Source organism: Hydrogenophaga sp. (assembly GCF_026125825.1).
Taxonomy (GTDB): Bacteria; Pseudomonadota; Gammaproteobacteria; order Burkholderiales; family Burkholderiaceae_C; genus Hydrogenophaga.
The window spans coordinates 1-55,473 of record NZ_JAHCKK010000012.1 but is presented as its reverse complement, the minus strand read 5'-3'; the positions used below and the strand labels follow the sequence as shown (position 1 = coordinate 55,473).

Sequence of the window (55,473 nt, the reverse complement as noted above, 5' to 3'; positions counted from 1 at the left end):
CTGAGGGGCGTGGAGGCAATGGGGGCAGTGCTCCAAGTGTTATCGCGCCCGCAGTTTCCGCACAGATGCTTTTTATGTGCTATGCGCGCGAACTCTCCAAGGTCCAAATGCGGATAGCCGCAATCTTTACAATTGATGCAACCTGTCGCCTTCCTCAGTTCCAGCGCAAGCACGAACTCAAGCGCAGCTGGCGGTGTAAGGTGCACCTTTGTGATCTCCGTTGAGCCAAAGAGGTTGTCGCTGGCGTTGTAGTGCAGCGAGAGTGCTTTGTAGTCGCGGTCGATCACCTTTACAGCACCTGGTTGCTCACGTACATGCACATGTATTTTGGGTCGCCTCGGCTCGAGTTTTCCAATGTTGGTAAGCGCGGGGGGCATCGAACACCAGATTCCGACTTCTGCGTGTTCTTCAATATTGATATGCGCGGGATCGACCACATACGACATCGGCTGGTGGTGATTGGAGCATCGCATCAAGCCGTTCTGAGCCGCGTCTTGGATGTCCGCTTTTGTCCCCCAATGCTTTTGATGGGTACGGCACCACCATCGATCTTGTCCGTTGCGCATCTTTCCAGCGGCGACGATGTCGCAGTCCAAGATTGCGTCATCGCCTTCCTGACTCTGAAAACGGCCCAACATTTCCTCGTTGCAGACTGCAATGTTGCCCAGCGTGCGCCCATACGACCAACAAATCGCCTCGCGCACTACCGCGACTTGCTGTTGCGCCGTTTGAACGGGCTGCTCATAGCCCACAAACTTCCGATTGATCTTGCGCGCTGGACTTGCGGATAAATCCCATTCATACGTCCACATCTCCAGTCGGCCCTGAGCGTCCACTATGCGCTCGATGTCCATCGCTCTCCTCCTTTTTCCTACCTCGTGGCACCTCAAACGCTGATCTTCCGGGAGGCGTATGCCTCGAAGTCGACCTGCGCATAGAACGTGTTGCTTGAATAGGGAACAATAGCATCAGAAGGGGCGCCGCCACATTGGTTGCCGCACGCTTTGCTGAGCATTCAGATGATTTCTGACACGACTGACCCAGAGTTTTCTACTTTCGCAGACATCCGGCGACCTACACGCTGGCGGTCCATAGGGAGCCTCATAGGCATCTACGTCAGGCTCGCCCATGAACCTGCTCCCAGACCGGTTTCTTGCATCCAAGCAATTGCTGGCTACGGTCTGGCGGGGGACCGGCACGCCTCTCCGCAGTCGCCTCGTCAGCTACTTATTGCAGGAGAGGTCGCCTACCAGCGTTGGGCGCTGCCCGACGCTGCGCTTAGAGAAAACTTGTTAGTGGACTTTTCTACTGAGTGTTTGCAGTCTGGAGACCTTGTGCATATCGGAAACGAGGTGATCATTTGGATGACATTCAACTGCGAGCCATGTAGCTTGCTAGAACGTCGATGTCCTGGAACACTCAAAACTATCGGAGGGCTGCGTGGCATGCTGGCTAGGGTGGTACGTGGAGGGCAAATCCAACGTGGTGACACGATCCAGGTATATCGTTCATCCATACCCCCAATCAGCGACGATTGGCAGAGCCGCGTGCTGCAAGTCGCACGCACAGTGCCTGAAGGTCATCGAATCAGCTTCAGGCAACTAGCAGACTTGGCCGGCGTGCCCAGTGCGTACTGCAGGGCCTTTCCGCGTGTGCTGTCGCGACTGCCCGCAACACTAGCAAACCGAGTGGCGTCCAACGCGAGCGCTTCCACAGCCAAACTATGGACTGGCAACGAACTCTTTGACGTCAGAGCTCACCTTCCGCCATCTGGAGCATTGCAAGATGCCGTCGAACATAGAGCTTGCACCACACTGCCCTCTGCGCCACTTCAGGGCAATACGAGCGGCGGCACCTTCTTGACACTAACCGAAAGTTGATACTCGAACAGCTCAACGTCTGGGACGCTCGCGCAAGCCAAGATCAGGTCTTCAGTCATGGATCGGCAGATGATGACACCCCGCACGCGCTGACCAGGTTCGGCGAGCTCCTTGCGCACCCAGTTGACGTAACGCAGCAACTGGCCGACGACACGGTCGTAGCCTTTCTCAACTTTCAACTCCAGCACAACGAACCCGCCAGCCTTGTCCTTAGCCAAGATGTCAATCCTTCGACCACCGCCTGCCGGGTACTCGAAGCCGGAAATGTCTTCGTCCTGGAATAGCGCAAGGCCTGGCTCGATGAGATGCAAGTTGTCTGCAAGGTAGCGCTGTAGATCCTTCTCAAGGGCGAACTGGGACGAGCCCGCAAGTGCTGCGTCCACCGCAGCACCAGCATCCTCTTCCTCCTCTTGAGTCACCGACATTGATCTGCCATCTGCCATGGACACCTGGACCTTTGCCGGCTGATGGATGGGAGCGGGATCGGCCCCCGGGACGTACAGCCGGTATTCCCGCGAGCCGACCCTGAACAGCAGGTCATCCGAGGTGTTCGTGGCCGGGTGGTGAAGCCGGCTTCGGTCGTTGGTCGATGCTTGGACCAAGTGGGCAATGATGCTACCGGCCTTGAGCTTGGGATAATTCTGCGCGAACCACTCCACGGCGCGCTGCGCGTGGAAGGTTTCACCCGGTTGCAGGTTCCAGGCCATGAGCATGTCCTTCAACAGCGCCCTGGTCGGCTTTTCATAAATCGTTCGTGCCACCTCGTTCTCCGCCATTTAGTCATCGATGACGGCATTTTGACCTGCTCGCACGGAGCGATGCTGTAGGCCCGTTTTACTGACAGCATGACCCGACGTTGTCGACAGCGGAAACGGAAAAGCCGCCCAGATGAGTTCTGGGCGGCGCTGAAGGCGAGGCAACTCTGGAACGTCGTCCCAACCTACATTCTTGGCATCAACCGCCCACAGCCTGGATCACGTAGCGGTTGTCGTTTGCAGCGTGCTGACAGTAGTAGTAGGCGCGCTGCTGCTCCACCTTCACCAATTTTGCGCGCTCGACGGGGTCAGCCAAGTCCGCCTCAGTAGCGATTCCGAGGGCCCGCAACACGGGCTCGATACCTTGGCCCGGTTGCCCAGTATCACGGCGCACCACGATCAGCGGCAGCAGCGGCAGTTTGCGTTTGATGCCGATCACGATCAACAGGTCCAACAGGCGTTGCAACTCGCTGCGCTGTCCGCAGTTCAGCCCGGTAATGGGGAGCCCCAGCAAGAGCGCCAGATCCTTGTAGGTGATGGTTGCGCCCTGAGCTGCGATCGCCATCAGGATCAGGACAGCTCGGTTCAGCACTTCTTCGTACGATTTTTTCATATTTAAGTTTCATTTGGTTTAAGGAGAAGGATTTGGAGCGCCTCGTTTTTTGGCGAAGCTCTCGTAACCTCACGTTGTCAGCCGCCGCGCCGATTCAACAGCGCCAGCACAGCTGCCCACGTGAGGCCGTCGGCAGTGGGTGGATCGCGCGCTTGAGGTTGAGGACCACGGAGGGCATCGACGACACCTTCTGGGGTGGCACCAGCGAGGCCCATCGTCTCGGCCAGGGTGGCACCGTAGGAGGCGCGGAGGTGATGCAGACGACGCGAAAGGTCGGCCGTGCGTTCGGTCGCCCGCGTTGGCAGATTGATCGGCGCAGCCTGCAGAATTTTCTGCAGCGGCGGGTACGCACCAGCGAAAAAGGAGGCGGGATCGATCAGGATGCCCAGCGGCAGATCGCGCTCCTTGTTGCCGAGCTGAAGTTCCCAACGCACCCAGAGTGATTTCAGGTCACCGAGTTGGCGCCCCTTTTCGTAAATGCGCAGCAGCTTGCCATTGGGACGACGCCCGACATAAAAGGTGCGGCCATCCCGACCGTGAAGCCAGTCGCCCGCCAGGGAGCACTTGGGTTGGCGGCCGCGCACAGCGAAGGCGCCGGCTTTGTACAGCTCCACGCCTTCATCGACGTCATGCTCGCCTTGATGAAAATCTACGGCGAGATCGATGCGCGTGATGCGCACGCGGACGGTCATGAGCCAACCGAGCATCCCCGCCCACTTGGTCCCTAGCAATCCGCAGCCATGCGCGTTGAGTTGGAGCAGATTCCAGGCGCGCTGGGCCTCACCCTCACAAAAGGCGCCGATGGTGATCAGCTTTGGCCCTTCGCGCACCATCAGTGCGTAGCGGGTGGCATACCCCATGAGGCCGGGGCCGAGCCTCGTGATCACGGGCTCCCCTAGGATCGACTCCAGGGTGCGGCACACAACAGCCACGGAAAGCTGCCCGGTGATGTGCAGCCAGTCGATTTGCACCCGCGGTGGAGGCGAGCCCGGTGCCGGGGGCATGACCCCCGCGGCCACCAGCACCTCATGCGAGACGGTCGTCTCCTCTTGGATCGCGTCCATCCCGATGCCCGGCATCGCCCGCTCGCCCGGCGCATCTCCCCCCCGTGTTACAGCGAAGGATGAGTTGATCTCGCGATCAGGCACTGGTATCACCCTTCGAGCCATGCGGCTTCGCTCCACGCTGCTCGGCCTGCTCGACGAAGGCCTGCACAGCCGACGCGCGCCAGCGGGTCGAATTGCGGCCCAGGCGAATGGGCGTCAGAAGCTCAGGGTTTGCGTTGACCCAACGCCACCAGGTGGCGCGGGAAATTGCCAGCATCTGTACGATGTGCGCCTCGCGTAGGAGCGAAGTATCCTTGCCCGACCATTTCGAGGCAGCAGTGCCAGAATCGATGCTCAACATGTGACTTTTGGAAAAGCGAGGCCACGGCGACCACCCTCCCCTAGTCACGTTACAAATTGCTGTACCCCCCTCCCACGCGCGTTTTCCTCGTCAGACATGGGCCCACAGGGGCGCTACAAATTTTCCCTACTAGCTTGAATCGCCAGAGGCAATGCCCCTGAGCCTTCTGCACGCTCACTTCAGGCACGAAAGGTGCTTTCCGAGGGAATAAGGCAGTACCACCATCACCTGCTAGCCACGAAGAGACCGCACATGCCCCTTTGACGCTCTTGCGCCAGCACCGCTCACGAAATCCGCCCAGTCCTGCATGAGCGCCCTGCGCTTCTCGAACAGGTCCGAGCGCATGTAGGCCCGCTCAACCTCGGAGCCCACGGTGTGCGCCAGCGCAAGTTCGGCGATCTCGCGCGGGTAGTTGGTCGTCTCAGCCGTCCAGTTTCGGAAGGTCGATCGGAACCCGTGTGGGACCGCATCCACCTTCATGCGCCGCAGCACGGCCGTGAGCGTCATATCGCTGAGCATGCCGTCCTCCTTCGGCGAGGGGAACACGAAATCACTGACGCGCAGTTCTTGTTGCGCCTTGAGCAGCGCCACCGCCTGTGCCGAAAGAGCCACACGGTGCTCCTTCTTCGCTTTCATCCGACCGGCCGGGATCACCCACTTGCCCGCCGTAAGGTCGAATTCTTCCCAGGTGGCTCCCCTGGCCTCACCCGAGCGAGCCGCGGTGAGAATCGCGAACTCCAGCGCTCGCGCACCAGACCCATCCTGCTGACGCAGCGCCGCGAAGAAGGCCGGCATGTCCTCGTGGGGCAGCGAGCGGTGGTGGTCCGTCTTGGCAATACGCCCCGGCGCCGGCAGCAGCTTGTCCAGATGGCCCTTCCAGCGCGCCGGGTTCGGGCCTGAGCGGTAGCCCCGCGCCGAGGCCCAATCCAGCACCGACTCCATGCGACCACGCAGGCGAGAGGCCGTCTCGGTCTTTTCGCGCCAGATCGGCTCCAGCACCGACAGCACGTGCGGCAGCTCAATGTCACGCACCAGCATCTGCCCGATCTTCGGACCAGCATAGGTGGTGAGCGTGTTCTCCCACTGCTGGCGGTGCTTCGGGTTGCTCCAGCCAGCCTCGTGGGCCTCAAGATACTGCTCGGTCGCCTTGCTGAAGCTCACCGCCGACATGCGAGCAGCGATCAGTGCACTGCGGGCCGCGCGGGCTTCTTCGATCGGATCGACCCCGGCTCGGATCTTCGCCCGTGCAACGCGCGCAAGCTCACGCGCCTGGGCGAGCGTCACGTCCGGATAGCCACCCAGCCCCATGTCGCGCCGCACGCCGGCCACACGGGCACGGAATACCCAGCTCCGGGAACCTCCGGTATTCACGTTCAGCCCCAGGCCGGCGACGCCACCCACGAAGTTCATGCCTCGACGCGCGATTCGGGAAACCTCCAGCGCGCCCATCTCTTTTGCCTTACCCATCTATTTACCCATTCATGAAAATCCAATTCGATGCACCTCTGTACCGAGGGTTTCCTGGGCAATTTCGAGCGCAGTCACGCAGGTGACTTGAGGCAACCGAGTTGATGGAAAGCGCCGAATCAGACCATCATCTGGGACATCGATCGAGCGACCATGGGATGCATGATCGAGGTGAGAAATTGGAGCATTTTCATAGCGAGAATGCAATGTGTCAGGGCGTCATAGCTGACCGTGACGTGGCGTCATAGCAGGTGATTCACCCCATCCTCTCACCCATCGTTCCAAATGCGATTGGGCGAGATGCAGCGAGACAGAATGAGCACTAGATCGAAGTCAGACTTTGCTGATCAACACGCAATCTGGGACGGGTTGATACGAGGTGAAGTCTCCGCCAAGCAGTCACCCTCTCCGCCAGCGAGTCTGAGGCCCCTGCAGTGCAGGGGCTTTTTTGTTGCTCAAACGACCCGCGCGGGCGCAAGACGCCAATGCCCAAGCGTGGTGGGGAGCAACCCGACTTGTCGCCTGCCGGCTTTCCAGCCGATCAGGCGGATGAAGGCAGGACGCTGCCACTGCCGACCGTGGCGAAAGAATCGGCGTAGAACTGCCCGGGCGGCAGGTCGCGTTGCGCAGTGAACGCCTGCCTGGCGGCACTGACCAGCACAGGGGCACCGCACACATAAACCTGGTGGTGCGCCAGCTCGGCGTGGTCGACCAGCACCGCCTCGTGCACCAGGCCTCGGCGCATGCCATGGTCGCTGTCGTCATCGGACAGCACGCCGACAAAGCGGAAGTGGGCGAACTTTTGCTGCCACTTCTTCACCTGCTCCAGCGCATAGAGGCCGTCGGCCTTTCGCGCCCCCCAGTACAAGGTGAACGAGCGGTCTTTCTGCCTGGCCAGAGCGTCCTCCAAGATCGACTGCATGGGCGCAAAGCCCGTGCCGCCGGCCACCATGATGACGGGCGCAGGGCCTTCCCTGAGGTAGAAATCCCCCAACGGCAACTCCACGGTCACGGGGTCTCCAGGCTTGAGCGAGGGCAGCACCCGCTCGCCAAACAGGCTGCCAGGCATCACCCGCACCTGCAGTTGAACGCTGTCGGACGACTTGGGCGCGTTCGACATGGAGAAGCTCCGCGGCTCGGCTCCGTCCAGGAGCACCTGCAGGTACTGACCGGCCTTGAACGGCACCTTGACACCCGCGGGAAAACGCAGGTCCACCACGGCCACATCGGGCGCGGCCATGCGCAGGCGATAGAGCCTGGCCTGCACGGTCTTGCGGGTGGTGGTGCTGACCGGCTCAGCGCGGTCGACGGCGAGCCGAATGTCACCACGGGCGCGGCTGGTGCACAACAGCGCCGTGCCGTTCTGTGCGGGTGGGCTCATCTCACCGTCGAGCACCTGCACGCGGCAGCTCTCGCAGTTGCCACGGCGGCAGGAATGGGGCAGCTCCCAGCCAGCCTTGGCGGCCGAATCGAGCACGGTAAGGGCGGGGTCCAATTCGAAACGAATTGGCGCACGGCCGGGCAGTTCCAGGGTACAGGTGCTCATGGTGTGGTCAGTGCGCGGTGCAGCAGCACCAGGGTGTCGGACAGGGCCGTCGCATCGGCGCGCCCCTGGCCGGCAATGTCAAAAGCAGCACCGTGGCCGACGCTGGCAAAAATCAGCGGGATGCCAGCCACCCAGGCCGTCGCGCCCTTGGGGCTGAGCATCTTCACGGCGATATGCCCCTGGTCGTGCAGCATGGCGACGTAGGCATCGTGCTGTCGCTCGGACAGGGCCACGTCCGCAGCCATCGGACCGTCTACCGACCAGCCGAGCGCGCGCATGGCGCGCACGGCGGGCTTGGTCACGTGTTCGTCCTCTTCGCCGAACAGCCCGTCTTCACCGGCATGGGGGTTGATGCCCACCACGCACAGGCGGGGCTCGGCCACGCCCCAGAGTTGCAGCGTCTCGCGCGCCGCCAGGGCGGCGCGATACACCATGGCTGGGTTCAATCGCTGCACGGCCGATTGCACGCTCTCGTGCAAGGTGCAGTGGACGACGCGCAGCCCCTGCGCCTCCAGAAACAAATGCGCCTGGCCTCTCGGTACGCCCAGCAATTCGGCCACCAGGCCGCTGTAGCCCGAGAAGGCGGTGCCCGACGCATTGACGGCAGCTTCGCAATGAGGCGCGGCGCCCACGGCGCCGATCGCTCCCGCACGGCGCAGCGCAACGGCCTCCCTCACGTAGGCCACCGTGGCCGCACCGGCGGCGGCGCTGATGCGCCCCGGCTGCCAGTCTTCACGGGCGAGCGCGCCACAGTGATGCACGTCAAAGGCGTGCGCGGCGGCGTCCTGCCGCAACTGCAGCGTCTCGCAGACACGGGCGATCAACCAGTCCTCGGCCAACAGCACCGCACGCTCACCCGTGGCGGCATGCAAGGCCAGCGCCGCGCGCACGGCGATTTCCGGGCCGATGCCATTGGGATCGCCCACGGCCACGCCAATGCGGGTGCTCTCGGTGCCGGGCAAAGCGGGTTGCACAGTGCTCACCCGGGCCGTCAAAGCGGCAAGGCCAGCAGGGTATCGATGCGCTGGCTGTCGCAGATCACGTCGCGGCGCTGCAGCAGCAGCTTGCCGTCCACCCGCACCACCTCGTCGAGGAAATTGCCGCTGGCAAAAATCTCGGTCTCGCCGGTGCGCATGATGCGCAGCACCACAAAGGACGTGCGCACCCGGGTGACGCCCTGGATGTCTTCGCTGTCGATGCGCGGCAGTCCCACGATGTGGCGGTAGGCCTGGCGCTCATAGATGTTGGCCTTGCGCAGCGAAAGCACGCGGTCGGCGAGCATCTGTCGCGAGTCGGCATACACCAGCCCAGCCTGCATGCCACGGGCATGGTTTTGCGCCGTGGTGATGCGATAGAGGCAGGCGTCGGTGAAGAAGGCCGGCCAATCCTCCAGGCGGTCGTCGTCGATGGCGCTGGCGTAGTCGGCGTTGAGGGAAATCAGATCGGTCAACAGAGTCATCACAGCCCCATGTGTGTACGGTAAGCACGCCAGAGGCCACGGATGGCGCTTTCGGTGGCACGGAAGTCCTGCGTTTCGGTGCCGTGCCCACCGAGTTCGATCACGGCCTCGAGATCGCCGGCACTTTGAATGCCTCGCTGCACGAAGCCCCCCACCGCGCCGTCCTCCAGCGAGACGAAACCAGCGGGGCCCACGAGGTTGGATTGCTTCAGGCGCAAGTGGCGCATCTCGGCGGTGTCATCGACGTAGCCGAGGTACGTCCAGTTCAGGTCGGTGGTATCGGTGCCGGTGGGCAACACCTGGCGCACGGCGATGCAGTTGTGGATCTGCTGCAGCACAAAACCCGGGAAGACGCTCAGGATCTGCAGCACGATGCCGTCGCCGATCTCATCCACGCTCTTGAGCATGGAAAGGTCCCCCAGGGCCAGCTCGTTGTTCTCCGAGCGGATGGCCTGCTGGGCGTAAGCGCCTTCGGCCCCTTCGACCATCCGGCTGTACGACGCGCTGGCGTGATGGCCACCGTCTTCGCTGATGACCACGCCGCCTTCCTGCGTGAGGCGTGTGATGCCGAACGTGGTGAAGAAGGTGTGCAGCAGACTGGCGTGGTAGGTGTCGCGCACGTTTTCGGTGTAGAGCTTCCAGTTGTTGGGCAGGGCCTGTGTGAAGCGGCCGATGACCTCCACCGGGCGGCCCATCACCCGCTCCAGGCGCTCGCAAACGGCCTCCCCCAGGTACTCCTCGATCGGGGGAACATCGTCGTGCAGGCTGCCGAAGACCAGGCCGCAGTAGCTCGCCGTGCGCAGCTTGCGAGGCCCATGCTGCTCCTTGCAGAACGACTCGGGCATTCCACCCTTGCCATTGACGCCTTTCTCGAATGCGACGCCGCGCAGGTTGCCCTGCAGGTCGTAGCGCCAGGCGTGGTACACGCAGGTGTGTTCCTTGACGTTGCCAAAGTCTTCCAGCGTGAGCAGCGCGCCCCGGTGCGCGCATCGGTTTTCAAACGCATAGACCTCGCCGTCGGTGTCGCGGGTCAGCACCACGGGCATGCGACCGACGAAGGTGGTCTTGAAGTCGCCCGCGTTGGGCACTTCGGCTTCCAGGCCCAGGTAGTTCCACACCGCGCCCTCGAACACCTTGAGCTGCTCGACAGCCAGCACGTCCTCGCGCTGAAAAACGGCATAGGGAACGCGACTGAACGTGTCGGGTACCCAGTGGATCGGGATCTCGGTGGTGATGGGTGTGCTCATGGCGATAGGGTCTGTGGATAAGGCACGAAGGTCTCGCCCGCCGGTGGCCGGCGTGCACCGACGGGTTGGGTTGGAGGGGAATCAGGCAGCGGTGGGCGCCACCGCCATCAGGTCACACTGAATCAGCGTGCCAGGCGGCAGCCTGTCTTTGACCATCACATGGCGTGCGGGCCTCGAACCGGCATCCGGGAACAGGCGCAGCCAGTGGGCGTTGACCGCCTCGCGTGGCTGCTCGGGGGCGATGTAGAAGGTCATCTTGACCACGTCGTCCCAGCCGCAGCCGCCGGCGAGCAGGATGCGCGCGGCGTGGTCGAGCATCAGCTCGCACTGCGCCTCCAGGCCCGCGGCCACCTTTCGCGTGGCCGGGTCCATGCCAAAGATGGCACCGCTGACCAGCAGGCCGCGCAGCACGCTCGCCGCAGGCACCGGGTTCGTGCCATGCCCGAAACCCTCGATCTGGATACTCTGGCGCATGGCAATCAGCCTTTCAGCGGCTTGATCGCCTCGATGGCGGCATTGCCGAACATGGCCGCATCGTTGCTGATCATCACAAACGAGAAGCCCTGTTCGCGGCTGCGCGCGGCAGCCGCTGCATCGGCCACGGCCGTGCCGCAAGGGATGCCGCGCGCCTGGCAGGCGGCCAGCCACTTCTGCACGCGCGCGGCATTGTCGGGATGGCCAGCGGGTTTGCCGCTGGACAGTGAGAGATCGCCGTAGCCCACGAAGGCGGCGTTCACGCCAGGCACGTCGAGAATGCTGTCCACCGCGTCCAGTGCCTGCTGGTCCTCGAACTGGAGCACGCGGGCCACCTGTTCGTTGCCCTGTGCGATGTACTCGGGGATCGGCCTGGCGCCCCAGCGTCCAGCGCGCGAGGTGATGCCCATGCCGCGTGAGCCCTGGGGACTGAACGTCAGCATGTCCATCGCGTGGCGAGCATCGGCCACGCCCTGCACCCGCGGCACCAGCACGCCGTCGGCGCCAGCATCCAGCACGCGCTGCGCATCGTGGCTGTGCAGATCGGGCAGGCGCACCAGGGCCGACATGCCCATGCCTTGCGCCGCCACGACGGTGCGGTAGGTGGTCTCGAACGTGTGCGGGGAATGCTCGGCGTCGATCACGACAAAGTCATAACCGGCCCAACCGAGCATCTCCAGCGTTTCCAGCGAGTTGAGCTTCACCCAGGTGCCCCACAGGCAGGCTCCAGGTGCGCGGATGCGACTGAGGAAGGGGTCCATCGCCTCAGGCCCTCAAGCGGCGTTGACCGACGCAGGCATCGGGTACTCGTCTGCGTTGTTGACCAGCCCTGGCTTGAGCGAGAAGTCTTCCCGCGGCGGGCAGAAGATGTCCACCAGCCGGGTGCGCTCGGTGCCGATCGCCTGCGAGGTGTGAATCACCTTGGCCGGCATGATGCACAGCGAAGGGCTGAACACCAGGGCGTGATCGTCTTCGCGCCAGCTCGTCAGGTCGCTCGTCCACGGGTAGCGCAGGTGGTGCACGTAGCTGCCCGACAGCGACAGCGAGCCTTGCTCGAAGTCGGCGTGCGAGTGAGGCGTCATCTTCCTGGGGTCGCGCGGCTTGGTCTGCGGCAGGAAGATGTTGATCATCAGGTTGGAGCTTCGGAACAGGCGCATGCTGTTTTCCGGGCGCACGTAGTTGGCCAGCGGATAGTGGCGCAACTTGAAGCCGCCAACGGGCTCGGGCCAGTGCACCAGTGGCGCCACATCGTCACGCACGTCGTAATCGCGCGGGTTGCTGACGAGTTCGAGCAGGTCGGTGGCCAGGTGGCTGAAGATGCGGTAGACGTAGCCCGCCGTTTTGACGGTGATGCGGCTGGCCCCGGGCGGGAAGATGCTCAGCGAATCCCCGGGCGTTTCGATGGTGGCGCCACCGGCCTGCAGGCTGGCGCCCACGTTCTCCGGCAGCAGCAGCATGTACTCGTCGGGGTTGCTGGTGCGATCGAGCACGCAACCGGGTGCAGCGTGGGTGACGACGACGATGAAGTTGGCACCGCGCGTGGCCCAATGGCGGCTTCCATCCGCGTCCACGCGGGAAGGGGCTTGGTCGAAGTACCTGTCGATGACAGCTTGGCGAGCGGCAGTGGCAGCAGTGTTCATGGGGAAATCAGGTTTCAGAAGAATGACGGCGGCAGCAACATCAAGCTGCCATGGCAATGGGCGCGGGCGCCAGGAGACGACCACCGCTGAAGATCAGGGCATCGCCCTGGCCTTTGCAGAAGTCTTCCACCCGGCCGAGAAACATCACGTGATCGCCCGCGTCGACCTCGTGGTACGTCGAGCACTCAAAGCGGGCCAGGCTGTCGGACAGCAGCGGTAGACCGAAGCGGCTGGGCTCCAGCGGCACGCCATCGAAGCGGTCGCCATCGATCTTGCTGGCGAAGCGAAAGCACAGGTCTTTCTGCCCGGCCGTGAGCACGTTCACGGCGAAATGCGTGGCCCGGCGAAACGCGTCGAGGTTGGCGGAGTTCTTTTTCAGGCTCCAGAGCACCAGTGGCGGCTCCAGCGAGACAGAGGTGAACGAGTTGGCGGTCAGACCAATGCGCTGCCCCTCTGGCGTCACCGTGGTGACCACCGTGACGCCGGTGGCGAAGCTGCCAAGCGCATCCCGCAGCCGCTGTTGCTCGGCTTGGGGCTGGACGGGCGAGGACTGGGTCATGGCCGGGCTCCCGGATGTCATGCGGACAGCGATCAGGCGGCCAGCGCCATCACCGGCGTGCGGGGGGCATTGACGCCGTCCCAGTTCGCCTCGCGCTCGCTGATCTCGGTGAGGATCTCATCCATGCGGTCATGGAATGGCTGCTTGTTGTAGGTGTTGAACAGCGTGGCCGCCAGGCGCACCGGGTCGCCGGTGTAGTAGCGCTCGTACAGCTGCTGGCGGCCGGCAAAGCCCGACATCGAGACGTCGAAGGCCAGGCGAAACAGCTTGACCCGCTCCTCGGCCGAGCTGTTGACCGACTGGTAGAAGCGCTCCACCAGCTCGGCCGAGTCCGACTGCAGCTCGGCATACGAAGGCACCGCCACCAACCCGCTGGCGCCCAGCAACTGGATGATTTCCTGCATGCGGATGAACATCTTGGGGAAGCTCATGCGGATGACCCACAGCGCGTTCGAGTCGGGCGCCACCGTGCCGAAAGGCGTTTCGGTGGCACCGGCCTCGCTGGCTGCGATGACCGCCTTGATGTTCTCGCGGAACACGATGATCTCCGACAGCATGCCCTGCACATGAAGGTGCGCATCGATCTTGGTCGAGTGCGCGATGCGCAGCGCCAGACCCAGCATGAATTCGGTCTTGGCGAGCGCGCGCACCGCCGACTGCGTGGCCGTGTGGGCCCCGGAGAAGGTGCGCGGGTACACCGCGTTGCAGGCGGCCACATCGCGGTAGAGGAACACGCGCTCCCAGGGCACGAAGGCCTCCTTGAACACGACCACGGCGTCGGTCTCGTCCATGCGGTTGGACAGGGGCAGGTCCGCGTAAGACTTGCTCTGAGGCACCAGGCTGGGCCGCGAGATCCAGGTCACGCCAGGGTTGTTCACCGGCACACCGCAGCCGAAGGCGTAATCCGCCGCCTCCGGAGAAGGTGACAGGTAGGTCGATGGGAAGACAAGCACCTCGTTGGAGAACGAGGCCAGCGTCGACACCGTGCGCGCACCCGAGATGTAGATGCCTTTGTCGTCCTCGCGCACGACCTTGGCGGCCAGGTCGCTCTCCTGCTTCTCCACCGGCCGCGAACGGTCCACCTGCGGGTTCACGAGCACGTGGGTCATCACGATGTCGTTCTCGCGGCAGTGGTCCACGTAGTTGCGGATGTTCTGGCCGCAACCGGCACGAGACGACTCAAAGTAGCTGTGGGCCGAGCCGTATGCCGAGACCATGACGTTCATGAAGTCAGGGCTGCGACCCATCATGCCGTAGGTGGTGTCGGACCACAGCTTCAGGGCCTGGCGGCGCTTGACCAGTTCTTCCTTGGTGCGCGGCTCCATGAAGCTGGCGCCCACGCGTTCGCCGCTCGTGGGCGACGCGTAGGTCAGGGTGTCGGCGTGCTCGCCGTGCTGCATGTCCAGCAGCTCCGCAATCGTGTGGGCCGCCGCCGAAAAACGGCGGTCGCGCGTGACGTCCTTGACGATCTCCCCGTCGATCACGATGCGACGCCCGTCGCGCAGCGACTCCAGATATTGCTTGCCGGTCTTGATACCCATGTGGTGCTCCAGTGCGTTCTAAAAATGGCCAGGTTCTGACCGATCTTTCATCTCGGTATGCGTGACAGTGTATTTCTTAGCGATACAAACAACAAGCCGAAAAAGATCAGTGAAAACCCTCAGTCGCTATACTGAAGAGCTCCAAAACTTGCACCCCACTTCCCATGGATCGACCGGATGCCGCAGAAGACGAACTGGCCAGCGCCACATCGAATCAGTCGGTGATGATGTCGGCGCGCATCCTTGGCGAGCTGGCCAACAGCCTGCAGCCCCTGGGGGTGACCGAACTGGCGCGCCGGCTCGACGAGTCCAAGGCGCGCATCTTTCGCCACCTGGCCACCATGAAGCAGGTCGGCTTCGTCAGCCAGGAACACGCGGGTGACGACTACTGCCTTGGCTGGAACATCTACCGCCTGGGCGTGGCGGCCGCCGAGCAGTTCGGCCTGATGCGCGTGGCGCAACGCCACCTCACGAACCTGCGCGACCTGACACAGGAGACCACGGCGCTGGCCATCCCCGCCAGTGGCGACGCACTGGTGGCCGGATCGGTGCAAAGCGAGCGCCAGATCGCCCTTTCCGTGAAGCAAGGGGTGGTGATTGGTGCCAATTCGTCGGCGCTGGGACGGGTGATACTGGCCTTCTCGCCTCCGGCCATTCAGAAACGCGTGCTCGCGCGGCCGCGCAAGGCGTTCAGCCCGTTTTCCCTCGTCAAGCCCGGTGAGCTGGAGGCCCGGCTCGAACGCACGCGCGCCAACTGGTGGGAAGTGGCGGTGAACGAAAACGCCTACGGGATCGCCACCCTGGCCGCGCCCGTGTTCGACGAGAAGAACAACATCCTGGCGGCCGTGTCCATCGTGTCATCGGCCATGAAAGTGCAGGAAGAACCCGACGAGGCCCTGATCCAGGCCGTGCAGGCCTGCGCGGCGGCCATCTCGGCCGATTTCAACTCCGCCGCCTGGGTCCAGCGCGAAAAGGAAAAGGCCGCACGCAAGTGACGGCCCACCGCGGGGCAGGAGGTGGCCCCGCCACTGCCGCCCGCGGCCCCTGGCTCAGGCCTGGGGGGCGCGCACGATGCGGTTGCGCACCACGCCGATGCGCTCGATCTCCAGCTCCATCACATCACCCGCCTGGGGATAGCGGCCGAGTTCAAAACCACACCCATTGCCCACGGTGCCCGAGCCGATGAACTCGCCTGCGTAGAGCGTCTCGCTTTTCGAGATATGGGCGATGATGTCCTCGAACTTGTGGTACATCGTCGCGCTGTTGCCGCGGGACCATTCCTCGCCGTTGATGCGCGCCGTCATCGTCAACGCGTACGGGTCGGGAATTTCGTCGGCCGTGACGATGCACGGACCGATCACATTGCCCGTGTCGAAGTCCTTGCCCTTTGCGGGGCCCAGCATGCCGGGCATCTCATCGGCCTGGGCATCGCGCGCCGAGACGTCGTTGTAGACGGTGTAGCCGAAGATGTGGCTGCGGGCATTCGCCACCGAAATGTCCTTGCCCGTGCGTCCCAGAAAAAGGCCCAGTTCCAGCTCGTAGTCCAGCACCTGCGAATAGGCCGGCCACTGGATGTCCGTGCCGGTGCCGACCACGTTGAAGCGGTTGCACTTGTAGTAGACCGGCTGCTTGAACCAGATGGCTGCCGGCTCCAGGCCGCCAGACTTCTCGAGCGCGTCCAGCTGCGCGTCACGGTCGGGTGCGTTGCGCAGGCGCATGGCCGCGTTGGCCCGCTTCGACTGGCGCAGGTGCAACTCAAAAGCCAGCGAGTCGCGCATCTGGATCGGCCGGGGCACGGGCGCGAGCAGGCGCACATCGGCCGTGGCGATGACCGCTTCATCGGGCGCCTTGCCTGCGGCGGCGCGCGCGGCGGCAAGGCCGGCCTCGCCCGACTCCATCAGCGCCTGCATGGACACCAGGGCCGTGCTCGATGCCCACAGGTTGCCCAGCAGGCCCGCGGCCCGCTGCAGATCGACAATCAGCCGGTCTTGTTCAATCCAGGCGCCAAGACGCTGTTGTCCGGCGGATTCGTAGGTGACGAGTCTCATGAAAGTGAAGAGGGTGTGCCCGGGGGCGGTTTCAGTTGGCCGGCTCGAGTGCAAGCAGGCCGTAGCCGGTGAGCTTGGGCGCGTCGTAGTAGCGCTGCACGCGGCGCAGGGGCTGGTCCGTGCCCAGGCTGGCGCGCATGGTCAGCCAGACCATCATCTCGACGGACTCGGCACCACCGCGTTCGATCAGCTCGTCGTGCGTGATATCGGCCAAGGCTTGCGGGTCCTGCTCCAGCAAATCCAGAAACCGCTGATCCCAGGCGGGGTTTGTCTGACCAAAGCTGCTGCCATGCAATTGGTGCGAAAGGCCACCCGTGGCCACCACGGCCACGCGCGCGTCGTCGGCAGCGCTCGCCACCGCTTTCGCGATCGAGCAGCCCAGCTTCCAGCAACGCCTGGGCGTTGGCATCGGCTCCAGGACCACGTTCACGGCAATGGGAACCACGCGGATGCCCCAGGGCGGTGGCGCGAGCAACGGCAGCACGGACATCACCCCATGGTCCAGTGACATCTCCAGGCAGAGCGAGGGATCGAACTCGTCGGCCACCAGACCACGCGCCAGTTGCCAGGCCAGGGCGCTGTGGCCGGGCACCGCCGGCAGCGGGCGTGGCACTTTTCCTTCGCCAAAGACCGGGTGCACCTCACCCGTGCCAATCGCGAAGCTGGGGTAATTGTCGAAACGGAAGTTGTTCAGGTGGTCGTTGTAGACAAACACCAGGGTGTCTGCCTGCACGCGAGCGAGCCAGTCGCGCACCGGCGCGTAGGCATCGAACAGCCCCCGCCACTCGGGGCGCTCGCCATGCCCGGCGTCGTAGGCGAATGCGATCGAGGGCGCGTGAGACGAGCCGATGGCTCCAACAATGCGTGCCATCACGTCACTCCTGAGTCGCACCGGCCTGGCGCATGCCCCTGCCAATGTCCAGCAAGGTATGTCCAAACACATAGCCAGCCTTGGCCAGGGCGTAGATGTTCACGCCATAGGCCAGCATGCCGCTGTAGTCGCGCCGGCGAATGAGCCCGCGCTCGCAGGGGCTGAGCCCGCTCGACGCCATCGCACCTTCTTCATCAGCGAGGTAGGCGTCCCGATTCTGATGCTGGGAGATGTTGACCAGGAAGCTGTTGAGGCGGTGGCCTTGCTGCGCCAGTTCGCCACGGTACCGCACCACACCGGCCAGGGCGGCAGGAGGCCCCCACAGGGCCTCCCGCCCTGCCAGGCTCAATCGCGAATCGCTCATGGCTTCTGGTCGGTCGTCAGATTGAAGCGCTTGACGATGTCTTTCTCGATGGGCAATTGCTTCTGCGCCCAGGCCGTGAACGCCTGGCTGTCCATGTAGTCCACGCGCTGGTAGTTCTGCTCCATGAAAGACTGGACCTCGGCATCGGCCAGCAGCTTCTTGAACGTCTGCTCGAAGAACTTCACGTGCTCCGGCTTCATGCCTTTGGGGCCACCGATGCCCACCGGGGCTGACACGTCCACGGGAAAGCCCAGGTCGCGCATCGTCGGGACATCGGGCAGGCGCGGGTTGCGCTGCGGAGACAGCCAGGCCAGCAAGCGAAGGCGACCCGCATTCACAAAGGACATCGCGCCGCCGCCGGCCACGATCAGGTCGATTTCGTTTTGAGTCAACAGCATGATCGAGTCGCTGTCGCCCTTGACGGGCACATGCAGCATCTCGATGCCCGCCTTCTGAGCAAACTCTTCCATCGGCACGTGCGAAAGACCGCCGTGACCGAAGGCCGTGCCATAGCGGATGCTCCCGGGCTTGGCCTTGGCCGCCTTGATCAGGTCCTGCACCGACTTGTGGGGCGACTGCGCCGACACGTAAAGGCCGAAGTACGAACTCGTGACGTTGGCCATCCAGGTGAAGTCGTTCACCGGGTGGTAGGGCAGGCGGCCATTGAGCTGCTCGTAGAGCGACATCTGCGTGCGCCCCAGGACGCCAATGGTGTAGCCGTCGGGGCGCGAATTGTTCAGCGAGGCCGTCGCCACGCCTCGGCCCGGCTTGTTGTCAATGATGAGCGACTGCCCGGTCATCGTCTTGAACCGGTCGCTCATGCGGCGAAAGGTGCCGTCGGTGACGCCACCCGGCGGGAAATTGACGATCAAGGTCACAGGCCTCGCAGGGAAGGCCTCCTGGGCGCCGACGGGAAGTGCGGCGACAGCCGCCAGCGTCATCGCGGCCTTGTACAGCCACTTCTTCAGAATGATGGACATGGGAACCTCTTTTTGTATCGCTAAACGAGATTATGTATCTCTAGACGATACAACGGCACCGGGTTAACCCTAGCGCCGGTCGGGACGCACCCGTCCATGCCACCCACCGACGCAGGCAACACGTTGATCGAGGATGCCCTCGAGAAAGAAAAGAGAAAAAGGAGGGGACGGGGCAAGGCCCGCGGTGCCCGGACCTGCCAAAGGCCGTGCAGGCCGAGAGCGCGACGACGCCTCGGCAGGGGCCCCGGTTGCCGGCGCAATGGCCCGCGGGCTCAGGCCGTCACTTCGCTTGACGCCTTGGCGCAGGCCCCACGCAGACCGGCCGATCGGTTCAGACGGAGGCTGGCGCCCGCACCGACGCCGCGGCCGCATCGGCCTGGCGGCGCGCATACCGCTGCGCCATCACCCCGCACACCATCAGCTGCATCTGGTGAAACACCATCAACGGCAGCACGATCGCGCCCGCCACCGGGGCGGCGAACAGCACATTGGCCATGGGCACGCCGCTGATCAGGCTCTTGGTCGATCCGCAGAACACGATGGCGATCTCGTCTTCCTTGGAGAACCCCAGCCGCCGGCTGGCCCAGACCGTGAGCGCGAGCACCAGCGCGAGGATCACCCCGCACACGACCAGCAAGCCTGCCATGGCCGTCAACGGCAGTTGCGACCACAGACCGGCGATGACGGCGTGGCTGAACGCGGCATACACCACCAACAGGATGGAGCCCTGGTCCACCACCTTCATCACCACCGAACGGCGCTGCAGGAAGCCCGCCAGCCAGGGCCGCATCAGGTGGCCGGCGATGAAGGGCAGCAGGAGTTGCAGGCTGATGCGGCCCACGGCCTGCAAGGGATCGCCCATGGCGGCGTTGTGCGTCAGCAGCAGGCCCAGCACCAGGGGCGTGAGAACCACGCCCAGCAAGGTCGAGGCCGAGGCGCTGCAGACGGCCGCCGGTATGTTGCCGCGCGCCATGGACGCGAACGCAATGGCCGACTGGACCGTGGCAGGCAGCGCGCACAAGTACAGGACACCCATGTAGAGGCTGGGCGTGACCAGCGGCCGCAGCACCGGTGCGAGCGCCCACCCCAGCAGGGGAAACAGCACGAAGGTGGTGGACACCACCATCAGCTGCAGGCGCCAGTGCCCGATGCCTGCCCAGATGGCGGCCCGCGACAACTTGGCACCGTGCAGGAAGAAGAGCAGGCTCACCGCCGCGGTGGTGGCCCAGCTCAGCGCTTGAGCAAACCCACCGCGGGCCGGCAACAGGCTGGCCAGGACGACGGTCGCCACGAGGTACAGCGTGAAAGGGTCGGGCAGCAGCCGGGATCGGGCCATGGCGGGGGCGCGCGTCATTGCGCGTGTCAATCGGTGGACGGCCATTGGACCTCAGGCAAGCACAACAGTAAAATGAATTTATCGGATGCATTAATACCAATATCAAATGAATATCAGCTTGCGGCAGTTGCGGGTTTTCAAGGCCGTCGCCTCGCTGGGCAGCTTCACGCGGGCGGGCGCCCTCATCGGCCTGTCTCAACCGGCGGTGAGCCGCTGCGTGACCGAACTCGAACAGCACCTCGGGCTCAAGCTGCTCGACCGCACCACCCGCGAGGTGGTGCTCACCGATGCCGGCCGCAGCCTGGCCGTGCAGCTCGAACGCGTGCTGGAAGACCTCGATGCCGTGCTGCTGGAGTCGCGCGGTCAGGCCACGCAGCGCCATGGCCGGGTTCGCGTGGCCAGCAGCCCGACCTTGTCCGCCAACCTGCTGCCCGAGTGCATCGCCCGCTGCCGAAGCGAGCACCCCGGCCTGGACATGCTGCTGCTCGATCGCATCCAGCACGATGCCCTGGCCAGCGTCCTCGCCGGTGAAGTGGACTTCGGTGTGGTGATCGACACCGGAGCGCGCGACGACCTGCATGCGCAGACCATCCTGTCCGAGCCGTTCTGCCTCGTCTGCCCGCCTTCGCATCGCCTGGCCCGGCGGCGCGGCGTGAAATGGTCGGACCTGGCCGGTGAATCGCTGGTGCTGCTGGACCACGCCTCCGGCAGCCGAGGTCTGATCGACGAGGCCCTGCACCGCCACGGGGTGGAGGCCTCGGTGGCGCAGGAGGTGGGCCATGTCACCACCATCTTCCGCATGCTCGACACCGGCCTGGGCATCTCGGTCGTTCCGATGCTGGCGCTGCCGCCCGCGGGGCTGCAGGGCCTGGTGATGCGCCCCCTGCTGCCCCGCATCGACAGGCACATTGCGCTGGTGCGCCGCGCCCACCGGACCCTGACCCCCACGGCCGAGCTGGCCTGGCAACTGGTGCGCCGGGTGGCCGCCGAGCGCGCCACGCAGCGCAGGAGCAAGATGACACCGGCACGATCCGCACACGCACCGGACGTGCGCAGGGACTTTGGACGCAATGGAACACAGCATGGTTGAAGAACAGATGGAGGCAGCACCGAACCCGGCCCGCGCCGGTGAACGGGCATCGCGCGGCTTTCGCCTGCGTTGGCGGGTCGTTCTGCTGGTCCTGCTGATCCTGGGCGCGGTCGCCGCGCTGCTGCTGCAGCGGGAGATGCAGACCTCGCATTGGCAGGCGCGGGAGCTGCACACGTATGCGGCCACCCTGGACTACCACGTCGCCCCGGGCCCGGCGCAGGCCATCCGCTTCCCCGCCCACGGCCCGTTCGACGAGCGCATGGGCTACACCGCCATTCCCGCCTTCGCCAGCCGCCTGCAGGAGCGCGGCTTCGAAATCGCGGAGCAGGCGCGCCAGGGCGACGCCCTGCGCGCCCACCTGGAGCGCGGCTGGTTCGCCCCCTACGCGGAGAAGACGCACACGGGCCTGACCGTGTTCGACTGCAGCCGGGCACCGCTGCACGCCTTTCGATACCCCTACCGGCGCTTCGATCGCTTTGAAAGCGTGCCGGCGGTGGTGGTGCAGGCCTTGCTGTTCATCGAAAACCGCGACCTGCTCGACGCCGAGCGCCCGCAGATGAACCCGGCGGTGGACTGGGTGCGGTTCACGCGCGCGGTGCTCGCGCAACTGGGCAGCCACATCGACCCCGACATCGACGCACACGGCGGCAGCACCCTGGCCACGCAGATCGAGAAGTACCGCCACTCCCCCGGCGGCATCACCCACGATGCGCGCGAAAAACTGCGGCAGATGGCCTCGGCCTCGGTGCGGGCCTACCTGCAGGGCACCGACACGCTGCCGGTGCGCCGCCAGCTTGTGCTGGACTACCTGAACACGGTGCCGCTGTCGGCCGCGCCGCGCCATGGGGAGGTGCATGGCCTGGGCGACGGCCTGTGGGTGTGGTTCGGCACCGACTTCGATCGCGCCATGGCCTCGCTCTCGGCAGAAGGCGGCGCCACCGGGCCGGATGCCACGGCCCGCGGGCGTGTGCTGCGCCAGGCGGTGGCGCTGATGATCGCCCACCGCCGGCCCTCGTGGTACCTCGCGCAGGGCCGCCAGGAACTCGACCGGGCCACCGACGCCCACCTGCGCCTGCTGACCGAGGCCGGCATCATCGACGCCGCCTGGCGCGACGCCGCCCTGGGGCACAAGCTGGTGTTCCGCGACATGGCCAGAAACCCGCCGCTGCTGCCCGCCACGGCGAGCAAAGGCACGACCGCCGTGCGCACCCGGCTGGCCGGCATGCTGGGCACCTCGCTCTACAGCCTGGACCGGCTCGACGCCGAGGCCAGCACCACGCTCAACGGCCCGCTGCAGGACGCGGTCAGCGCTTACCTGGGGCGACTGACCGACCCGGCCTTTGCCCGCTCACAGGAGTTGATGGGCGAGCGCCTGCTGCAGCCCGACACCCTGGGCGAGGTGCGCTACAGCTTCACCCTGCTGGAAAGCACGCCGCAGGGCAACCTGGTGCGCGTGCAGACCGACACGACGCAGCAGCCGCTGGACATCAACGAAGGCAGCAAGCTCGAGCTGGGCTCCACCGCCAAGCTGCGCGTGCTGGCGACCTACCTGGAGCTGGTGGCCGAGCTGCACGCCCGGCTCGCGCCGCTGGAGCCTGCCGCGCTCAAAGCCACCGAGGTCAGCCCGCAGGACAGCCTGAGCCGCTGGGCCGTGCAATACCTCTCGGGCCCGAACGACCACAGCCTGAGCGCGATGCTCGAAGCGGCGATGGAGCGCCGCTTCTCCGCCAGCCCGAACGAGCCGTTCTTCACCGGCGGCGGCCTGCACACCTTCAACAACTTCAACAAGAAGGACGATGCGCGGCAGCCCAGCCTGCGCGAGGCCATGCAGGCCTCCATCAACCTGCCGTTCGTGCGCCTGCTGCGCGAGATCGTGCGCCACACCATGTACCAGGGCCCGGGCGACACCGCGCGGCTGCTCGAAGACCACCTCGATCCGCGGCGCGACACCTACCTGGCGCTGTTCGCCGACCGCGAAGGCCAGGCTTTCCTGCGCCGCTTCTGGCGCAAGACCGACAACCGCACGCCGACCGAGTTGCGCGACATGCTGCTCGACGGGCTGCGCCCCGGTGCCGACCGGTTGACCGCGGTGTTCCGCTACCTGGAACCCACGGCTTCGCCCGAGGCCCTGGCGGCGTTCCTGTCGGACCGCCTGGGCGACAAGGCGCCCGGGGAGACCCGCGTGGCGCAGTTGTACGAACGCTTTGCACTCGACGCCCTCGACCTGCCCGACCGGGGCTATGTGGCCCGGGTGCACCCGCTCGAACTCTGGCTGGTGGCGTACCGCCGGCAACACCCGATGGCCACGCTGGACGACGCGGTCGCCGCCAGCGCGAGCGAGCGGCAGGCGGTCTACCGGTGGTTGTTTCGCACGCGCGCAAAGGACGCGCAGGACGCCCGCATCCACACCATGCTGGAGGTCGAGGCCTTCCTGGAAATCCACCGCCGCTGGACCCGCCTGGGCTATCCCTTCGGCCATCTGGTGCCGTCGCTGGCCACGGCCCTGGGCAGCTCCGGGGACCGGCCCGCCGCGCTGGCCGAACTGATGGGCATCATCGTCAACGGCGGCGTGCGCCAGCCCACATGGCGCATCACCGACCTGCGATTCGCGCAGGACACGCCATGGGAAACCGCGCTGCGGCCCACACCCGTGCAAGGCGAGCGCGTCATGGCGCCCGAAGTGGCCCAGGCCCTGAAGAAGGCCTTGTCGGAAGTGGTGGAAGCCGGCACCGCGCGCCGGCTCTCGGGCAGCTTCCAGTCGAGCTCGGGAGCGGACCTGTCGCCCGGGGGAAAGACCGGCACCGGCGACAACCGCGTGGTGGTCAACCGCCGCGGCGGCCTGGCGCTGAACCGCACGGCCACCTTCGTCTTCTACCTGGGGCCGCGGCACTTCGGCAGCGTCACCGCCTACGTGATCGGGCCGGACGCGGCCGGCTACCGCTTCACCTCCGGCCTGCCGGTGCAGATCCTGCGCTCCATGGCGCCGGTGCTGATGACCCACCTGGACGGCAGGCCCGGCAGCGGTTGCCCGCGCGAGCCTTGATGAAGTCGGACCGGCGGGGCCGGGGGCGTCAGATCGCGCCCTCGCGGCGCATCGCCTCCATCGCCTCGGCGCTCCACCCCAGCGCCTGAAGGATCGCATCGGTGTGCTCGCCCAGCCCCGGCACACCGTCCATGCGCACACCGTCGGCCTGCGCGCGCCCGGGCGGCAGCAGAGCGGGGATGGGCCCCTGGGGCGTGGACACCTCGGTCCAGCGTCCGCGCGCCTTGAGCTGCGGGTGCGCCCAGACACCGTGCATGTTGTTGACGCGGGCGTTGGCGATCTGCGCCTGCTCCAGCCGTTGCACCACGTCGTCGGCGGTGAGCTCGGCAAAGGTCGCCAGGATGATCGCGCGCAGCGCCTCGCGGTGAGCCACACGGCGGGCGTTGGATGCAAAGCGCTCGTCGCTGGCCAGGTCGGGCTGCAGGAGCACGAGCTTGCAGAAAGCCGCCCACTCGCGTTCGTTCTGCAGGCCCAGCATCACCGCGGTGCCGCCGCGCGCCTCGAAAGGGCCATAGGGTTCAATGGTGGCGTGCGAAGCGCCCGCCCGCGGTGGCGGGGCCGCCCCATCGAAGGCGTAGTACAGCGGGAAGCCCATCCACTCGACCATGCTCTCCAGCATGGACACATCGATCCGGCTGCCCAGGCCCGTCCGGCCCCGCTGCAGCAGGGCCGCGAGGATGTTGCTGTAGGCGTACATGGCGGCGGCGATGTCGGCGATGGAGCACCCGGCCTTGGCCGGCTCATCGGGCGAGCCCGTGACCGAGAGAAAGCCGGACTCGCTCTGGATCAAGAGGTCGTAGGCCTTCTTGTCGCGGTACGGGCCGCCGTCGCCGTAGCCCGAGATGTCGCAGACGATGAGCTTCGGATGCGTCGGGTGCAAGGCGTCGAACGACAGGCCGAGCCGAGCCGCGGCCCCCGGCGCGAGGTTCTGCACCAGCACGTCGGCCTCCTCGAGCAGGCGGGCCAGCACCTTCTGCGCCTCGGGGTGCTTCACATCCAGCGTGAGGCTTTCCTTGGAACGGTTGGCCCACACGAAATGCGAGGCCATGCCGCGCACGCGTGCGTCGTAGGCCCGCGCGAAGTCGCCACTGCCAGGGCGCTCCACCTTGATCACCCGCGCGCCCAGGTCGGCCAGCTGGCGCGTGCAGAAAGGCGCCGCGATCGCGTGCTCCAGCGTCACGACGGTGATGCCCTCCAGCGGTCGGTTCATGCGGGCCTCGCGCTCAGAAGGAACGGGGCAAACCGAGGATGTGCTCGGCCACGTAGGCGTAGATCAGGTTGGTGGAGATCGGCGCCACCTGGTAGAGCCGCGTCTCGCGGAACTTGCGCTCGACGTCGTATTCGTTGGCGAAGCCAAAACCCCCATGCGTCTGCAGGCACACGTTGGCCGCCTCCCAGGAGGCCTTGGCCGCCAGGTACTTGGCCATGTTGGCCTGGGCGCCGCAGTCCTGGCGCGCGTCAAAGCGGCGCGCGGCCTCGAAGCGCATGAGGTTGGCGGCCTCCACCTCGATGAAGGCGTCGGCGATGGGAAACTGAACGCCCTGGTTCTGGCCGATCGGGCGGTCGAACACGATGCGCTCGTTGGCGTACTTGCGCGCGCGCTCGATGAACCAGTAGCCGTCGCCAATGCATTCGGCCGCGATCAGCGTGCGCTCGGCGTTCAGGCCATCGAGGATGTACTTGAAGCCGCGACCCTCCTCGCCGATCAGGTTCTCTTCGGGAATCTCGAGGTTCTCGAAAAACAGTTCGTTGGTCTCGTGGTTGACCAGGTTCGGGATGGGCCGGACCGTGAGGCCTTGGCCGATCGCGTCGCGCAGGTCGACGATGAAGACCGACATGCCTTCGGACTTCTTCTTCACCTCGGCCAGGGGCGTGGTGCGCGCCAGCAGGATCATCAGGTCCGAATGCTGGACACGCGAGATCCACACCTTCTGCCCGTTGATCACGTAGCGGCCGTCCTTCCTCACGGCGGTGGTCTTGATCTTGGTCGTGTCGGTGCCGGTGGTGGGCTCGGTGACCGCCATGGACTGGATGCGCAGCCTGCCCGCGGCGATCTCGGGCAGGTACTTCTGCTTCTGCGCGCTGCTGCCGTGGCGCAGCAGCGTGCCCATGTTGTACATCTGGCCATGCACCGCGCCCGCATTGCCGCCCGAGCGGTTGATCTCCTCCATGATCACCGTCGCCGCCGTCAGCCCCAGCCCGGTGCCGCCGTAGGCCTCGGGAATCATGGCCGCCAGCCAGCCAGCCTGCATCAGCGCATCGACAAATTGCGCCGGGTAGGCCTTTTGCGCGTCAACCTCGCGGAAGTACGCGTCGGGATACTGGCTGCAGAGTTGGCGCACCGCATCGCGGATGTCCTGGTGGTCGTCGATTTCATGGAACATGGATCTCCTTCGGGTTCGCGCGGGCGTGGCAGCCAAGAGGGCATTCTGGGCACTTCCTGGCTATCTGTGAAATACTTCATCCGGCTACTTCCTATATGGATTTCACCTAGCGGGGACCGGTGATGGAGCTGAGGCAATTGCGCTATTTCGTGGGGGTAAGCGAAGCCGGCAGCCTGCTCAAGGCCTCGGGCAGGTTGCATGTCGCGCAGCCTGCGCTCGGCCAGCAGATCGCGGCGCTGGAACACGAGGTGGGCGCGAAACTCTTCGAGCGCTCCAGCAGAGGCATGGCCCTGACCGAAGCCGGCCGGCTGTTTCTCACCCACGCCAAGCTGGTGCTGATGGATGCCGAACGCGCGCGGCTGGCCGTGCGCGAGACGCTGTCCGCGCCGCAGGGCGACGTGGCCATCGGACTGCCGACCACGGTGGCCCTGGCCGCCACCCTGCCTATCCTGCTCGCCTGCCGCGACCGCCTGCCCGGTGTGCGGCTGAAGCTGGTGGAGGCCTACAGCGGCTTTCTTCGCGAGTGGCTGCTGGCGGGTCGGCTCGATATCGCCCTGCTGTATGGCGACGCCGCAGAGCCCGGGCTGAGCAAGCGGGCGCTGCTCGATGACCGCCTGGTGCTGGTGACCCGCAACAGCGGCGCGCGCACACCGCGCAAACTGCCTCTGGAGCGCCTGCCCGACTGGCCGCTGGTGCTGCCGGGCGTCGAGCATGGGCTGCGGCGCATCATCGACGATGCCTGCGCCCCCCAAGGCCTGCGGCTCGACGTGGTGGCCGAGATCGAATCGCTGGGCAGCGTCAAGCGCGCGGTGGAGGCCGGCATCGGCGGCACCATCCTGCCCGCCATGTCGGTGGCCGAAGAAGTCGCCGCGGGGCGATTGCGCACCATCGTCATCGACAGCCCGAGCATGTCGCGGCGCGTGGTGCGCGCCACCAGCGTGATGCGGCCTGCCACCAACGCGGCCGTGGCGGTCCATGCCCTGGTGCACGAGGTCGTTCGCGACATGGCCCGCTCCGGCGCCTGGCCCTCGCGCTGGCTGGGCGGGGACTGAACCCGGCAGCGGCATGGGCCGCCCGCGTGACGCACGGCCTGGCAGGGCGCAACCGCATTCCCACGAGCACGTCGCGCTGAGGCGTTCACGCCGGCGCAGGCCTCAGGCCGCCTTCATCAGGTGCTTGCCGATGACCACCTGCTGGATCTGGGTCGTGCCCTCGTACAGCCGCAGCAGGCGAACGTCGCGGTAGAAGCGCTCCACCTTGCAGTCGTTGATGTAGCCCGATCCACCGTGGATCTGCACGCCACGATCGGCCACGCGGCCCACCATCTCGGTGGTGAACATCTTGGCGCACGAGGCCTGCATGCTCACTTCGGCATCGGGCGCGCCAAAGGGCTTGGCGTCGTAGCGCGCCGCCACCGACTGCACCAGCGCCCAGCCAGCGTGCAGCTCGGCCTGGCTGTCGGCCAGCATGGCCTGCACCAGCTGGAAGTCGCCGATGCGCTGGCCGAACTGCCTGCGCTGTTGCGCGTAGGCGATGCTTTCGCGCAGGATGCGGCTGGCCATGCCACAGGCCAGCGCCGACAGGTGCAGCCGGCCCCGGTCCAGCACCTTCATCGCGGTCTTGAAGCCCTTGCCGGGCTGGCCACCGATGATGTTCGCCGCGGGCACGCGCACCTGGTCCAGGTACACGTCGCAGGTCTTGGTGCCGCGCTGCCCCATCTTCCTGTCGGGCGGGCCCAGCGAGAGCCCCGGCAGCCCCGCCGGGACGATGAACGCGGTGATGCCGCCTGCGCCCGCGCCCTCGGTGCGCGCCATCAGCGTGAAGGCGCCAGCGCGCGGGGCGTTGGTGATGAAGCGCTTGGTGCCGCTCAGAAGGTAGTCGTCGCCGTCGCGCACGCCCTGGGTCTTGAGGGAGGCGGCGTCCGAGCCGGCATCGGGCTCGGTGAGCGCGAAAGACACGATCAGCTCGCCGCTGGCGATGCGGGGCAGGTACTCGGCCTTCTGCGCCGGCGTGCCATCCATCAGGATGCCTTGCGAACCGATCCCGATGTTGGTGCCCACCACCGAGCGGAACGCCAGCGCGGTGTGGCCCAGCTCGTAGGCGACCTCGCATTCCTGCGCCATGCTCAGGCCGATGCCGCCGAACGCCTCGGGGATCGAAAGGCCGAACAGCCCCAGCGCCTTCATGTCGGCCACGATGCCTGCGGGCACCTCGTCGTTCGCTTCCACCTCGTCTTCGGCGGGCATGAGCCGCTCGCGCACGAAGCGGTGCACGCTCTCCTTGAGCAATTGAAAGGTCTCGGGGTCCTGCGCCATCGTCATCTCCTGTGGGGAGCCGGATTGTTGACCTATCAATGCCGCTTGACAATCACAAAAACCATGAACAATACGTCAAGAATTATTTGACGTTCAACCATGGACTCCAACGCGCTCGTGCTCTTTGTGGACATCGTCGAGGCCGGCAACCTCAGCTCGGCCGCCCGGCAGTTGAAGATGAGCCGCGCCAACATCAGCTACCACCTCGCCCAGCTGGAGAAATCGCTGGGCCAGCAACTCATGCGGCGAACCAGCCGGCGCGTGGCGCTGACCGAAGTGGGCGAGCGCCTGTACCGGCACGGCAGGGTGGTGCGCGACGAGTTGATGGCGGCGCGCGAGTCGGTGGCGACCTTCGGGCGATCGCTGCACGGCTCGGTGCGCCTGAGCGTGCCCACCGGCTTCGGGCACCTGGTGATGTCGGGCTGGCTGATCGACTTCAAGCGCCGCTACCCCGACATCGCACTGGAACTGCTGTTCGACAACCGCGTCGACGACCTGCTGCACGAGGAGGTGGACGTGGCGGTGCGGGTGATGTCCGAACCCCCGCAGCAGCTGGTGGCCACGGAACTGGCGCCGGTGCGCTACGTCGTCTGCGCCTCGGTCGAGTACGCGCGGTCGCAGGCCATGCCCCACACGCTCGAAGACCTGGCGCGCGTGCCGTTGATCACCGCCGCCGTGACCGGGCGCGAGCTGCGGGTCTGCGCCTACCGCGGCGAGGAGCGGCACGAGCTGAGCCAGCGCCCCACCCTGGCGTCCGAGAACTTCCAGTTTCTGCGCGAAGCCATCCTGGCCGGCCTGGGCGTGGGCCTGGTGCCCGACTACGTGGTCGACCAGGATGTCGCCGAGGGCCGCGTGGTCACGGCCCTGGACGGCTGGCGGCTGAGCGTGTTTGGCTCGCGCATGTTCCTGCTGCGCATGCCGGGCCGCTTCCAGACCCTGGCCACCAGGACGCTGATCGACTTCATCGTCAACCAGGCCCGCGACTGGCGGGAGGGCCTGCGCGTCGGGTCCGAGCGCGCCTAGGCAAGGAGCGGCAGGCGTTGGAACTGCCGCCCCGCCTGCACGCATTCCCGCTGCAGCCGCTGCACGATGCTGGCCACCGGCTCGATCGCGCGCGCAAAACCCACGGCGGGTCCCATGGAGAGCATGCCTTCCTCGTGCTGGCCCGCGTGGTAGGCCAGGGCCTGCGTGCGCTCGCCGCTGATCAGCTCACCGAAAGCCGCATAGCTGCTGGCGCCCGCCTGCTCCAGCGCGGCGACCTTGCGCGCGTTGTCGTTGTCGATGACGCGCCAGGTATCGCCCAGGCTGCCGAGCACGGCGCGGGTGCCGTGCTCGTCGGTGGCCACCACGCGCTGCTTGTAGGCCGGGTGCGCAGGCGTTTCCACCGCCGATGTGAAGACGCTGCCCATCACCACCGCATCGGCCCCCAGGGCCAGCGCGGCGGCGATCTGCCGGCCGTGGCCGATGCCGCCGCCCAGCGCCAGCGGCACCTGCAGGCGCTCCAGCGCGTAGGCCCCATTGAGAAAGGTGGGCAGCTGGTTGTTGCCCGGGTGGCCGCCCTCTTCCATGCCCACCAGCGTGACCGCGTCCACCCCCATGTTCTGCGCAGCCACCGCATGGCGGACGTGCGCGCATTTGTGGACGACGACCGCGCCGGCGGCCTTGATCTCGGGCAGCAGGGGCGTGGGCGGCAAGCCCGCCGTCTCGAAGATCCGCACGCCCTCTTCGAGCGCCATGCGCAGGCGCGTCAGCATCACGTCGTTCTGCGCCGCACGGCGCGAGAGCGTGAGGTTCACGCCGAACGGCAGGCCCTCGGTCAGCGCCCGGCAGTCCCGCAACTGCTGGCGGAACGCCTCGTCGGTGCGCGAGCTGCGCGCGGTGATGAAGCCCATCCCACCGGCGCGCACCATGGCGGCCACGAGGCGCGCATCCGAGAGCCACATCATGCCGCCCAGCAGCAAGGGCCAGCGGATGCCCAGCAGCTCGGTCAGGCGCGTGGGCAGGCGGTCCGGAATCCCGGCCATCTCGCTCATACGTGCCGCCCCATCAGCAGGATCGGATGCAGCTCCAGCGCCAGCTGGCGCAGCAGCGGCCCCACTTCTTCGAGCATCAGCGCCTGAGGCAGCAGCGTCGCCGGGCCACCGCAGCTGATCACATAGCGCTCCCCTGCGGGCAACTCGATGGCCGACGCCACGGTGTTGATCTGGTGCCGGGGGCGCTCGTGGTACGTGAAGCCGCGCTGCGGGTACAGCGCGATGGCCTGGGCCAGCGCCTGCCGCTCGGCCGGCTCGTGCGCCGCTTCGCCCGCCTCGGCCAGCAGCTGCGCGCGCTCTTCGGCCGTGCACGAGGCCAGGTAGGCCCAGCCGATCGCGCTGTGGAACAGCGGGATGCGCGAGCCCACACGCAGGTTCATCAGCAGCGGCGAATTGCCCTGGCAGCGCAGCAGGTAGACGATGCTGTCGCCGTCCCTGCGCCCCAGGGCCACCGCCACCTGGTACCGGTCGGCCAGCGCCTGCAGCCGCGGCCGGATGACCTCCAGCGCCTCCTGCCCGGCCAGCGCGGCCGCGCCCAGCGCGATCACCGCCGCGCCCAGCTGCAGCTTGTCCTTGCCCGGCACCGGGCTCAGAAAACCCGTCTTCTGCAGCGTGTGGCACAGCCGCCAGACGGTGGGTTGCGCCAGCCCGGTGAGGTGAGCGATCTCTGTGGTGCCGAGCATGCGCCGCTCGGCATCGAAACAGCGCAGCACCTCCAGCCCGCGGGCGAGCGCCGTGACGAATTGGCGGTCGGGCTCGGCCCCTTCCTCAGACCCCGTGGACGTGCCGTTGCTTGACATGGAGATGCCGCCTTTCGTATGATCAATTCACTAAGCGAGTTATCAATTCGCTGTGCAAATTATAAACAGAATGACGGACGAGATCAACCCCCTGCCGCAGACCACCGCCGCGCCCCCTGGCGGAGGCGTCGCCTGGCCTGGCCACAGCCACTGGGGCGCCGATGCGCTGGAGCGCGCCCTGCGCGCCGCCGGGCCGCGCCTTCGCCAGCCCCTGGTCGTCACCGACCCGCTGGTGTGGCGCGCCGTCGGCCCGACCGTGCAAGCCGCGCTCGGCGCCGTGCCCGGGCTGTCCTGGCAGGTGTACGACGGTGTGGTGCCCAACCCCACGCTGGCCCAGGTGCGCGAGGCGCTGCACACCGCACGGCACCTGGGCTGCGGCAGCCTCATCGCCGTGGGCGGCGGCAGCGCGATCGACGTGGCCAAGGTGGTGCTGGCCGGCCTGGCCGGCGGCCTGGAGGTGGAAGAGCTGCAGGCCCCGCGCGGCCTGGCCTGGCTGGCCGCGCCCGCGACGCCCCAGGACGCCCTGCTGCTCGCGGTACCGACCACCTCGGGCACCGGCAGCGAAAGCAGCTCGGCCGCGCTGATCCAGGGCGACGATGGCCGCAAGCACCTGTACCGCTCGCTGCGCACCCGCCCGGCGATCGTGGCCTTGCAGCCCTCGCTGACACTGGGCCTGCCACCGCGCCCCACGGCGCACGGCGGCTTCGACGCGGTGCTGCACGCGCTGGGCAGCTGGGTCAACACCGACCCTTCGCCGGTCGGCAAGGCCCTGGCCCTGCACGCGCTGCGCATCTGCCTGCCTGCGCTGCCCGCCGTGCTGAGCCAGCCCGACAGCCTGCAGGCCCGCGCCGACATGCAGATGGGCGCCTACCTCGCGGGCGTGGCCATCGGCCTGAACAAGGTGGACGCGGTGCACGGCCTGTGCACGCCGCTGGAGGCGCGGATGCACCTCACGCACGCCGAAGTGCTGGCGCCGGTGTTCAGCGTGGTGGCGCGCCACACGGTGCAGACCCACGCCCGCCCCTACGCGGACGCCGCCCGCGCGCTGGGCATGGCGAACACCGGCGACGCGCTGCGCGACGCGCTGGCCTTGATCGAGGCGGTGGAGGCCCTGGCCGGGCTCGGCGGCATCGCCACGCGCTTCGCCGATCTGCGCCTGTCGGCGCACGAGGCCGGCGAACTCGCGACGCAGGCGCTGCAGAGCGCCTCCACGCCCCTGAACCCGCGCCCCCTGGCGCACGAAGACATCCGCTCGCTGTACCTGCAGATGGCCCACCCTGGAGTTTCCCCATGAACGTTGTCGACCACCGGCCCTACGAACTGCTCATCGGCGAGCGCTGGACCGCCGGCGCGCAAGGCCGCACCTTCGACACCCTCAACCCCGCCACGGGTCAGGTGCTGGCGCAGGTGCACGAAGCCACCGCGTCCGACGTGGACGCGGCCGTCAACGCCGCCCACGAGGCCTATCGAAAGCACTGGCGCAAGACCACGCCCGCCGAACGCGGCCGGCTGCTGCGGCGCCTGGCCGAGCTGTTCGAGCGCGACCGCGAAAAGATCGCCTGGCTTGAGACCCTGAACGTGGGCAAGCCCATCGCGCACTCGCTGGACTCGCTCAAGGCCATGCCCGCATCGCTGACGTACTTCGCCGGCATCATCCCGGCCGTGCGGGGCGAGACCATCCCGATGGGCCAGCCCGGCGTGCTCAACTTCACCCTGCGCGAACCCCTGGGCGTGTGCGCGCTGGTGATGCCCTGGAACTACCCGATGACGCTCACCGTCAACAAGCTCGGGCCGGCATTGGCGGCGGGCAACACGGTGGTCCTCAAGCCCTCGGAGGTGACGCCGCTGTCCACCATGGCGCTGGCGCGGCTGTTCGAAGAAGCCGGGTTTCCCGCCGGCGTGGTGAACGTGGTCAACGGCCCGGGCGCCACCGTGGGCCAGCGGCTGGTGACGCACCCGCTGGTCTCGCGGGTCTCGTTCACCGGCGGCACCGTGACCGGGGCTCGCATCCTGGCCGCCACCGCCGACGACGTCAAGCGCGTGACCCTGGAGCTCGGCGGCAAATCGCCCCTCATCGTCTTCGACGACGCGCCCCTGGACCAAGCCGTGGCCGTGGCCGCGGGCGACCTGATCAAGAACTCGGGCCAGGTGTGCATCGCCTGCACGCGCCTGCTGGTGCAGGACGGCATCCGGGACGAATTCCTCGACCGCCTGCAACGGCGGCTCGCCACCGTGCGGGTGGGCTCGCCGACCGACCCGTCCACCGAGATGGGCCCCCTGGTGAGCGCGGCGCAGAAGCAGCGCGTGGAGCAATACATCGAGCTCGCCGGCAGCGAAGGCGCCCTGCCCGCCGCATCCGGGCAGATGGCGCTCGACGCCACCACGGCCGCCGGGTTCTTCGTGCGGCCCACGCTGCTGCTGAATTCGCACAACCGCATGCAGTCCGCGCAGGACGAGATCTTCGGCCCGGTGCAATCGGTCATCGGCTTCAGCGACGAAGCGCAGGCGCTCGACATCGCCAACGACTCGCGCTATGGCCTGGCCGCCGTGCTGTTCACGCGCGACGGCGGGCGCGCGCTGCGCATGGCCCACGGCCTGCAGACCGGCAGCGTCGCGATCAACACCGGCGTGCGCACCTCGTTCGACGCGCCCTTCGGCGGCTACAAGCAATCCGGCATCGGCAAGGAGCGCGGACTGGAAGCGATCTACGAAAACACCCAGCTCAAGAACGTCAAGTACGACATGAGCGTGTAAGCCCTTTCAACCAGGAGACCACCATGAAACTCAGCAAGACCCTCTTCTTCGGCCTCGCGGCGTGCACGCTCGCGGGCAGCGCCCTGGCCGAATGGCCCGACAAGCCCATCCGCATGGTGATCGGCTTCGCACCCGGCGGCGCGTCGGACATCGCCTTCAAGATGGTGCAGGAAGAACTCGCCCGCCGCCTGGGCCAGCCGGTGGTGCCGGACTACAAGCCCGGCGCCAACGGGAACATCGCCAACCAGGCCGTGGCCACCGCAGCGCCCGATGGCTACACCGCGCTGTGGGCCAACGTGGGCCCGCTGGCGGTCAACACCTACCTCTACAAGGGCGTGAAGATCGACCCCGGCAAGGCTTTCGTGCCCGTGACCCAGCTGACCGACTCGCCGCTGGTGGTGGTGGTGCCCAAGAGCTCGCCCTACCGCACCATGCAGGAGCTGCTGCAGGGCATCCGGCAAACGGGTGCCACGATGTCCTATGGCTCGGCCGGCCACGGCAGTTCCATGCACATCGCCGGCGCCTCGCTGGCCCTGGCCCTGAACGCTCCCATGACCCATGTGCCCTACAAGGGCAGCGCACCGGCCATCCAGGACCTGCTGGCCGGGCGCCTGACCTTCATGGTCGACAGCCGCTCCACCACCGCGCCGTTCATCCAGGACGGCTCGCTGCGCGCCCTGGCGGTCAGCGGCGGCAAGCGCGCGGCCGACATGCCCGAGATCCCCACCGTGGAAGAGGCCGGCGTCCCCGGCTTCAACGTGACCACCTGGCAGGCCGTCGTCATGCCCGCGGGCACGCCCAAGCCCATCGTCGACAAGTTCTCCAAGGCGCTGCGCGAGACGCTGGAGACACCCGAGGTGCGCGAGCGCTTCGCACGCATCTACACGCCGCTGGTGGGCAGCACGCCCGAGGTGTTCGCCAAGTTCTGGGAAAAGGAACGCGCCGAAGCCAAGACCCTGGTGGAAACCGCCAAGCTGCAGATCGACTGACGGCACCTGCGCCGCCTTGCGGCGGCGCACCTCCCCTTGTTTTGAATGGAATGACCGATCATGGATCTGGGACTGAAAGACGCCACCGCCTTCATCACGGGCGGTGCAGGCACGCTGGGCTTGGCCATGGCCCGGCGCTTCGTGCAGGAAGGCTGCCACGTCGTCGTGTGCGACACCAACCAGGATGCGATTGACGCCGCCTGCGCGGAACTGAGCGCCCTGGGCGGCCAGGCGCTGGGTGTGCGGGCCGACGTGACCCGCAAGGACGAAGTGGGCCTGGCCGTGCAGCAGGCCATCGAGCGCTGGCAGAAGGTGGACGTGCTGGTCAACAACGCGGGCTTCGCGCGCGACAGCTACCTCACGCGCATGCCCGAGGAAGACTGGCACGCGGTGCTCGATGTGACCCTGCTGGGCGCCTTCCATTGCTCGCGCGCCGTGCTGCCGCTGATGATGGCGCAGCGCCACGGCCGCATCATCAACATCGCCTCGCGCGCGCACCTGGGCAACCCGGGGCAGACCAACTACTCGGCGGCCAAGGCCGGCCTGATCGGGTTCACGCGTTCGCTGGCGCTGGAGTCGGGCAAGTTCGGCATCACCGCCAACGCGGTCGCCCCGGGCGTGATCTCCACGCCGCGCATGCAGCAGCGCCCCGACTACGCCGAACTCACCGAGCGCGCCAAGTCAAACACGCCCGTGGCCCGCCTGGGCGACCCGGCCGATGTGGCCGCCACGGTGGCCTTCCTGGCCTCGCGCCTGGCCGGCTTCACCACCGGCGAGACGGTGCACGTCACCGGAGGGCGCTACGCATGAACCCGCCCTTCGACCTGGACGAACACCTGGGCCGGCGCCTGTACTTCGACGACCTGCACACCGGCCAGACCTGGGAGAGCCCGCGCCGCACCGTGACCGAGGCGGACGTGGTCCAGTTCGCGGGCCTCTCGGGCGACTACAACGCACTGCACACCGACGCGGTGTTTGCCGCGGGTCACCCCTTCGGCCAGCGCGCCGCGCACGGCCTGCTGACCCTGGCCATCGCCTCGGGCCTGACCACCCGCATGCCGGTGTACCGGCTGATGGACGGCGCCCGCCTGGCACTCACGGAGTTGCGATGCCAGTGGCGCCTGCCCGTCTTCATGGGCGACACCCTGCACGTGGAGTTGCGCATCGGCGAGAAGGCGCTTTCGAAAAAGCGCCCGGGCACGGGCCGTGTGGCGATGCAACGCACCGTGAAGAACCAGCGCGGCGAGGTCGTGGTGGAGAGCGAATGGACCACGCTCATGCAATGCAGAACGGAGGCGGCATGAGCGCGCCCCGAGCTGACGACGCCGTTCGATTCGACGGCCTGGCGGGCCTGACGCAGCCGCGCTCCGTGATGGTCGTGGGCGCCTCCACCAGCCCGGGCACGCTGGGCCACACCACCGTGCTCAACCTGCTGGAGCACTCGGATTTCAGCGGCGAGGTCTACCTCGTCAACCCCAGGGGCGGCGAGTTAATGGGTCGGCCGCTGTACCGCAGCATCGGCGAGGTACCGGCCCAGGGCATCGATGTCGCCCTGCTGCTGGTGCCGGCCGAATCGGCCATCGCCACGCTCAGCGCCTGCGCGGCGCAGGGCGTGCGCTATGCCATCGTGTTCACCGGCGGTTTCGCCGAGCTGGGCGAAGCGGGTCGCTCGGTCGAGGCCGAGATGAAGGCGCTGGCCGAGCGCACCGGCATGCGCATCTACGGGCCCAATTGCGCGGGCATGACGCTGCTGGCGCCCCGCCTGGGACTGACCTTCTCGACCGAATTCCGCAACGACGGCCGCAGCGGCGCGCTCTCGCGCATCGGCCTGGTGACCCAGGGCGGCGGCCTGGGCCGCTCGCTGATGCAGGGCGACGAGCGCGGCGTGCGCTTCTCGCGCTGGTTCTCCACCGGCAACGAGGTCGACCTCGACAGCGCCGACTTCATCCACTGGCTCGCGCACGACCCCGGCACCGACCTGATCTGCACCGTGATGGAGGGCATCCAGGACGGCGCGCGCTTCGTGGCCGCGGCCCGGGCCGCGCGCCGCGCCGGCAAGCCCCTGATCGCCCTGAAGATCGGCCGCTCGGACTTCGGCAAGAAGGCCGCCCAGTCGCACACCGCCTCGCTGGCGGGCGAGGACGTGGTCAACGACGCGGTGTTCTCGCAACATGGCGTGATCCGCGTCGAGGACCTGGACGAGCTGCTCGACGTGGCCAGCCTGATCTCGCGCGTGGGCGTGCGCAGCCTGCAGCGTGTGTGTGTGTATTCGTCCTCCGGCGGCGCGGGCGTGCTGTCGGCCGACAAGGTGGGCGAAGCCGGCCTGGCCATGGCCACGCTCAGCGATGAGACCGTGGCCGAGATGGCGAAACACGCCCCGTCCTACGCTGCGCTGACCAACCCGGTGGACCTGACCACCAAGGCGCTGGTGGACCCCGAACTGGCGCGGCGCTGCCTCGCGCCGCTGTTCGCCGACCCGGGTGTGGACGTGGTGCTCTACCCCATCACCTCCAACTACGCGGCCAGCACCGAAGGCCTGGTGCGCAACATGCTGGACGTGGCCCGCACCGGCACCAAGGCCTTCGTGCCGGTGTGGATGAGCAGCCGGCGCGGCCCGGCGCACGAGCTGCTGGTGCGCGAAGGCTTCGCACCGATCTACAGCCTGCGCAACGCCACGCTGGCCTTGCAGCGCTGCAGCGGGTATGCGCGCCAGCCCGATGACGACGGCGATACCGCGGCCATGGCGGCGGACGTCACGCTGGCTGTCGGCCTGCCCTGCAACGAGACCCAGGCCAAGGCGCTGCTGGCGCAACACGGCGTGCGCTCACCCCATGAAGCGCAGGCCGCCAGCGCCGACGAGGCCGCCGCGCAGGCGCGCCGCATCGGGTTTCCGGTGGCGCTCAAGCTGGTGGCCGACGGGGTGCTGCACAAGAGCGAGATCGGTGGCGTGGCCCTGCACCTGCGCGACGAGCAACAGGTGCGCGAGGCCTTCGACCGCATCCTCTCCAGCGCGCGGCGCCACCAGGTGCCGCCGCAGGCCATCCGGGGCGTGCTGGTTTCGGAGATGGTGACCCACGGCGTGGAGATGCTGGTCGGCATCCACCGCGATGCGGTCTTCGGCCCGGTGCTCAGCGTGGGCGCGGGCGGCGTGTGGGTGGAGGTCGAGGCCGACGTGGCCCGCTGCCACCTGCCGGCGGGCCGAGCCGTGCTGGAGCGAGCGCTCGACAAGACCCGCATCGCCAGAAAGCTGGCCAGCCACCGCGGCCTGCCCGCGCGCGACCGCGCCGCCCTGATCGAGGCCATGCAGCGCATGGCCGCGCTGTTCCTCGGCCTGGGCGAGGGCGTGCAGTCCCTGGAAGTGAATCCGCTGGTCGTGCTCGACGACGGCCAGGGCGTCGTCGCCCTGGATGCCGTGATCGAGTGAGCCACCGCACCCCTGATCCCTCAAGCAAAGGAAACATCACCATGTTCGACAGCCAGATCGGCGGCGGCGACGCCCATACCATCCTGGTGCGGGGCCATGACCTGGTCTCCGACCTGTTCAACCGCGACTTCATCGACGTGCTGGCGCTGGAGCTGCTGGGCGAGTTCCCCAGCCCGCCGCTCAAGCGCATGCTCAATCTCTTCCTGGTCAGCGCCACCGACCACGGTCTCACGCCCAGCGCGCTGTCCTCGCGCCTCACGCTGCATGGGGCCCCCGAGGCCATGCAGGGTGCGCTGGCCGCGGGCCTGCTGGGCGCGGGCAGCCGCTTCCTGGGCGTGATCGAGTACGCCGCGCGCTTCCTGCGCGACGCATTGCCCCCGAAGGACCATTACACCGATGAAGAGTTGCGCGCCTGCGCCGAAGAATGCGTGCGCGCCAACAAGGCCGCCAAGCGGAAGATTCCTGGCGTGGGCCACCCCATCCACGTGGACGGCGACCCGCGCTGCGAGCGCATGTTCGAGATCGCCCGCGAATGCGGCTACTACGGCGTCTACTCGCGCTTCGCGGTGGAACTGGCGGCAGCGGCGGCCCGCCTCTCAGGCCGCAAGATCCCGCTCAACGCCACCGGCGCCAAGGGCGCCATCGTGCTCGACATGGGCCTCACGCCCGAACTCGGCAAGGCGCTGACGATGATCGGGCGCACCGTCGGCCTGATGGCCCACATCATCGAAGAACAGAAGAACCCGATCGCGCAGAAGGTGTGGGACATGGCCTCGGGCCGCGCCGATCCCGCCTGAAGGCGGATGGGCGGCCCGCCCTGAGCGGGCCACCGGGCTTCAGCCCTGGCTGGAGCCCCCCAGCTGGAACACCGACACCGTCTTCACCAGTTCGTCCGCCTGCTGGCGCAGGCTGCTCGCGGCGGCCGACATCTGCTCCACCAGCGCGGCGTTCTGCTGCGTGGTCTGGTCCAGCTGCACCACCGCCTCGCCGACCTGGCTCACCCCCGCGCTCTGCTCGCCGCTGGCAGTGCTGATGTCCGACATGAGGCGCGAGACCTTCTGGATGGAGGCAATCAGCTCCTGCATGGTCTTGCCAGCCTCGTTCACGAGCACCGTGCCGTTGCCCACGCTCTCGACGCTGCTGCCGATCAAGGCCTTGATTTCGCGCGCGGCCTGGGCCGAGCGCGTGGCCAGGCTGCGCACCTCGCCCGCCACGACCGCGAAGCCCCGGCCCTGTTCACCGGCCCGCGCAGCTTCCACCGCCGCGTTCAACGCCAGGATGTTGGTCTGGAACGCGATGCCGTCGATCACGCCGATGATGTCGGCGATCTTGCGCGAACCGGCATCGATGTCCTGCATGGTGTCCACCACGCGCTGCACGGCCGCACCGCCCTGCTCGGCCAGCGAGGTGGCCGAACGCGCCAGCTGGTCGGCTTCCCGCGCGTGGCCCGAGTTCTGGCCCACGGCGGTGCCCAGCTGCTCCATGGAGGCCGCCGTCTCTTCCAGCGCGCTGGCCTGGTTCTCGGTCCGGCTGGACAGGTCCTGGTTGCCCTGGGAGATTTCCGCGCTGGCCGTGGCCACGGCCTCGGCACCGCGCCGCACGCGGCCGACCACGCTGGCCAAATCCTTCTGCATGATCGCCAGCTGCGCCATCAGGCTTTGGGTATCCCCGGCCCGCACAGGCACCGGCTGGCCCAGGTCGCCCCGCGCCACGCGGGCACTGACCGCCACCGCTTCGGCCGGCTCACCGCCCAGAGGGCGCAGCACCAGGCGCTGCAGGGCCCAGAGCAGGCCGAGCGACACCACCACGATGGACACCGCCCCCAGCAGCGCGGCGATGACGTTGAGCTGGCGAACCTCGGCGAGGATGCGGTCCTGCGGCACGGTGGCCGCGAAGGCCCAGGCGGACTCGTCCTTGCCCACGCGGACTGGCACATAGATGCTGGTCACCTCGGTCTTGAGGTCCTCGTGCTGGTAGCGCACGCGCTGGGGCCGGTTCTCGCTCAAGGCGCTGCGCATGGCCTCCAGCTCGGCCGGCACCGTCAGCGCCTGCCCCACATGGGCGGGATCGCGGTCGCCGACGTACAGGGCACCGTGGGACAGCAGGCTGGCGTAGCCGGTGTCGTAGATCCGGATCGCCTGCACCTTCTCCTGCAAGCTGGACAGGGGCAGGTCGATGCCCGCCACCCCCACGAACTGGCCGTTGACCACGATGGGCACCGAGGTGGTGGTGATCAGGACTTCCTTGCCCGCCACCGTGTATTTGTAGGGCTCGATCAGCGTTTCCTTGCCCGTGCGCTTGGCCAGCTGGTAGTAGTCGCCCGGGCCGGGCTTGTCGTAGTCCACCAGCGGCTCCACCATCGCCGAACCCGTGCCCCGGTTCCAGTAGGGGATGTAGCGGCCCGTGGCGTCGTGACCGGGCTTGTCCACGTACTCGGCATCGCGGCCGTCGAACGCGTTGGGCTCCCACGCCACCCAGACCCCCAGGAATTGAGGCGAACCCTCCAGCACCTGGCGCAGCAGCGCATCGGCCTCGATGCGGTCGGCCTGCCCGGTGGCTTTCAAGCCCCCCAGCGCCTGTGCCAGGGTGCGCGCCGCCGTCATGGTGGCGTTGAGCTCGGACGCCACCTGCGCGGCGTTGCGGTTTGCCAGCTCCTCGGCGTACATGAGGGCCGTGCTCTCCTGCAACTGGCCGGCCTGGCGCGTCAGCGAGATCACGGTGACGGCAAATCCGAGCAGCACCACACCGACGACCAGCAGCAGCAGCTTGGTGCGCAGGCTCATGGAGGCAAGAGCGGAACTCGTGGAAAGGGTATGGGGATGAGACACGCGGCTTCTTCTTTCTACGTCCAGTGGAAGTGAATGCCCGACGCAGCCCGAAAGTGGGCCGGTGCAGGCGACCTGTCAGGACAAGGAATTTCCCATGCCGGGGAATCTGCAAGGCCACGAACAGACCGGGAAAGCCAGGGCAATTCCGCCCGGAGACTTCGTGCGCCAGCCCACACACCCCCCTGGCCGGCGCGGCGTAGACTCGCGGTCTTGGCCACCCTTTCGCGCAACCCTGGAACGCCCTGCAGTGACAGACAACCACACCCGCGAACCGTCTCCCGCCGACCGCTTCCAGTTGCTGGTGGAGGCCGTCCAGGACTACGGCATCTTCATGCTCGACCCGTCGGGTCGCGTGATGTCGTGGAACGCGGGAGCCGAACGCATCAAGGGCTACCGCGCCGACGAGGTGATCGGCAAGCACTTCTCCATGTTCTACCCGGCGTCCGAACGCGAGCGGCAATGGCCCGAGCACGAGCTCAAACTGGCGACAGCGGTCGGCAAGTACGAGGAAGAAGGCTGGCGCGTGCGCAAGGACGGCACGCCGTTCTGGGCCAACGTGGTCATCACCGCCATGCGCGACGCGCAAGGCACCCTCACCGGCTTCGGCAAGGTCACGCGCGACCTCACCGAACGGCGCGCCCACGAGCAGGCCCTGCGGCAAAGCGAGGAGCGCTTTCGCCTGCTGATCGAGGGCGTGCGCGACTATGCGATCTACATGCTCGACCCCGAGGGCATCATCCAGAGCTGGAACAGCGGGGCCGAGGACATCAAGGGCTACACGGCCAGCGAGGTGATCGGCAAGCACTACAGCATGTTCTTCCGGCAGGAAGACATGCTGGCGGGCCGGCCCGCGCAGGAACTCCAGGACGCCCTGCAACACGGCAGGACCGAAGACGAGGGCTGGCGCGTGCGCAAGGACGGCTCGACCTTCTGGGCCAACATCATCGTCACGCCCATCCACGGCGCCGACGGTGCGCTGCTCGGCTTTGCCAAGGTCACGCGAGACATGAGCGAGCGCAGCAAGCTGCGCGAGCTGGAGCACTCCCTCAAGCGCATGAACGAGTTCCTCGCCATGCTCGCCCACGAGTTGCGCAATCCGCTCGCGCCCATCCGCAACGCCGTGTCGATCCTGCAGCTGGAAGGCTCGCCCAGCCCGACGCTGCGCACCAGCCGCGACATGATCGACCGGCAACTGACCCACCTCACACGGCTGATCGACGACCTGCTGGACGCCGGCCGCCTGACCAGCGGCAAGATCCGCATCAGGCCCGAGCGCGTGTCGTTCAACCAGGTGGCCGCCAGGGCCATCGAGGCGGTGCGGCCGTCGATGGACGCCCGGGGGCAGGCCTTCGACGTCGACATCCCCTCCGCCCGCGTCTGGGTGAACGCCGATGAGATCCGCCTCGCCCAGGTGCTGCAGAACCTGCTGGGCAATGCCTCCAAGTTCACCCCCATCGGCGGCACGATCAAGCTGAGCGCGCGCGTGAGCGGCAGCCGCCTGCGTGTCGAGGTCGCTGACAACGGCGAAGGCATCCCGGCCGCGTCCATCCAGGACATCTTCGCCCTGTTCTCCCAGGGCGACGGCATTGCCGCGTCGCGGCAGTCCGGCCTGGGCATCGGGCTGGCGCTGGCGCGCTCCATCGTGGAGATGCACGGCGGCACGATCTCGGCCACCAGCCCGGGCCTGGGCCTGGGCAGCGTCTTTCATGTCGAGTTGCCCGGCGCGTCCATGGACGAGCAGGCTGGCCAGCCGGAAACACCCTGGCTCCTGGTCGTCGACGACAACCGCGACGCGGCCGACAGCCTCGCCGACCTTCTGCGCATGCTCGGTTGCCGCGTGCGCACCGCCTACGACGGCGAATCGGCACTGGAAGCCGCCCGGCAGGACGGCCCTCGCATGGCTTTTGTCGACATCGGCATGCCCGGCAAGAATGGCGCCCAGGTGCTGCGGGAGTTGCGCGCCCTGCCGGGTGGCGACACCCTCTTCGCCGCCGCCGTCACGGGTTACGGCGCCGAGGACGAGAAGGCCGGTCGCGCCGATTTCGACGGCTTTGACGCGCGCCTGCAGAAACCGGTCGGGCTGTCCGATCTGAGAGACCTCCTGGCGCGCGCCCACGTCGGAGGTGACCGGCCACCCGGCCCACCTTCGCCGTTGCCCTAGCCTTCCCGGCGCCCGAGGTCTCAGGCTGGCAAGCAAGTCAACCGAAGCACGGTGAGGCTCTTCGCCAGCTGGGGGCCGGGCGGGTTCGACTCACGGCGGCGGGCGGCCGCCGTGCGGGCGCTCACTGGGGCGTGAGCCGCTCCAGCCCGCCCAGGTAAGGCCGCAGCACCTCGGGCACCGTCACGCTGCCGTCGGCATTCTGGAAGTTCTCCAGCACCGCCACCAGGGTGCGGCCCACCGCCAGGCCCGAGCCGTTGAGCGTGTGCACCAGTTCGTTCCTGCCCTGCGCATTCTTGAAACGCGCCTGCAGGCGCCGCGCCTGGAAGGCCTCGCAGTTGGAGACCGAGCTGATCTCGCGGTAGGTGCCCTGTGCGGGCACCCACACCTCCAGGTCGTGAGTGCGGGTCGAGCCAAAGCCCATGTCGCCCGTGCACAGCACGATGACGCGGTACGGCAGGCCCAGCTTCTGGAGCACGGCCTCCGCGTGGCCGGTCATCGCGTCCAGCGCCTCGTAGCTCTTCTCCGGGTGCACGATCTGCACCATCTCGACCTTGTCGAACTGGTGCTGGCGGATCATGCCGCGCGTGTCGCGCCCGGCGCTGCCGGCCTCGGAACGGAAGCACGGCGTGTGAGCGGTGAGCTTGATCGGCAGATCGGTCTCGGCCAGCACCGTGTCGCGCACGGTGTTGGTCAGCGTGATTTCACTGGTGGAGATGAGGTAGAGCGCCTGCGTGTCGGGCACTTCCTCGCCTTCCTGCCCGCCCTTCTTCACCGCGAACATGTCGCCCTCGAACTTGGGCAATTGCCCGGTGCCCAGGAGCGTCTCTGCATTGACGATGTAGGGCGTGTAGCACTCGGTGTAGCCGTGCTCCTGCGTCTGCACGTCCAGCATGAACTGCGCCAGCGCGCGATGCAGGCGGGCGATGGGGCCACGCATGAATGTGAAGCGCGAGCCGGCGAGCTTGCTGCCGGTCTCGAAGTCCAGCCCGAGCCGTTCGCCGATGTCCACGTGGTCGCGCAGCTCGAAGTCGAAGGTGCGCGGCGTGCCCCAGCGGCGCAGCTCCACGTTGCCGTTTTCGTCGCTGCCCACGGGCACGCTCTCGTGCGGCAGGTTGGGCACGGCCAGCAGCAGGTTCTGCAGCTCGGCCTGGATCACCTCCAGCCGCGCGGCCGAGGCTTCCAGCTCGGCCTTGAACGCCGCCACCTGCGCCATGGCCGCATCGGCCTCGGCGTGCTGGCCCTTGCCTTTGAGCATGCCGATCTGCTTGGACAGCGTGTTGCGCTGGCTCTGCAAGTCCTCGGTGCGGGTCTGCAGCGCCTTGCGCTCGGACTCCAGCGCCTGGTAGGCGGGCACATCCAGGTAGGGCTGCGGCTGCTTGCGGGTCTGCAGGCGCGCCACGACCCCGTCGAGGTCTTTTCTCAGTTGAACGATGTCTAGCATGCGGCGATTGTAGTTTTGCGCCCTGGCCGGGCGCGGCAGGCGCGCCTCAGCGCAGGTGTTCCAGCGGCTGGCTGTCTTCGCCGTCGATCTTCAGGCCCTTGGGCAGCGGGAACTTGATGGTCTCGGTCAAGCCGTCCATGGTGCGCACCGAGATTGCGCCCAGCGCCTTGATGCGCTCGATCACCTGGCGCACCAGGATCTCGGGCGCCGAGGCCCCCGCCGTCAGGCCCACGCGGCTCTTGCCCTCGAACCACTCGGCCTGGATCTCTTCGGCGCTGTCCACCATGTGGCTGGGCGTGCCCAGCTTGACCGCCAGCTCGCGCAGGCGGTTGCTGTTGGAGCTGGTGGGGCTGCCGACCACGATCACGATGTCCACCTGCGGGCTCAGCAGCTTGACCGCATCCTGCCGGTTCTGCGTGGCGTAGCAGATGTCCTGCTGCTTGGGTTCGCGCACGCTGGGAAAGCGCGCCTTGACGGCGCTGAGGATCTCCGCTGCGTCGTCCACCGACAGCGTGGTCTGCGTGACCACGGCGAGCTTCTCGGTCTGCGCGGGCGCGGCGCGGGCCACGTCGGCCACGTCCTCCACCAGGTGGATGCCGCTGTCGAGCTGGCCCATGGTGCCCTCCACCTCCGGGTGCCCCTTGTGGCCGATCATGATGAACTCGTAGCCCTCGCGGTGCAGCTTGGCCACCTCCACGTGAACCTTGGTCACCAGGGGGCAGGTGGCATCGAAGATCTGGAAGCCACGCCGCCGGGCTTCCTCCTGGATCGCCTTGCTCACGCCGTGCGCCGAAAACACCAGCGTGGCGCCGGGCGGCACGTCGGAGAGCTCCTCGATGAAGATCGCGCCCTTGGACTTCAGGTCGTTGACCACGTAGGTGTTGTGCACGATCTCGTGGCGCACGTAGATCGGCCGGCCGAACTTGGCCAGTGCGCGCTCGACGATCTCGATGGCGCGGTCCACCCCGGCACAGAAGCCCCGGGGCTCGGCCATGATGATTTCGGGTGCGTCGCCCATCAGAGCACCCCGATCAGTTGCACTTCGAAGCGCACGGGCTGGCCCGCCAGCGGGTGGTTGAAATCGAACAGCACGGCGCCGTCCTCGCGCACCTGCACCGCCGCACCGGCATAGCTGCCCAGGCCGTCGGGCGTGGGGAACTGCACCACGTCGCCTGCGGCGTACTGCTCGTGCGGGTCGCCCAGTTCGTTGAGCAGCTTGCGCGCCACCCACTGCACCATGTCCGGCTGGCGCTCGCCGAAAGCTTCGCCAGCGGCCAGCTCGATCACCGTGCGCGTGCCTTCCTCCAGCCCGATCAGGTGCTGCTCGATCGCGGGCGAGAGCTCGCCCGCGCCGAGGCTGAGCGTCGCGGGCTTGCCCTCGAAGGTATCGATGATCACCTGGCCCTGCGGCCCGGACATGCGGTAGTGCAGCGTCAGGAAGGAGCCTTCTTGGACTTGGGGCATAGGGCGGGGGAGAATGTCAGTCAAAAGTATGCGAAAAAGGCGGCTGGGAGCCGAAACAGCCCCTATTGTAAAAACCCCACCCCTTCAGGAAGGACCTCTCATGAATGGCCCGTCAATCAACGGCGTCAAGCAATGGCCTCGCGAGTCACGCCCCCGCGAAAAACTGCTTCAAAGAGGGCCCGGTGCCCTGAGCGACGGCGAGCTGCTCGCCCTGCTGCTGCGCACCGGCATTGCCGGCAAGAACGTTCTCACCCTCGCGGAGGAGCTGCTGCAACGCTTCGGCGGCGTCAACGGCCTGCTGCACACCGGCGCCGACGCACTCCGGCAGATCAAGGGGCTGGGCCCCGCCAAACGCACGGTGGTGATCGCCGTGCTGGAACTTGCCCGGCGCGCGCTCGCCGAGGACTTGAAGGCCAAGGCCGTCTTCGAGAGCCCCCGAGCGGCGCGGGAATACCTTCAACTGCAGCTGGGCGCCCGGCCGCACGAGGTCTTTGCCGTGATGTTTCTGGACAGCCAGAACCGCCTGATCGCGATGGAAGACATGTTCCGCGGCACCCTCACCCAGGCGACCGTGTACCCGCGCGAAATCGTGGTGCGGGCCCTGCACCACCACGCCGCTGCGGTGGTACTGGCGCACAACCACCCCAGTGGCAACGCCGAACCCTCGCTCGCCGATGTCGAGCTCACGCGCACGGTCATGACGGCCCTGGCGCTGGTGGACGTGCGCGTGCTCGACCATTTCGTGGTCACCCGGGAAACGGCGGTATCCATGGCCCAGCAGGGGCTGATGTAAGCCCTGCGCCGGGCAGCCGGGAGCGGACCGGGCGACAATTCCCGCCATGAAAGTCCACACGCTGGCCGAGTTGAAGGCGTTCAAGCGGGCCATGGCCGAACGCGCCGCGGCTGAGGCCCAGCGGCGCGAGGTGGAGCGGCTGGCCGCGCTGCGCCGCGAGCGCGAGCACCGCCTGTTCGAACTGGCGGTGGGCCCGGTGCGCCCCATTCCCCACCGGGGCCGCATCGAGCCACGCCCCGTGCCAGTGGACCCGATGCCGCTGCAGCGACAGCGCGACGAGGCCTCGGTGATGCGCGAGGCTCTGTCGGACGAGTTCGACGTCGAAACCCTGCTGCACACCGATGAGCTGCTGAGCTACCGCCGCCCGGGGCTGGGGCCGGAGATCGTGCGCAAGCTGCGCGAAGGCCGCTGGAGCATCCAGCGCCAGATCGACCTGCATGGCCTGCGCACCGACGAAGCCCGCGAGGCCCTGGGCCGCTTCATCCGCGAGGCCCATCACGCGGGCCTGCGCTGTGTGCGCGTGGTGCATGGCAAGGGCCTGGGCTCACCCGGGCGCACCCCGGTACTGAAGAACCGCGTGCTGCGCTGGCTGGTGCAGAAGAAAGAGGTGATCGCCTTCGTGCAGGCGCGCCCGGCCGAAGGCGGCGCTGGAGCGCTGGTGGTGCTGCTGCGCTCGGCCTGAGGCGGGGCCTGGCTGGCCGCCGCCAGGGCTGGCTCAGCCTGGCGAGTTCCGCATCCAGTCCGCCGTCTGGAAGAAGCTGGTCTTGAGCCGCTCGCGCAGCGCCGCATCCACGCCGGTCTCGCCCATGGCCTGGTCCATGCAGGCCAGCCACTGGTCGCGCTCGACGATGCCGATGGCAAAGGGCATGTGGCGCATGCGCAGGCGCGGATGGCCGAACCGCTCGGTGTAGTGCTGCGGGCCGCCGAGCCAGCCGCACAGGAACCAGAACAGCTTCTGGCGCGCGCTCTCCAGCGTGCTGCCGTGGGCGGCGCGCAATTCGCGGTAGCGTGGCTCGATGTCCATCAGGTCGTAGAAGCGGTCGACCAGGGCGTGCACCCGGTCTTCGCCGCCGATCCAGTCGAACGGCGTGGCGTGTGGCGTGGGTTCCTGGTGTTGTTCGAGATCGCTCATGCCGTTCTTCAGACCGCCGCCTTGCGCAAGGTTTCCACCACCGGCGTGCGCAGCACACTGCGCAGCCCCCACCAGCCCGCCAGCAGCGCCAGCAGGGCGCCCGCGACGGCGCCGCCCAGCGGCACCCAGGGCGAGGCCGTCCACGAGAACTGGAACACGAAGCGCGCCAGCGCCCAGCCCACCGCCACGGCCACCGCCGAGGCCAGGAAGCCCGCCAGCAGGCCCACGCCGAGCAGCTCGATGCGCTGCACCTGGCGCAACAGCTGCGAGCCCGCACCCACCGCACGCAGGATGGCGAACTCGCGCTCGCGCTCGCCGCGCGTGGCGGTGACCGCCGAGAGCAGCACGACCAGACCGGCCGCGAGGGTGAAGGCAAACAGGAACTCGACCGCGCTGATGACCTGCCCCAGCACGCGCTGCACCTGGGCGATGGTCTGGCTCATGTCGACGTTGGTGATGTTGGGAAACTGGCGCACCAGGGCGTTGTCGAAACCATTGGTGGGTTCGGGCGCGCGAAAGGCGCTGATGTAGCTCAGCGGCACGTCGGGCACCTGCGCCACCGGGAACACGACGAAGAAGTTCACCCGCATCGAGCCCCAGTCCACCTTGCGCAGGCTGGTGATGCGGCCTTCGGTGACCTGGCCGGCGATGTCAAAGCCCAGGCGGTCGCCGAGCTTGAGGCCGAGTTCTTCGGCCAGGCCCTCTTCCACGCTCAGCGCATCGGGCTCGTTGTCGGTCCAGCGGCCGGCCACCACGGGGTTGTGGTCGGGCACGGTGGCGGTGTTGGAGAGGTTGAACTCGCGGTCCACCAGGCGCTGCGCGCGGTCTTCGGTGAAGTCTTCGGGCACCACGGCCTTGCCGTTGATGGTGACCAGCCTGCCCCGGATCATGGGGTACCAGTCGTAGCGCTGCACGCCGGCCTGCCGCAGCGCCTGCTGGAAGGCCTCCCCCTGCTCGGGCTGCACGTTGATGACGAAGCGGTTGGGCGCGTCGGGCGGCGTGGCGTTGCGCCAGCTGGCGATGAGGTCGGTGCGCAGCAGCACCAGCAGCACCAGCGCCAGCAGACCGACCGCCAGCGCGCTGATCTGCACCACGGCGTAGGCAGGCCGGGCCGAGAGCTGGCGCGTGGCCATGACGAGGGCGCGCGGCGCGGTGGCTTCGTTCACACTGGCCCGCAGCACGCGCACCGCGGCGTAGCTGGCGGTGGCGAACAGCAGCACCGCGCCCGCAAAGCCGCCCACGGCAATGGCGCCGAGCAGCAGGTCGCGGCTGGCGGCCAGCAGCAGGGCGGCGAAACCCGCCACGCCCAGGCCCAGCACGGCCAGCGTGGCGGGCTTGAGCTGGCCCACGTCGCGGCGGATCACGCGCAGCGGGGGCACCTGGGCCAGCTGCAGCACCGGTGGCAGGCCAAAGGCCATCATGAGGGTGAGGCCCATGCCCAGACCGAGCAGCACGGGCGCCAGGCTGGGCGCGGGCAGACTGGCCTCCACCAGGCCGGCCAGCAGCAGCACGAAGGCATGGTGCACCGCATAGCCTATGGCCACGCCCAGGGCGCTGGCAAACAGGCCGATGAGCGCGAACTCCAGCGTGTAGGCGCGCGCCATGGTGCCCTGCGAGAGGCCGAGCACCCGCAGCATGGCGCAGTCGTCCAGGTGGCGCTGGGCGAAGCCGCGCGCGGCGATGGCCACGGCCACGGCGCACAGCAGCGCGGCCAGCAGCGCCACGAGGTTGAGGAATTTCTCGGCACGCCCCAGCGTCTGCTGCATCTCGGGCCGGCCGCCTTCGAGCGACTCCAGCCGCATGCCGCGCACGTCCGGCTTCTCCATGGCCTGGGTTGCCCAGCGGCTGAAATCGGCCACGCGGGCTTCCCCGCCGATCACGGCCAGGCGGTAGGTGAGGCGGCTGGCGGGCTGCACCAGGCCCGTGGCAGGCAGGTCGGCCATGTTGAGCATGACGCGCGGCGCGAAGCTCATGAAGCCGGCGCCCCGGTCGGGCTCCACGGTGATGAGGCGGGTGATGGTGAGCGCCGAGTCGCCCAACAGCAGCGTCTGGCCCATCTTCAGGTCGAGCGCCACCAGCAAGGCTTCGTCCACCCAGACGGTGCCGGGCGCGGGGATCTCGCGGGTCGCGCTGTCGGGTGCGCCCTGGGCCTGGGCCACGCGCAGGCTGCCGCGCAGCGGATAGCCCTCGCCCACGGCCTTGAGCGCCACCAGGCGGGCGGCGCCGCCCTCCTCCTCGCGCGCGCGGCCCATGGTGGGAAAGCCCAGCGTCTGCGTGGTGGTCAGGCCCAGCTCGCGGGCCCGGGCCTCGAACGCGGGAGGCGGCACGTGATCGCTGCTGATCACGGCGTCGCCCCCGAGCAGGGCGCTGGCGTCGCGCGTGAGGCCACCCTGCAGGCGGTCAGCGAAAAAGCCGACGGCCGTGAGCGCGGCCACCGCCAGGGTGACGGCGAGCATCAGCAGGCGCAGTTCGCCCGCGCGCCAGTCGCGCACCAGGGAGGACCAGCCCAGTGTCCAGAACCGGATGGGCAACGAGGCGGGGGGTGTACTCATTCTTCGGACCTTATCGCATCAACAGAACCCACACATCGGACCGGCCCGACGTGGATTGGTTCAGAACGCCGCGCCGCAGGCGCGGTGCGGGGGGTCCTATTTCGTGCCGAAGATGCGGTCGCCTGCGTCGCCCAGGCCCGGCACGATGTAGCCGTGTTCGTTCAGGCCCCGGTCCACCGCCGGCGTGTAGACCGGCACATCCGGGTGGGCGTCATGGAAGGTCTTGAGACCTTCGGGGCAGGTGACCAGGCAGACGAAGCGGATCGATCGAGGGTTCGTCTTCTTGAGCCGGTCCACCGCGCTCACGGCAGAGTTGCCAGTGGCGAGCATGGGGTCGAGCACGATCACGTCGCGTTCGTGCATGTCGTGCGGCATCTTGAAGTAGTACTCCACCGCCTTGAGGGTGGCGGGGTCGCGGTACAGGCCGATGTGGCCGACGCGCGCGCCCGGGATCACCTGCAGCATGCCGTCGAGGAAGCCGTTGCCGGCGCGCAGGATGGAGGCCAGCACGACCTTCTTGCCGTCGATCACGCGCGAGGTCATCTTCTCCAGGGGCGTCTCGATCTCGATGTCCTGCATCGGCATGTCGCGCGTGATCTCGTAGGCCAGCAGCGCGCTGAGTTCGTGCACCAGTTCGCGAAAGCTCTTGGTGCTGGTGTCCTTGCGGCGCATGAGGGTGAGCTTGTGCTGCACCAGGGGGTGGTCAATGACGTGGACGTCTCGGCTCATGGAGGGGTCTCTCGGATGGGGGTGACCCAAGTTTATGCCCGAACGCGCGGGCACTGCCGGCTCAGGAAGCGGCGGCGCTGCGCTCGCGGGCCAGGGGCGTGGCCGGGGGCACGGCGTCCAGCACGAGGCGCTGCGGATTGGCATAGCACAGGAAGCGATGGTGGGTGGCGCGGCCGATGGCACACAGGCCCACGCGCAGGGCCACGTCCAGCCCCATCTGCGTGATGCCGCTGCGCGAGACCACCACCGCCACGCCCATCTGGGCCGACTTGATCACCATCTCGCTGGTGAGGCGGCCGGTGGTGTAGAAGATCTTCTCGCCGGCGGCGGGCGCAGCGGGGCTTGCGGTGGCGTCTTCCTGCAATGCCATCCAGCCGGCAATGGTGTCCACCGCGTTGTGGCGGCCCACGTCTTCGACGAACAGTTGCAGCTCCTGCCCGTGGAACAGGGCACACGCGTGCACCGAGCCGGCCGACTTGTAGGTGCTTTCCTTGAGCCGGATCGCATTGACGATGGCGTACAGCTCTGATTGCCTGAGACCGGCCTCGGCCGGCAGGCGGATGCTGTCGATCTCGTCCATGAGGTTGCCGAACACACTGCCCTGGCCGCAGCCGGTGGTGACCACGCGCTTGGAAGTGCGCTCCTCGATGCGGTCGATGCCGTGCCGGGTCTTGACCGACGCGGCGTTCACGTCCCAGTCCACGGTGATGGACTCGATCTCCTCGACCGAGGCAATGAGCCGCTGGTTGAGCAGGTAGCCCAGCACCAGCCACTCGGGCTGCGCGCCCAGCGTCATGAGCGTGACCAGCTCGCGCTTGTCCACATAGACCGTGAGGTCGCGCTCGGCGGGGATGGAGATGGTCTCGCGCGCGCCGTGCTCGTTCACGACCTCGACTTCACGGGTCAGCGGCGCGCGCGCCTGGGTCAGTTGGGGCAGCAGGGGCATGGGCGAAGACTACCGCATGAAAAGGGCCGCCACCCGAGGGTGCGGCCCATGGCAAGGCAGGAAGGGCGGTTTATTTCTTGGCCGGCATGGTGGCCGATGCCGGCGCGTTCGTGCTCGGTGGGCCCTTGGCGGTCTCCGCCGGCGAATGGGCCCCGGACGCCTCGATGGGCTTCGGAGCGGCAGCCGTGAAGGTGAAGGGGCCCGGGTCGGTGCATGCCGGCGCATTGGGCAGGGCGGGCGGCACGCTCTTGCCAGCGGCCGCGGCGGTCTTGAAGTAGTTGGCGGCCGCCTTGTCCATGGAGATGCACAGCTTGTAGCCGTCGACCTTGGCGGCCCAGGCGGTCTTGGCCGCCGCTTCGGCGGCCTTGGCCTTGGCCTCTTCCGTGGGCGGCGGAGGCGCGGGCAGCTTGGCGTGGGCCGTGGCGGCCAGCAGCAGGGTCAGGCACAGGAGGCTGCGTGTCATGGGATGGGTCCTCGTTGTCTCGTTGTGTTCAGGCCTTGACGGCGCGCGAGGCCTCGGCCGCGCCGGCCGCGTCCACCGGGCCCGCCGTGCGCTGCGCGGGGATCTTGCCCGCCTTGATGTCGTCGTACCAGAGCTCGTGGTGCTCCTTGGCCCAGGTCTCGTCCACGTAGCCGGTCTTCATGGCTTTGTAGGCGCCCTTCATGCCGATGGTGCCGAGGTAGATGTGGCCCATGAACAGCGCCATCATGAGCACCGCGGCACTGGCGTGGATCATGTGCGCGACCTGCATGTTGCCGCGCGTGTAGTCCACCGAGGGCAGCAGCTTGTCCAGGAACAGGCCCGAGCCCACCACGATCAGGCCGAAGAAGAACACGCCGGCCCAGAACACCACCTTCTCACCCGCGTTGAAACGGTGCGAAGGCACTTCCTGGCCGCTGAGCAGGCCGCCGCCCTTGAGCAGCCAGGTGATGTCTTCCTTGGCGGGCAGGTTGTCCTTGACGAAGGTGAGGATCACCACCACCAGCGACACCGCGAACAGCGGACCGGCGAAGTTGTGCAGGTTCTTGAGCGCGTAGGTCAGCCAGCCGAACAGCGTGCTGCCCATGATCGGCAGCAGGAAGAACTTGCCGAAGGCCATGATGATGCCGGAGACCGCCAGCGCCACGAAGGCGATGGCGTTGACCCAGTGCGCGGCGCGCTCGAAATAGGTGAAGCGCTCGATCACGCGGCCGGTGGGCTGGCCGTGCAAGGGAATCGCGCCCTTGGCGAAATAGAACAGCGCGATGGCCACCGCCACGATGAGCAGCACCGAACCGCCATAGGGAATGATCCACTGGTTGCGCACCTGCCGCCAGGCTTCGCCCGCGTTGGTCAGGCGCGCGCCGGGATAGTCCGCGAACGGCTGGATCAGGTTGCCCGCCTCGGGGTACGGCAGGCTGGAATAGCCGGTCACGCCCTTGCCCACGTCGCGCCACATGGGCGCGTTGTTGCCAGGCTGCACCTTGCCGCGTTCGGCATTGGTCTGCTCCGGGTACTTCGGGTCCTTGTTCGCGTCGGGCGCGATCTCGAAGATGTTGGCGCCTTTGATGCCGCCCATCTGGCCACTGGCCGGTGCGGCTGCACCGAGTGGCGCCGGGTCTTCCTGCGGTGGCTCCACCTTGAGCGTCTGGGCATGCGCCCAGGCCGCGCTCAGCGTCAACAGCGCCATGCACCACACCTTGGGCGACGCCCAGCGGCGCAGGCCTTGAGTCAGGAGGCTGTACATGGTGGCGGCCTCAGGGTTTGTTGCCGCCCATGCGGGTGTAGTCGTTCTGGCCGTACTGCGCGCGCGTCTTGAGCTGCTGTTCCCAGCTGGTCTTGTCGCCCGCCTTCCAGTTGGTGTTGGCGTACTGGCTGCTGCCCACGCCCTGGTAGGGCGCGCTGTCCTGCTTGACGCCGGCCGCGTTCATTTCCTGCGGCTTCTCGCCGCAGGCCGTGAGGGCCAGGAAGGCGGCGGCCACGGTGGTGCCGAGTGCGAGGCGGCGCATCATGACTTGGTCCCTTGTGCGGTGCCGTAGGCCGTGCCCCAGCCCCAGACTTCGGCGCCCTTGCCGCGCTGCAACACCCGGTTGCGGAAGATGTCGGCCACCACATCGCCATCACCGGCGAGCAGGGCCTTGGTCGAGCACATCTCGGCGCAGGCCGGCAGCTTGCCTTCGGCCAGGCGGTTGCGCCCGTACTTCTCGAACTCGCTCTGGCTGCCGTGGGCCTCAGGGCCACCGGCGCAGAAGGTGCACTTGTCCATCTTGCCGCGCACGCCGAAGGTGCCCTGCGAGGGGAACTGGGGCGCGCCGAACGGGCAGGCATACGAGCAGTAGCCGCAGCCGATGCACACATCCTTGTCGTGCAGCACCACGCCCTCGTCGGTGCGGTAGAAGCAGTCCACCGGGCAGACCGCCATGCAGGG

At 67.5% G+C, this 55,473-nt stretch carries 53 protein-coding genes (1 of these 53 only partly in view); 16 read left to right on the top strand and 37 right to left on the bottom strand.

Annotated elements, in window-relative coordinates:
• Positions 1-854, bottom strand: the 5' portion of a protein-coding gene (locus KIT86_RS07000; protein WP_297396577.1) for a hypothetical protein. Its footprint begins 277 nt before the window's first position; 854 of the gene's 1,131 nt are visible here — the first part of the coding sequence; its start codon is at positions 852-854; its stop codon lies off the left edge, out of view.
• Between the two features lie 165 nt (positions 855-1,019).
• Between KIT86_RS07000 and KIT86_RS25220 the strand changes: the two genes are divergently transcribed.
• Positions 1,020-1,880 (top strand): MOSC domain-containing protein, encoded by an 861-nt coding sequence (locus tag KIT86_RS25220; protein WP_367185426.1) that lies wholly within the window; start codon positions 1,020-1,022, stop codon positions 1,878-1,880.
• Here the strand turns inward: KIT86_RS25220 and KIT86_RS06995 are convergent.
• From KIT86_RS06995 to KIT86_RS06930, 14 genes are all read right to left on the bottom strand, one after another.
• Positions 1,832-2,656 carry an endonuclease NucS domain-containing protein gene (locus tag KIT86_RS06995; protein WP_297396574.1) on the bottom strand — a complete coding sequence of 275 codons (825 nt, stop codon included), beginning with the start codon at positions 2,654-2,656 and terminating at the stop codon, positions 1,832-1,834. The genes KIT86_RS25220 and KIT86_RS06995 overlap by 49 nt on opposite strands.
• 178 nt (positions 2,657-2,834) lie before the next feature.
• On the bottom strand, positions 2,835-3,248 hold the full coding sequence (locus KIT86_RS06990) for a hypothetical protein (RefSeq protein ID WP_297396571.1): 414 nt from the start codon (positions 3,246-3,248) through the stop codon (positions 2,835-2,837).
• 77 nt (positions 3,249-3,325) lie between these two features.
• A complete protein-coding gene (locus KIT86_RS06985) occupies positions 3,326-4,312 on the bottom strand; it encodes a replication initiation factor domain-containing protein (protein ID WP_297396567.1) in 987 nt (328 codons plus the stop codon).
• Positions 4,313-4,388: 76 nt separating this feature from the next.
• A complete protein-coding gene (locus tag KIT86_RS06980; RefSeq protein ID WP_297396565.1) occupies positions 4,389-4,652 on the bottom strand; it encodes an AlpA family transcriptional regulator in 264 nt (87 codons plus the stop codon).
• 234 nt (positions 4,653-4,886) lie between these two features.
• Positions 4,887-6,122 (bottom strand): site-specific integrase, encoded by a 1,236-nt coding sequence (locus tag KIT86_RS06975; RefSeq protein WP_297396563.1) that lies wholly within the window; start codon positions 6,120-6,122, stop codon positions 4,887-4,889.
• A 541-nt stretch (positions 6,123-6,663) separates the two neighbouring features.
• Positions 6,664-7,668 carry a 2Fe-2S iron-sulfur cluster-binding protein gene (locus tag KIT86_RS06970; protein ID WP_297396560.1) on the bottom strand — a complete coding sequence of 335 codons (1,005 nt, stop codon included), beginning with the start codon at positions 7,666-7,668 and terminating at the stop codon, positions 6,664-6,666.
• Complete coding sequence (locus KIT86_RS06965; protein WP_297396557.1) at positions 7,665-8,651, bottom strand: 4-hydroxythreonine-4-phosphate dehydrogenase PdxA; 987 nt, start codon at positions 8,649-8,651, stop codon at positions 7,665-7,667. Before KIT86_RS06965 ends, KIT86_RS06970 begins: the two co-directional genes overlap by 4 nt.
• An 8-nt stretch (positions 8,652-8,659) precedes the next feature.
• Positions 8,660-9,127 carry an aromatic-ring-hydroxylating dioxygenase subunit beta gene (locus KIT86_RS06960; protein WP_297396555.1) on the bottom strand — a complete coding sequence of 156 codons (468 nt, stop codon included), beginning with the start codon at positions 9,125-9,127 and terminating at the stop codon, positions 8,660-8,662.
• The gene (locus KIT86_RS06955) at positions 9,127-10,374 is read right to left on the bottom strand and encodes an aromatic ring-hydroxylating dioxygenase subunit alpha (RefSeq protein WP_297396553.1); all 1,248 of its coding nucleotides are present in this window, start codon (positions 10,372-10,374) and stop codon (positions 9,127-9,129) included. The genes KIT86_RS06960 and KIT86_RS06955 overlap by 1 nt, the downstream gene beginning before the upstream one ends.
• 81 nt (positions 10,375-10,455) lie before the next feature.
• Entirely contained in the window at positions 10,456-10,848 is a 393-nt protein-coding gene (locus KIT86_RS06950) for a RidA family protein (RefSeq protein ID WP_297396550.1), read from the bottom strand.
• A gap of 5 nt (positions 10,849-10,853) precedes the next feature.
• Positions 10,854-11,609, bottom strand: coding sequence for an aldolase/citrate lyase family protein (locus tag KIT86_RS06945; RefSeq protein WP_297396547.1), 756 nt, complete (start codon positions 11,607-11,609; stop codon positions 10,854-10,856).
• A gap of 12 nt (positions 11,610-11,621) precedes the next feature.
• Positions 11,622-12,488 carry a hypothetical protein gene (locus KIT86_RS06940; RefSeq protein ID WP_297396544.1) on the bottom strand — a complete coding sequence of 289 codons (867 nt, stop codon included), beginning with the start codon at positions 12,486-12,488 and terminating at the stop codon, positions 11,622-11,624.
• 40 nt (positions 12,489-12,528) lie between these two features.
• Positions 12,529-13,047 (bottom strand): flavin reductase family protein, encoded by a 519-nt coding sequence (locus tag KIT86_RS06935; protein WP_297396541.1) that lies wholly within the window; start codon positions 13,045-13,047, stop codon positions 12,529-12,531.
• A 32-nt stretch (positions 13,048-13,079) separates the two neighbouring features.
• Positions 13,080-14,588: a 4-hydroxyphenylacetate 3-hydroxylase N-terminal domain-containing protein gene (locus tag KIT86_RS06930; RefSeq protein ID WP_297396537.1), complete on the bottom strand. Its 1,509-nt coding sequence runs from the start codon at positions 14,586-14,588 to the stop codon at positions 13,080-13,082.
• 164 nt (positions 14,589-14,752) lie between these two features.
• On the opposite strand from KIT86_RS06930, the gene KIT86_RS06925 reads away from it, so the two are divergent.
• Positions 14,753-15,583 (top strand): IclR family transcriptional regulator, encoded by an 831-nt coding sequence (locus KIT86_RS06925; RefSeq protein ID WP_297396533.1) that lies wholly within the window; start codon positions 14,753-14,755, stop codon positions 15,581-15,583.
• A gap of 54 nt (positions 15,584-15,637) precedes the next feature.
• Here the strand turns inward: KIT86_RS06925 and KIT86_RS06920 are convergent, their stop codons facing one another.
• From KIT86_RS06920 to KIT86_RS06900, 5 genes are all read right to left on the bottom strand, one after another.
• Positions 15,638-16,636, bottom strand: a complete 999-nt coding sequence (locus KIT86_RS06920) for a fumarylacetoacetate hydrolase family protein (protein WP_297396530.1) — start codon at positions 16,634-16,636, stop codon at positions 15,638-15,640.
• A gap of 31 nt (positions 16,637-16,667) precedes the next feature.
• A complete protein-coding gene (locus KIT86_RS06915) occupies positions 16,668-17,507 on the bottom strand; it encodes a class III extradiol dioxygenase family protein (protein ID WP_297396527.1) in 840 nt (279 codons plus the stop codon).
• Positions 17,508-17,511: 4 nt separating this feature from the next.
• Positions 17,512-17,871, bottom strand: coding sequence for a hypothetical protein (locus KIT86_RS06910; RefSeq protein ID WP_297396524.1), 360 nt, complete (start codon positions 17,869-17,871; stop codon positions 17,512-17,514).
• The gene (locus KIT86_RS06905; RefSeq protein ID WP_297396521.1) at positions 17,868-18,851 is read right to left on the bottom strand and encodes a tripartite tricarboxylate transporter substrate binding protein; all 984 of its coding nucleotides are present in this window, start codon (positions 18,849-18,851) and stop codon (positions 17,868-17,870) included. Before KIT86_RS06905 ends, KIT86_RS06910 begins: the two co-directional genes overlap by 4 nt.
• Positions 18,852-19,182: 331 nt before the next feature.
• On the bottom strand, positions 19,183-20,187 hold the full coding sequence (locus tag KIT86_RS06900) for a bile acid:sodium symporter family protein (RefSeq protein WP_297396518.1): 1,005 nt from the start codon (positions 20,185-20,187) through the stop codon (positions 19,183-19,185).
• A 106-nt stretch (positions 20,188-20,293) separates the two neighbouring features.
• Here KIT86_RS06900 and KIT86_RS06895 point away from each other — a divergent pair, with 106 nt between their 5' ends.
• Positions 20,294-21,277 carry a LysR family transcriptional regulator gene (locus KIT86_RS06895; RefSeq protein WP_297396515.1) on the top strand — a complete coding sequence of 328 codons (984 nt, stop codon included), beginning with the start codon at positions 20,294-20,296 and terminating at the stop codon, positions 21,275-21,277.
• Positions 21,270-24,320, top strand: a complete 3,051-nt coding sequence (locus KIT86_RS06890; protein WP_297396511.1) for a transglycosylase domain-containing protein — start codon at positions 21,270-21,272, stop codon at positions 24,318-24,320. The genes KIT86_RS06895 and KIT86_RS06890 overlap by 8 nt, the downstream gene beginning before the upstream one ends.
• Positions 24,321-24,348: 28 nt before the next feature.
• Here the strand turns inward: KIT86_RS06890 and KIT86_RS06885 are convergent, their stop codons facing one another.
• Both KIT86_RS06885 and KIT86_RS06880 read right to left on the bottom strand, forming a co-directional pair.
• Positions 24,349-25,530, bottom strand: a complete 1,182-nt coding sequence (locus KIT86_RS06885; protein ID WP_297396509.1) for a CaiB/BaiF CoA-transferase family protein — start codon at positions 25,528-25,530, stop codon at positions 24,349-24,351.
• A gap of 13 nt (positions 25,531-25,543) precedes the next feature.
• Positions 25,544-26,704, bottom strand: coding sequence for an acyl-CoA dehydrogenase family protein (locus tag KIT86_RS06880; protein ID WP_297396506.1), 1,161 nt, complete (start codon positions 26,702-26,704; stop codon positions 25,544-25,546).
• 122 nt (positions 26,705-26,826) lie between these two features.
• On the opposite strand from KIT86_RS06880, the gene KIT86_RS06875 reads away from it, so the two are divergent.
• The gene (locus tag KIT86_RS06875) at positions 26,827-27,756 is read left to right on the top strand and encodes a LysR substrate-binding domain-containing protein (RefSeq protein WP_297396503.1); all 930 of its coding nucleotides are present in this window, start codon (positions 26,827-26,829) and stop codon (positions 27,754-27,756) included.
• 102 nt (positions 27,757-27,858) lie between these two features.
• Here KIT86_RS06875 and KIT86_RS06870 read toward each other — a convergent pair whose 3' ends face one another.
• Positions 27,859-29,019, bottom strand: coding sequence for an acyl-CoA dehydrogenase family protein (locus tag KIT86_RS06870; protein WP_297396499.1), 1,161 nt, complete (start codon positions 29,017-29,019; stop codon positions 27,859-27,861).
• Positions 29,020-29,118: 99 nt separating this feature from the next.
• Between KIT86_RS06870 and KIT86_RS06865 the strand changes: the two genes are divergently transcribed.
• Complete coding sequence (locus KIT86_RS06865) at positions 29,119-30,042, top strand: LysR family transcriptional regulator (protein ID WP_297396496.1); 924 nt, start codon at positions 29,119-29,121, stop codon at positions 30,040-30,042.
• Here the strand turns inward: KIT86_RS06865 and KIT86_RS06860 are convergent.
• Together KIT86_RS06860 and KIT86_RS06855 are read right to left on the bottom strand one after the other, a co-directional pair.
• A complete protein-coding gene (locus KIT86_RS06860; RefSeq protein ID WP_297396493.1) occupies positions 30,039-31,052 on the bottom strand; it encodes a nitronate monooxygenase in 1,014 nt (337 codons plus the stop codon). The genes KIT86_RS06865 and KIT86_RS06860 overlap by 4 nt on opposite strands.
• Positions 31,049-31,852 (bottom strand): IclR family transcriptional regulator, encoded by an 804-nt coding sequence (locus KIT86_RS06855; RefSeq protein WP_297396490.1) that lies wholly within the window; start codon positions 31,850-31,852, stop codon positions 31,049-31,051. The genes KIT86_RS06860 and KIT86_RS06855 overlap by 4 nt, the downstream gene beginning before the upstream one ends.
• 70 nt (positions 31,853-31,922) lie before the next feature.
• Here KIT86_RS06855 and KIT86_RS06850 point away from each other — a divergent pair, with 70 nt between their 5' ends.
• The 7 genes from KIT86_RS06850 to KIT86_RS06820 are packed head-to-tail and all read left to right on the top strand — an operon-like array spanning position 31,923 to position 39,816.
• Entirely contained in the window at positions 31,923-33,146 is a 1,224-nt protein-coding gene (locus KIT86_RS06850) for an iron-containing alcohol dehydrogenase family protein (RefSeq protein ID WP_297396488.1), read from the top strand.
• Positions 33,143-34,606, top strand: coding sequence for an aldehyde dehydrogenase family protein (locus KIT86_RS06845; protein ID WP_297396485.1), 1,464 nt, complete (start codon positions 33,143-33,145; stop codon positions 34,604-34,606). Before KIT86_RS06850 ends, KIT86_RS06845 begins: the two co-directional genes overlap by 4 nt.
• 23 nt (positions 34,607-34,629) lie before the next feature.
• On the top strand, positions 34,630-35,595 hold the full coding sequence (locus KIT86_RS06840; RefSeq protein ID WP_297396482.1) for a tripartite tricarboxylate transporter substrate binding protein: 966 nt from the start codon (positions 34,630-34,632) through the stop codon (positions 35,593-35,595).
• 60 nt (positions 35,596-35,655) lie between these two features.
• Positions 35,656-36,405, top strand: coding sequence for a 3-oxoacyl-ACP reductase FabG (gene fabG, locus KIT86_RS06835; protein WP_297396480.1), 750 nt, complete (start codon positions 35,656-35,658; stop codon positions 36,403-36,405).
• The gene (locus KIT86_RS06830) at positions 36,402-36,899 is read left to right on the top strand and encodes a MaoC/PaaZ C-terminal domain-containing protein (protein WP_297396478.1); all 498 of its coding nucleotides are present in this window, start codon (positions 36,402-36,404) and stop codon (positions 36,897-36,899) included. The genes fabG and KIT86_RS06830 overlap by 4 nt, the downstream gene beginning before the upstream one ends.
• Positions 36,896-39,019, top strand: coding sequence for an acetate--CoA ligase family protein (locus KIT86_RS06825; protein WP_297396475.1), 2,124 nt, complete (start codon positions 36,896-36,898; stop codon positions 39,017-39,019). Before KIT86_RS06830 ends, KIT86_RS06825 begins: the two co-directional genes overlap by 4 nt.
• Positions 39,020-39,060: 41 nt before the next feature.
• Positions 39,061-39,816: a citryl-CoA lyase gene (locus KIT86_RS06820; protein ID WP_297396472.1), complete on the top strand. Its 756-nt coding sequence runs from the start codon at positions 39,061-39,063 to the stop codon at positions 39,814-39,816.
• 39 nt (positions 39,817-39,855) lie between these two features.
• Here the strand turns inward: KIT86_RS06820 and KIT86_RS06815 are convergent, their stop codons facing one another.
• A complete protein-coding gene (locus KIT86_RS06815) occupies positions 39,856-41,802 on the bottom strand; it encodes a methyl-accepting chemotaxis protein (RefSeq protein ID WP_297396469.1) in 1,947 nt (648 codons plus the stop codon).
• A 292-nt stretch (positions 41,803-42,094) separates the two neighbouring features.
• On the opposite strand from KIT86_RS06815, the gene KIT86_RS06810 reads away from it, so the two are divergent.
• Complete coding sequence (locus KIT86_RS06810; protein WP_297396466.1) at positions 42,095-44,008, top strand: PAS domain S-box protein; 1,914 nt, start codon at positions 42,095-42,097, stop codon at positions 44,006-44,008.
• A gap of 121 nt (positions 44,009-44,129) precedes the next feature.
• On the opposite strand, the gene serS is transcribed toward KIT86_RS06810, so the two are convergent.
• From serS to KIT86_RS06795, 3 genes are read right to left on the bottom strand one after another with little or no spacing between them, the layout of a single operon-like run.
• Positions 44,130-45,449 carry a serine--tRNA ligase gene (serS, locus tag KIT86_RS06805; RefSeq protein ID WP_297396463.1) on the bottom strand — a complete coding sequence of 440 codons (1,320 nt, stop codon included), beginning with the start codon at positions 45,447-45,449 and terminating at the stop codon, positions 44,130-44,132.
• Positions 45,450-45,495: 46 nt separating this feature from the next.
• Positions 45,496-46,467: a 4-hydroxy-3-methylbut-2-enyl diphosphate reductase gene (gene ispH / locus KIT86_RS06800; protein ID WP_297396461.1), complete on the bottom strand. Its 972-nt coding sequence runs from the start codon at positions 46,465-46,467 to the stop codon at positions 45,496-45,498.
• Positions 46,467-46,913 (bottom strand): FKBP-type peptidyl-prolyl cis-trans isomerase, encoded by a 447-nt coding sequence (locus KIT86_RS06795; RefSeq protein ID WP_297396458.1) that lies wholly within the window; start codon positions 46,911-46,913, stop codon positions 46,467-46,469. Before KIT86_RS06795 ends, ispH begins: the two co-directional genes overlap by 1 nt.
• A gap of 100 nt (positions 46,914-47,013) precedes the next feature.
• Here KIT86_RS06795 and radC point away from each other — a divergent pair, with 100 nt between their 5' ends.
• Both radC and KIT86_RS06785 read left to right on the top strand, forming a co-directional pair.
• Positions 47,014-47,706 (top strand): DNA repair protein RadC, encoded by a 693-nt coding sequence (gene radC, locus KIT86_RS06790; protein WP_297396455.1) that lies wholly within the window; start codon positions 47,014-47,016, stop codon positions 47,704-47,706.
• A gap of 46 nt (positions 47,707-47,752) precedes the next feature.
• Positions 47,753-48,388: a Smr/MutS family protein gene (locus KIT86_RS06785; RefSeq protein ID WP_297396452.1), complete on the top strand. Its 636-nt coding sequence runs from the start codon at positions 47,753-47,755 to the stop codon at positions 48,386-48,388.
• A 33-nt stretch (positions 48,389-48,421) separates the two neighbouring features.
• Here the strand turns inward: KIT86_RS06785 and KIT86_RS06780 are convergent, their stop codons facing one another.
• The 8 genes from KIT86_RS06780 to KIT86_RS06745 form a co-directional block, all read right to left on the bottom strand.
• Complete coding sequence (locus tag KIT86_RS06780; protein WP_297396449.1) at positions 48,422-48,838, bottom strand: group II truncated hemoglobin; 417 nt, start codon at positions 48,836-48,838, stop codon at positions 48,422-48,424.
• Positions 48,839-48,846: 8 nt separating this feature from the next.
• The gene (locus KIT86_RS06775; RefSeq protein ID WP_297396447.1) at positions 48,847-51,390 is read right to left on the bottom strand and encodes an FtsX-like permease family protein; all 2,544 of its coding nucleotides are present in this window, start codon (positions 51,388-51,390) and stop codon (positions 48,847-48,849) included.
• A gap of 96 nt (positions 51,391-51,486) precedes the next feature.
• Positions 51,487-52,119: a uracil phosphoribosyltransferase gene (gene upp / locus KIT86_RS06770; RefSeq protein WP_297396444.1), complete on the bottom strand. Its 633-nt coding sequence runs from the start codon at positions 52,117-52,119 to the stop codon at positions 51,487-51,489.
• Positions 52,120-52,180: 61 nt separating this feature from the next.
• Complete coding sequence (locus KIT86_RS06765; protein WP_297396441.1) at positions 52,181-53,065, bottom strand: formate dehydrogenase accessory sulfurtransferase FdhD; 885 nt, start codon at positions 53,063-53,065, stop codon at positions 52,181-52,183.
• Between the two features lie 70 nt (positions 53,066-53,135).
• Positions 53,136-53,528, bottom strand: a complete 393-nt coding sequence (locus KIT86_RS06760; RefSeq protein WP_297396439.1) for a hypothetical protein — start codon at positions 53,526-53,528, stop codon at positions 53,136-53,138.
• 28 nt (positions 53,529-53,556) lie between these two features.
• A complete protein-coding gene (locus KIT86_RS06755) occupies positions 53,557-54,792 on the bottom strand; it encodes a formate dehydrogenase subunit gamma (protein ID WP_297396435.1) in 1,236 nt (411 codons plus the stop codon).
• Between the two features lie 10 nt (positions 54,793-54,802).
• Complete coding sequence (locus KIT86_RS06750) at positions 54,803-55,057, bottom strand: hypothetical protein (RefSeq protein WP_297396432.1); 255 nt, start codon at positions 55,055-55,057, stop codon at positions 54,803-54,805.
• A partial coding sequence (locus tag KIT86_RS06745; protein ID WP_297396429.1) for a 4Fe-4S dicluster domain-containing protein occupies positions 55,054-55,473 on the bottom strand: 420 nt, incomplete at its 5' end. The genes KIT86_RS06750 and KIT86_RS06745, both read right to left, overlap by 4 nt.

Excerpts from the sequence above, each read along its gene's own strand:
- KIT86_RS06935 (WP_297396541.1), bottom strand. The coding sequence starts at position 13,047 with ATGACCCAGTCCTCGCCCGTCCAGCCCCAAGCCGAGCAACAGCGGCTG.
- KIT86_RS06895 (WP_297396515.1), top strand. The coding sequence starts at position 20,294 with ATGAATATCAGCTTGCGGCAGTTGCGGGTTTTCAAGGCCGTCGCCTCG.
- ispH (WP_297396461.1), bottom strand. The coding sequence starts at position 46,467 with ATGGGCGACGCACCCGAAATCATCATGGCCGAGCCCCGGGGCTTCTGT.
- KIT86_RS06900 (WP_297396518.1), bottom strand. The coding sequence starts at position 20,187 with ATGGCCCGATCCCGGCTGCTGCCCGACCCTTTCACGCTGTACCTCGTG.
- KIT86_RS06885 (WP_297396509.1), bottom strand. The coding sequence starts at position 25,530 with ATGAACCGACCGCTGGAGGGCATCACCGTCGTGACGCTGGAGCACGCG.
- KIT86_RS06945 (WP_297396547.1), bottom strand. The coding sequence starts at position 11,609 with ATGGACCCCTTCCTCAGTCGCATCCGCGCACCTGGAGCCTGCCTGTGG.
- KIT86_RS06875 (WP_297396503.1), top strand. The coding sequence starts at position 26,827 with ATGGAGCTGAGGCAATTGCGCTATTTCGTGGGGGTAAGCGAAGCCGGC.
- KIT86_RS06985 (WP_297396567.1), bottom strand. The coding sequence starts at position 4,312 with ATGGACGCGATCCAAGAGGAGACGACCGTCTCGCATGAGGTGCTGGTG.
- KIT86_RS06870 (WP_297396499.1), bottom strand. The coding sequence starts at position 29,019 with ATGGCGCAGGACCCCGAGACCTTTCAATTGCTCAAGGAGAGCGTGCAC.
- KIT86_RS06765 (WP_297396441.1), bottom strand. The coding sequence starts at position 53,065 with ATGCCCCTGCTGCCCCAACTGACCCAGGCGCGCGCGCCGCTGACCCGT.
- KIT86_RS06845 (WP_297396485.1), top strand. The coding sequence starts at position 33,143 with ATGAACGTTGTCGACCACCGGCCCTACGAACTGCTCATCGGCGAGCGC.
- KIT86_RS06960 (WP_297396555.1), bottom strand. The coding sequence starts at position 9,127 with ATGACTCTGTTGACCGATCTGATTTCCCTCAACGCCGACTACGCCAGC.
- KIT86_RS06930 (WP_297396537.1), bottom strand. The coding sequence starts at position 14,588 with ATGGGTATCAAGACCGGCAAGCAATATCTGGAGTCGCTGCGCGACGGG.
- KIT86_RS06780 (WP_297396449.1), bottom strand. The coding sequence starts at position 48,838 with ATGAGCGATCTCGAACAACACCAGGAACCCACGCCACACGCCACGCCG.
- upp (WP_297396444.1), bottom strand. The coding sequence starts at position 52,119 with ATGAGCCGAGACGTCCACGTCATTGACCACCCCCTGGTGCAGCACAAG.
- KIT86_RS06975 (WP_297396563.1), bottom strand. The coding sequence starts at position 6,122 with ATGGGTAAGGCAAAAGAGATGGGCGCGCTGGAGGTTTCCCGAATCGCG.
- KIT86_RS06840 (WP_297396482.1), top strand. The coding sequence starts at position 34,630 with ATGAAACTCAGCAAGACCCTCTTCTTCGGCCTCGCGGCGTGCACGCTC.
- KIT86_RS06750 (WP_297396432.1), bottom strand. The coding sequence starts at position 55,057 with ATGATGCGCCGCCTCGCACTCGGCACCACCGTGGCCGCCGCCTTCCTG.
- KIT86_RS06915 (WP_297396527.1), bottom strand. The coding sequence starts at position 17,507 with ATGGCACGCATTGTTGGAGCCATCGGCTCGTCTCACGCGCCCTCGATC.
- KIT86_RS06905 (WP_297396521.1), bottom strand. The coding sequence starts at position 18,851 with ATGTCCATCATTCTGAAGAAGTGGCTGTACAAGGCCGCGATGACGCTG.
- KIT86_RS06860 (WP_297396493.1), bottom strand. The coding sequence starts at position 31,052 with ATGAGCGAGATGGCCGGGATTCCGGACCGCCTGCCCACGCGCCTGACC.
- radC (WP_297396455.1), top strand. The coding sequence starts at position 47,014 with ATGAATGGCCCGTCAATCAACGGCGTCAAGCAATGGCCTCGCGAGTCA.
- KIT86_RS06950 (WP_297396550.1), bottom strand. The coding sequence starts at position 10,848 with ATGCGCCAGAGTATCCAGATCGAGGGTTTCGGGCATGGCACGAACCCG.
- KIT86_RS25220 (WP_367185426.1), top strand. The coding sequence starts at position 1,020 with ATGATTTCTGACACGACTGACCCAGAGTTTTCTACTTTCGCAGACATC.
- KIT86_RS06865 (WP_297396496.1), top strand. The coding sequence starts at position 29,119 with ATGGACTCCAACGCGCTCGTGCTCTTTGTGGACATCGTCGAGGCCGGC.
- KIT86_RS06755 (WP_297396435.1), bottom strand. The coding sequence starts at position 54,792 with ATGTACAGCCTCCTGACTCAAGGCCTGCGCCGCTGGGCGTCGCCCAAG.
- KIT86_RS06990 (WP_297396571.1), bottom strand. The coding sequence starts at position 3,248 with ATGAAAAAATCGTACGAAGAAGTGCTGAACCGAGCTGTCCTGATCCTG.
- KIT86_RS06925 (WP_297396533.1), top strand. The coding sequence starts at position 14,753 with ATGGATCGACCGGATGCCGCAGAAGACGAACTGGCCAGCGCCACATCG.
- KIT86_RS06940 (WP_297396544.1), bottom strand. The coding sequence starts at position 12,488 with ATGAACACTGCTGCCACTGCCGCTCGCCAAGCTGTCATCGACAGGTAC.
- KIT86_RS06910 (WP_297396524.1), bottom strand. The coding sequence starts at position 17,871 with ATGAGCGATTCGCGATTGAGCCTGGCAGGGCGGGAGGCCCTGTGGGGG.
- fabG (WP_297396480.1), top strand. The coding sequence starts at position 35,656 with ATGGATCTGGGACTGAAAGACGCCACCGCCTTCATCACGGGCGGTGCA.
- KIT86_RS06820 (WP_297396472.1), top strand. The coding sequence starts at position 39,061 with ATGTTCGACAGCCAGATCGGCGGCGGCGACGCCCATACCATCCTGGTG.
- KIT86_RS06920 (WP_297396530.1), bottom strand. The coding sequence starts at position 16,636 with ATGAGACTCGTCACCTACGAATCCGCCGGACAACAGCGTCTTGGCGCC.
- KIT86_RS06760 (WP_297396439.1), bottom strand. The coding sequence starts at position 53,528 with ATGACACGCAGCCTCCTGTGCCTGACCCTGCTGCTGGCCGCCACGGCC.
- KIT86_RS06890 (WP_297396511.1), top strand. The coding sequence starts at position 21,270 with ATGGTTGAAGAACAGATGGAGGCAGCACCGAACCCGGCCCGCGCCGGT.
- KIT86_RS06815 (WP_297396469.1), bottom strand. The coding sequence starts at position 41,802 with ATGAGCCTGCGCACCAAGCTGCTGCTGCTGGTCGTCGGTGTGGTGCTG.
- KIT86_RS06785 (WP_297396452.1), top strand. The coding sequence starts at position 47,753 with ATGAAAGTCCACACGCTGGCCGAGTTGAAGGCGTTCAAGCGGGCCATG.
- KIT86_RS06850 (WP_297396488.1), top strand. The coding sequence starts at position 31,923 with ATGACGGACGAGATCAACCCCCTGCCGCAGACCACCGCCGCGCCCCCT.
- KIT86_RS06830 (WP_297396478.1), top strand. The coding sequence starts at position 36,402 with ATGAACCCGCCCTTCGACCTGGACGAACACCTGGGCCGGCGCCTGTAC.
- KIT86_RS06795 (WP_297396458.1), bottom strand. The coding sequence starts at position 46,913 with ATGCCCCAAGTCCAAGAAGGCTCCTTCCTGACGCTGCACTACCGCATG.
- serS (WP_297396463.1), bottom strand. The coding sequence starts at position 45,449 with ATGCTAGACATCGTTCAACTGAGAAAAGACCTCGACGGGGTCGTGGCG.
- KIT86_RS06825 (WP_297396475.1), top strand. The coding sequence starts at position 36,896 with ATGAGCGCGCCCCGAGCTGACGACGCCGTTCGATTCGACGGCCTGGCG.
- KIT86_RS06970 (WP_297396560.1), bottom strand. The coding sequence starts at position 7,668 with ATGAGCACCTGTACCCTGGAACTGCCCGGCCGTGCGCCAATTCGTTTC.
- KIT86_RS06880 (WP_297396506.1), bottom strand. The coding sequence starts at position 26,704 with ATGTTCCATGAAATCGACGACCACCAGGACATCCGCGATGCGGTGCGC.
- KIT86_RS06775 (WP_297396447.1), bottom strand. The coding sequence starts at position 51,390 with ATGAGTACACCCCCCGCCTCGTTGCCCATCCGGTTCTGGACACTGGGC.
- KIT86_RS06955 (WP_297396553.1), bottom strand. The coding sequence starts at position 10,374 with ATGAGCACACCCATCACCACCGAGATCCCGATCCACTGGGTACCCGAC.
- KIT86_RS06995 (WP_297396574.1), bottom strand. The coding sequence starts at position 2,656 with ATGGCGGAGAACGAGGTGGCACGAACGATTTATGAAAAGCCGACCAGG.
- KIT86_RS06855 (WP_297396490.1), bottom strand. The coding sequence starts at position 31,852 with ATGTCAAGCAACGGCACGTCCACGGGGTCTGAGGAAGGGGCCGAGCCC.